This window comes from Radiobacillus sp. PE A8.2 (assembly GCF_045635475.1).
Classification (GTDB): Bacteria; Bacillota; Bacilli; order Bacillales; family Amphibacillaceae; genus JBJGXI01.
The window spans coordinates 1-56,218 of record NZ_JBJGXI010000006.1 but is presented as its reverse complement, the minus strand read 5'-3'; the positions used below and the strand labels follow the sequence as shown (position 1 = coordinate 56,218).

Sequence of the window (56,218 nt, the reverse complement as noted above, 5' to 3'; positions counted from 1 at the left end):
TGCATAATCCGAAAAAAGCACCCGTGCTGTACTTCTATTTAATGAAACACCAATGCTATTTGCTTTGCGAATTAAAATCGGTAATTCAACACCTGTTAATGCCCCAACGGTAAATGTAATTAAGTATAGGAATAATGCATCTGAACCTGGTGGAGAAAAAGCTGTCATTCCAAACATGAGAAAACTGGAAAAACCGCCGATTAACGCAACGAAAAACTCGATGTAAATAAAAGTGATGATCAGGTTTTTTAGCACCTTTTCACTTAAGCTAGCCCCAACCCCCATTCCCGTTAAAAATAAAGAAATAGTAAGTGTATATTGTTTTACACCATCTCCTAAGATATAGGAGCCTAAAGCACCAAATAAAACCTCAAAAATGATACCGCATATAGATACAATACCTGATGCCCAATATATAAGGTTACTTTGACGTCTTGCTTTTGGTTCCAATATGATCACTCCGTTAACGACTTATGTATTGTGTCAATTTCATATTTATTTTTACTACCATTCTCGAGACATCATAATATTGCAGACCGTTTCATTATGATGCTTGGGAATGACAAAAAAATTTAAGCATAAATTGATTTATTACTTCAGATTTTTAAAATAGAGAAGGTCCAACCCGCGCTCCGAGCCAGACCCTAAATGTTATCGATAATTTACTTGTATTTGCTCAGATTATTATGTGATTGATGCTCCAATTACAAAAGCAAGACCAATCGATACTCCAAGTGATACGATACCAACTGCAACATTGTTATTCTTAATCTGTTCTTCAACGGAAAACTTACGTGTGAATGCTTCATAAAGCAAGTATGCAACTAGCTGCAAGACCACACCGTATGCGCCCCATACTAATGTTTCCCAAACTGTCACACTATGATATATAGCAAATGACAACACGATACAAATACCGATAATTTTACCAGCGATTGAAAGTGCAACCGCTTGATTACCATTAGCAATTTCATCCCAATCTTTATACTTCGTTGTAATAAATTCAAAAATAACTAATCCGATTACAACAACAATAATTGCAATTACAAAATAAAGTAACGTTGAAACAAATTCCATCAATTCCATTATTGTATTCCTCCTTTATTATTTACCTGCGCTTGGTCCGCCACCACGATAATCCGACATACCACGATTTGTATTCAAACTTCCTTGATTGTACGGCTTGCTAGTTGAATAGCCACCATAACAGCCACCATTAGCACATTTATTTGACCGACTAGAGCCCCAATTTGGTACTCCTAGTACGCTATCTAATAACCTAAAAGCAAAGTACGTTTGAAGAAAACTTGGAGAATAATTATCACGAACAAATTGCTCGGTTGCTACTTCCATTAACACTACATCTGCATCCTCTTCACTTACTTTAAACGTGACAAAATGGTTGGGGTAAATTAGTATTTGCTGGTTATTCTTTAAATCACTAATCTCATCAGGTTCAATAGCCTCTGAGATGACAGATACTATTTCTGAAACGGAAAATTGTCTCGTTGCATAAACATTCGCAATTGCATCTTCACCTTGCACAACATCTAATAATTCAAAATTATTGGCAATCACAGCTTCAATGTCATTTGTTGCAGTCTGTTGTATATTCTCTGTTAGTTCTTGTTTTGTTGGCTCATCAGGAATCATATCCACTGATACGCCCGGATCTTCAAAAGCACCTGAGCTATTTGTAAATCCCGAAGGTCCACACGCTGATAAAATTAATAATAATACGATAGAGAGGCCTAACATCTTCATTGGCATAAAAAGGAACATCCTCCTTTCACTAAAATATCCATAGGTTAAACCCTTGCAGCGATTGTTCACCGCAAGGGTCTTACTAATTACACATAATAAATGTCAATTTCATAATACTGAATTTTAGCTATTAACATCCACTAAATGTGAATGCAAATAGCTGTGTGAGGTAAATATGAAATTGACTTACTGATTTTTTATTCTTTACCCATTTTCTTTTTCAATGCCGCTAGTTCATCATCTACATCATTTTTCTCTAATTGTTCAAATTCATCATCTAATGAACGGCTTGCAGCAGACAAATCCTCGCTCGTATCTGCTTCTGCTTCATAACGCAATACTTTCTCTTCCATGCGCTCAAAGCCTTGTTTCGATTCATCATTTCCAATAGATGACATGGTGCGGTTCATTTTTGTTCTTGTTTTAGCAGATTCTGCACGAGCTTTCAGTGTATCCTTTTTCAATTTCATATCTTGGTATTCTTTCTTCATTTCATCCAGTTTAACGCGTAATGTATCAGAATCTTGCTTAGCTCTTTGCCAAGATTCTTGTAACATAGTTGCTTGTTGTTGTTGATCACTTTTATCCTGTAATGCGCGACGGGCTAAATCTTCATTTCCTGCTTCAATGGCAGTTTCTGCCTGCTTTTGACGTTTGTCAACTAAAGCTTGGGCATCATCAGCTTTTCTCTTTAGCATTTTTTCATTTGCAATCTGTTTCGCAACAGCACTTTCAACTTCACGAATATCAGACTCCATATCACGCATAAATTGATCTAGCATTTTCACCGGATCTTCGGCTTTATCCAACATCGCATTTAACTCTGAACTAACTACTGTTTTTACACGTTTAAACATTTTAAACATTTACATTTCCTCCTTTTATATTGAACCCGCAATAATTTTTATTTCATAATCCTCTATGGGATATCCATAACTAACTTCATTCTCACTCCCCCAGCTCTCCACACTTAAATAGTGCTCTTCTGAATCATCATAATAGTCAGCATAAGGAGTGATTCTACCATTAATATTTTTACTTCTACCTTCCCCAACGACACGCGCTTCCCCTTCTTCATCCAAATAATAAGTACGATCTTTGTACTTCAATTCTTTCGGAAAAGGTTGAGATACGGGTAACACGATTTTTTCATAAATACCTAGCTCTACTTCATCATCCATTTCTGCAGATAGCCATCGAATATTGTCTCCTTCCAACATTTGATAGGCAATCCATTCATAGGAGCCTTGTCGGTAAGTAATTTTGCCGACAACCTCATAGTCATGTAAATCGTACTCTACAATATCCCCAATTTGAATATTGAAAACTGTACGTTCTTGTACTACAGGCTTTTCGTCCTTTTTTTGAAAAAGCTTTGAGAACAAACCCATAGATGCACCTCTTCTCTTTTTATGCTTGTAATACACATACGACTAACATAATATAAATGTTTCAAATTTCTTAGAAATATTTTTTAAATTTCCAATACCCTTCTATCATAACAAAACTTCTGGTTAACTTATATGAAGAAGGTTTGTAAAAAAACAATTCCTTATATTTGCTATAATATCCATAACAGACCACTCAAAAACAGGAGGAACAAAAATGGAAAGAATCAATCATTTGCAAGAACAACTAACAAAAAACAATCTAGACAGTATCTTTATAACATCAAAGGCGAATGTATTTTATACGAGTAATTACTACACTGATCCACACGAACGAGTTGTTGCCATCTTTATCGACAACTTAGGAGAACCCGTTTTTATCCTACCAGCCATGGAACAAGAGGACGCGATCGAAGCTGGATGGAAAGGTGAGCTGATTACCTACTATGATCATGAAAATCCTTGGCAGTTATTTCAAGCTTATTTACGCAAATCGAAAAGAATGCCTACTTCACTTGGTATTGAGAAAGATCATCTTACAGTTGAACGATTAGAACAGTTGCAAACAATATTCAACAACACGACATTTATCAATGCGCAATCACTTCTTGCCAATTTACGAGTAATCAAAGATGGTAACGAATATTCAATTCTAAAACAAGCTGCAGCATTCGCAGATCTTGGTGTAAAAACAGGTATCGAAGCAATTAAACAAGGAAAAAGCGAGCTCGAAATTGTCGCTGAAATTGAATATACCTTAAAAAAGCAAGGTGTGCGAGAAATGTCATTTTCAACGATGGTATTATCTGGTACGAAGACAGCATCACCGCACGGAACACCAGATCATAAAAAAATAGAAGTCGGTGATCTCGTCCTTTTTGATTTAGGAGTTGTCTATAATGGCTATTGCTCAGACATAACTAGGACAGTTGCTTATAAAAATATCACCGAACAGCAACAAGCTATTTATCAAACTGTATTAGCAGCTCAACAAAAAGCCATTGAAGCAGCTACGATTGGCACACCGGTCGGTGATATTGATCAAGCTGCCCGTCAGCATATTACAGACAACGGGTATGGTGAATATTTTAAGCATCGCATAGGTCACGGAATTGGTATTGATGTTCACGAATTCCCATCAATGGCAGCGAATAATACTGTTACACTTAAGGAAGGTATGTGTTTTACAATCGAGCCCGGGATTTATGTGCCTGGTGTTGGTGGCGTTAGAATAGAAGATGAAGTCTTTATTAGTGAAAATGGGACAGAGCTTCTTACTTCGTTTCCTAAGGAGCTACAAATAATTGAATAATCGCATATGATAACATTTTAAAATAAGGTATAATCTGAAGTGGCATAAGTGAAACATCTTATGCCACTTCATCATGGAAAACAAGACGCAGAAAATAAGGGGAACGGGAATGAAAAAAATCTATATATCTAGTAGTGTTATTTTAGTAGTTATAATTGTTGGATTATTAGGCGCCGGACAGTATTGTTATAACAAAAGTGTAAAACGTGGTGAATCTATCGAATTACATAAGGAAGCAGAAACAGTATCTGCTATGGCAGAACAAAACAACCAATTGTTACAAGAAGCAAGAATTTGGTTTGATATGCAAACATTTGAAACAAAAACATTAACTTCGACCGATGATTTAGAGCTAAAGGCAAAATTTCTTAAAAACGAGCAAGCAACTGGAAAAGCTGTTATTCTCGCACATGGATTTCGGTCTTCAAGCGAGAGCATGGGTGACTTTGTAAAGTTTTACTATGATCAAGGTTTCGATGTGCTTATGCCTGATGCTCGTGGCCATGGTGACAGTGAAGGCGATTATATTGGGTTTGGCTGGCATGACCGTAAAGATGTGCAACAATGGATCAGCATGTTAGTCGAGGAAGAAAACGAGAATCAGATTATTTTACACGGGGCATCAATGGGAGCAGCAACTGTCTTAATGACAAGCGGAGAGTCTTTACCACCACAAGTAAAAGGTATTGTCGCAGACAGTGGCTATAGCTCTACTTACGATGAACTTGCTTATCAATTAAAGCAGTTATATCATTTACCTGCAATCCCGCTATTACAGATTACAAGCGCAATCACAAGTGTTCGAGCTGGATACAATTTTGGGGAAGCTTCCACAGTTGAACAAGTAAGTAAAAATACCTTACCACTTTTAATTATCCACGGAGATGCTGATGAACTTGTCCCAACCGAGATGGCGCACGAGTTATACGATGCTGCTGGTGGAGAAAAACAATTGTGGATTGTTCCCGGTGCAGGACATGTCAAGTCACACACCATTTCTACAGAAGAATATCAAGACAGAGTCCAGCAATTTATTGATAAAAGTTTTGAAGAGTGAGGCGAGTTCGTCATTCCTTTTAGTTGCGGAACGGAATAGCACTAGGTGACTTGGTAGACATGAGCTCTTATGTTTTCTTTGCGGAGAATTTCGTGCTGCTTATCTCCCTTTGTGACGCGTATTTTTCGTTTTCACGGATTTTCGTGTCGCTTATCTCTCCTTGCAACACGTTTTTCTCGTTTCCTCGGATTTTCGTGTCGCTTATCTCTGTTTGCGACGCGTATTTTTCGTTTTCACGGATTTTCGTGTCGCTTATCTCTCCTTGCGACGCGTATTTCTCATATCTGTAGATTTTACTGTCGCAAAACTCACATCGCACCATTACAAAGCACACATAGACAATACCCCCTAACAACTGCATGCCTTAACAAAATCCATACACTCACTACATCAAAAAAAAGATCGCCGCTAACTCCACACGTTAGCGGCGATCTTTTTATCTATTTAATAATTCATTTACATTTGCATACTCTAGCTGATGTGCTTCTGCAACTGCTTGATAAGTCACATAGCCTTCTAGCGTGTTAATCCCTTTTAATAGCGCTGGATTACCTAGACATGCTAATTTATAGCCTTGATTAGCTAATTGCAAGGCATATGGTACTGTACAATTTGTTAATCCAATTGTTGATGTTCTCGGTACTGCACCAGGCATATTTGCTACAGCATAATGTAAAACACCATGGCGCAAATAGGTTGGATTATCATGAGTAGTGATTCGATCAGTTGTTTCAAAAATTCCACCTTGATCGATTGCTACATCGACAATGACGGATCCTTCTGGCATGTTTTTGACCATTTCCTCTGTTACTAATTTAGGTGCCTTAGCACCAGGGATTAAGACAGCTCCGATTACTAGGTCCGATTGTTCTAATGCCTGTGCGATATTTAATGGGTTAGACATCATTGTAGTAATCGATGCACCAAAAATATCGTCTAATTGACGAAGGCGTTCAGGATTTAAATCCATGATCGTCACCTCGGCTCCAAGTCCAACTGCAATCTTAGCTGCATTCGTACCTACAACTCCGCCACCAATCACAGTAACTTTTCCGCGCTGCACTCCTGGTATACCACCGAGCAGAATACCTCGCCCACCTTTTGATTTTTCCAGAAATTGCGCACCTATTTGTGAAGCCATACGTCCAGCTACTTCACTCATCGGTGTTAAAAGCGGTAGCGATCCATTAGTTAGTTGTACGGTTTCATAGGCGATCCCAATAACTTTGTTATCAATTAATGCTTTGGTTAGCTCTGGTTCAGGAGCTAAGTGCAAGTATGTAAACAAAATAAGACCTTCATAAAAATAACCATATTCCTCTGGTAATGGCTCTTTTACTTTCATCACCATTTCCTGCTCCCATGCTTCTCCAGCTGCTGCTACAACTATAGCGCCCGCTTCTCTATATTGTTTATCCGTAAAACCTGAACCAAGACCAGCAGATGTTTCCACATAAACGTTATGCCCTGCTTGCATCAATGTCATGACCCCAGCAGGCGTAATCGCCACACGGTTTTCATTATTTTTAATTTCTCTAGGTATTCCTATCTTCACTTTCATGACCTCCCTTTTCTCTATATAAAACTGAAAGTGTAAATAACAAAATGATTGTATCAAAAAAACAGGAAACAAGCTAACCTTTATCGAAACCGATGAATGACGTTTAATCCACCTGTTACCTCCATCACTTCGCCAGTAATCATATCTGAGTCCTGTTCACACAAAAACAAAATTGCTCGGGCAATATCTTCTCCGGTTCCTGAACGTCCAATTGGTGTATCTTTATCTAGTATTTCCCGACTTTCAGAAATACTCGCCTCTTTAAAATCTCCAATTATATTTCCAGGACAAATCATATTAGATGTAATACCATGCTCCGCTTCTTCAAATGCTATAGATTTTGTCAACGACACTAAGCCTACTTTTGCAGCAGCAAATGCAGCACGATTTAACCAGCCCGAAGCTGCATTCGCACCTTGAAAACCATAGTTAACGATACGACCGAATCGTTGTTCTCGCATATATGGTACCGTTTGCTTTAATAAATAGAATACCGCATCAAGGTTACCCCGTATCATATCATCCCATTCATCTTCGGTATAATCTAACAACTTCTTTCTTTCAAATATGAAGGGACCAGCATTGTTAATTAAGTATTGCACACTTCCAAATTGATTAACCGCTTTTTCCACAACTGTTTGTACATCATATTTATTTGTCACATCTGCCTGTACGATATGTAATTGATCTGAATAAAGATTCTTTAGCTGATCTGCTCTTTCTCGGTCGTTCCTATACGTTACCGTAACTTGATGACCTTTCTGTAGGAATGCTTCTGTCACTTTTCTTCCTAAACCTTTCATTCCAGCCGTTATGATCGCATGTCCCACATTCATCTCTCCTTATTAACTGTATCGATAAATGCTATATAATGTAATTCCATCGTACCCGAAACAACAAGTAAATGCTATTAAAAAGACTAGGAGCCAATGGAATGGTTCCTAGTCTTTTCGCTTATTCTTGTTGTTTGTTTTGCTGCGCTTCGCGTCGTACATCATGGTCAATCACACCACTGTGATAGCTTTCCATTATTTGTTGATTAACAAATTGTTCGCCCTCACCCATTTCCGATAGATCATTAAGTATGTTCTTTTCCATCTCACACACCTCCATTTGCTGTTATTATGCTACAAACAATTTTTGTAAACGTCATCATTTTTTCATCAATCGTTAGTAAATCATGGTATAATTAACTTATAAAAGGAAGGGAGAGTGTTCACATGGCATTCGAATATAAGCGCATTGTTGTGGCTGTAGATGGATCGAAAGCTTCGGAACGCGCCTTTGAAAAAGCAGTAGATATAGCTAAAAGGAACCAGGCACAAATGGTACTTTGTCACATTATTGATACAAGAACCTTTACCACCGTAGAGGCTTACGACCGAAATTTAGCAAGTCGATCAGAGGTGTATGCGAAGGAACTTTTAGAGAATTATCAAGAAAAAGCAAGTGGTGCCGGCTTAACGCACGTGGTGTTGGAAATTGAATATGGATCACCTAAAGTAAAAATTGCCAAAGACGTTGCTAATAAATATAATGCAGACCTTATTATTTGTGGAGCTACCGGGGTTAATGCTGTAGAAAGATTTTTAATCGGAAGTGTTTCCGAGAATATTACTCGGTTTGCTTCCTGTGATGTACTCGTTGTGCGAGACAATAAAAAAAGCTAACTTTAGGTAATAAATGAGTGAGCGTTTAACTGCACGCTCACTCATTCGCTCTTATACTTTTTCTGTGGCCAATATATATCGTTTTTGATAAAAACGTAATGCAAAATTAGCGACTTGCCGCGTCAATTGATAGTTGTAATAAGCACCAATACCAATACTTAATATTGGTATACCTTGAAATATCTTTTTTCTTGCCATTAAGATAAACAACGATTTGCTCGCCTGTTTTAGTGGTTGATCTAACCATGAATGATTCGTTAACGCGTCATTTCCTTCATATAAATATGCCTGGTCCGTTTCTAATTCTTTCACTAGTTCATCCCAAGCTTGTTTTTGTAATCGTTTTGGCAATGTTGCCGCGTGATACACCTTAAGTGAAAGCATCATTTCATAAGGATGATTTACTTCGTGTCCGAATGTTAGCGCAATTAACTGAACCACCCTTAAATTCATCACCATCACTAGCGGGAAATCTACCCCAAGTAATACAATCCCTCCCGTCCCCGTAATTCCACCTTGCACGAGAGAATATAGTCTACCTTTAGAAATATGCTGTTGAGCCAAATAAGTAAGTTGTTCAATCTTTAAAGAGTTCATTTCGTGGATATGAGAAATGTGAGGGTTGAATATTCTGCTCGTTGTAATAATTCTTTCTCTTGCTTCGTTTTGACTATTAGAACCTTGTAAATAGGCATGTGTATGAAATAATATATTATCAAGTTTTTCAAAAAAGTTTGCTTGTATTGATGGATTTATCTTTTCAAATCCTTGCTTCATCCAAGAATCATAAATCATCTCAAAATCATTTGCTTTATAGATCTGCAAGCTGTTTTCCCATTCAGAAAGCTCTTCTAACACCCGCTCATTGGTCATCAAAACTCCTCCTATCCCGTTCCTAACTGTCTTTATTTTAACATAAGAAAAGTATAAATTTTGTTAAAATAATACAAAAGATCCGACTTTAAAATAAAAAGTCAGATCCTCTACATTACTTACTATATTCTGTTTCCGCCAACCGTACCGTATCACGAGCAATCATAACTTCCTCGTTTGTTGGAATAACAATTACTTTAACAGGTGAGTGAAAACCCTAATATATCAACCTTTTTCCGAACTATTTTCTTATATCATAGCATGTTGGTGTTTGTTATATCAAGAAAAATATTGTTGATTATGCATATTTTATTCTTATTTATCATAGTTTAATAGGTTTATGCAAAAGAAAAACCGACAATTATGTCGGCTAACGAAATATTTAGAATTCACAAATCATTACTACTTCCTTTGTTTTGGTTGTTTAATTTCATAAGATCTTCCAAAGCACTATAAGTAGCATAGTAAAAGATAAAACTACTGCTAAAGTTGATAGTTGTTCGATCTGTATACCAAGAATAGATTTCTTCACTATCGTATGGGGTTTTGCCGTATGAAGGATCACCGTAATTAGAAACTAAAGACTCATACAAATACTTTTCATCTTCTTCATCTAAATCACTGAACCAATAAATCCCTTCTGAAAGAGCAAAATCATTCAACTTTAATATGTCTGGAATATTTTCATATTCTTGTATTAACTCTTTATTATCTTCTTCAAACTTTGCGATAACATCATTTTTTTCTTCTTCAGACAATGATTCGTCATTTAGTTTTTCATTATAACCCCTAAACTTATCGTCAAAATCACTTGGAGATAAAACAAGTGTTTTCTCGACCTCATTTTTAAATACATATTCAACATCAGCTTTATGACCATTAATAATAATGTCTTCATATTGAATAGTAATTTCTTCATCACTATCAACATCTTCTGTATAAAGTTCATTGCCATTTTCTTTTTCTAATTCGATAATTTGATCAACTGTCATTCCCCATGTTGAACCTTTAAAATCATCTTTATTACCTCCACAAGCTACTAATACGAAAATAAGTGCAACTAGAATTAGAATTTTTTTAATCACTTAACAACCTCCTACTCTTTTACATACTTATTCAATAAATGTCACTTTTTTCCTTCTTTTAACCAAAAAAATACTCAGACCATTTAGTCTGAGTTAGAAAATTTATCTTATATCCTCAACTTCCAATATCTCTGCTTCTACTTTGAACTCATCGCATATCTTTTTTAAACGTCTTTTTCTTACTTGTGTCATAGTGTAAAATGTGAGTGAGGGTGGTCGGATTTTTTGCAATCTAAAGACACTTTGCAACTCTGAATAAATCTTTATCTTATTGCGATTTTCATTCATTCGTTGATGGCGGTCAACTTCAATGAAATTTGTCCGATCACTCTCACTATAAACTGCATCTGGAACAAACTTCACCTTCCCTCTAACTGTTTTAAATGCTGTAGGTTCTTCTACTCTCCAATCATTAGGCATTCCCTTATAAATAAAAATATCGTTAGCCATTAAAGTGTGCTGCACGTACCCCTCACGTCTAATTGGGATAGTATCACAATTAATCATATCCCTTCCTTTCTTTGTTAAGCAATAAATCTTTTGTTCTCTTCTGAATGACCTAATTAACTTATCCAATTCAACTTCTTTTAATATCCGATTGGCATTCCTATTCCCACCAAGACTATTGATTACTTGTAATTGCTCCCTTGTTGCGAATTTAAGCCTTGCCAAACTCAATAATATTGCTTCCGTCCGTTTCTGGAACGCTATAGTCTTTGGGTGCGTCAAGTTCACTCACCTCTTTCATAAAAGGCTGTAGTCGTTCCATCATTTCTTTATCGTCAAGCAATGGTACTTGAACTGTTTCCCTTTCATGGGTCTTATAAATTGCTCTACCTGCATTTGGCAAGTATTGTGCTCCATCTTCGTCAATCGCTACTCGACTAGCTGTACCTGTTGGAAGTTTAAATGCAATTTTAGCATCACTATTTTGCTTAACTTGTCGTGGTAGTGTATCAGCAGTAGCATATTGAGTACAAAATACTAATCTATACCCTAATGCACCAGCCACACGAGCAATATGTGACATAGTATCCTGACAATTTTGCATACTTTCTTTTAATTTTGGTAATGTATGCTTATCTGGAGTTAACTCTGCTGCCTCATCAATAATAATTACATGCCTTGTTCTAATAGGAGTATTGACGATATTATTAAAACCTCTACGCTTAAAAAATTTCATTTTTTTATCTATATCTAATCTAATTCTTTCCAACATCTGTTCAGCTTCTTCAATGTTAGATGCAACACCTTCTACCTGCCTAAGATTTTCGTACCTACCAAACTCCAGTCCGCCTTTCATATCAATCAAATGAAACTTCACATAATCTGTTTTATGCTCACAAAGGTATGTGATTAGATTCTTTAGGAACACTGTTTTTCCTTGTCTGGTTGCTCCAGATACATTCATATGAACTGCATCTCTATCTAGATCATGCCACAACCATCCATCTAAGCCATATCCGATTGGCATTAGCCACTTTGCACTTTTTCTAATTGGTACATTACTGTACGGTATTATTTCTGGCAATTTTTCAAAGTAGATGCGAATGAATATTCTTCCACCTTCAGAAAGTACTTTTACTGGCTTTTCAAATGCTGCACCAATTGCATTAACTAATCCCTCACCGACAGTTAACCCTAATGGAATTGAATATACATACTCAACATAATGATCTTCATTGTTTTTACCATTAAATTTTGGTTGCGATTTGTCACCACGTAAGAAGTTATTTCTCTTAAAAATTACCGACAACATTTTCATGTCTGACATTTTACCAATTGGCATCAATGATCCAATAATCACGCTGCCAAGAAACAAGCAAGTTATTGAAGTAAACAAGCTATTTCCACCCTTCCTTTTAAAATTCCTAGCAGGAACATTGAAAAGGAATACTTGAATTACTGATATATTAGTAGTTTATGACTGATTTCCACTCTGCTTTTTTACCTTTACACTTATGTTATAAGTTGTGTATTCCTCTTTTTATTTTCCTTTGTTCATCACCTAGAATAAGACGCTAAGCATATCGAGAATTGAATTGATTAACCATATCCCTAAACCGATTACACCGATAATTAATATGCCTTTTAACAATGTCACGTTTACTTGAATGATTCCCATTCTTTCTAATTGAAACAAAGAAATAAGAGTTAATCCTAATCCACCTAAACCGATAATTCCAGTTGTTAATATACTCATGTTGTAACCTCCATAACATTTATAAAAAACTCTTTGGGTTCTTTCTCACTTTAGGTTTGTTGTCTTCACTCAAATCAATCACTTGATGATTATGATTCACATTAACGTTATTCATGTCATGGTCTATTAACCTTTTTACATACTTAGAAAAAACTTTATCTGTTGCGTATTCGTGCAGTTTTCTTTCAAATTCATCATCCATATTAAAAGATACTTGTAATATTTTCCTAGCCACCATAAATCATCCTTGCTAAGTTGTAAAAACCTGTTGCATTTGCGTAAACTGGATGGATTTTTTGGATCCCATTTCTTGTGATTAATTTTGGTTTGACTACTTCGATGTTTGTAAAATAGGCTTCAAGGAATGAGATTGCTTCATTTGCAATCCCACCACCAACTAACACTTTATCGTTTCGATCCCATTTCTCAGATGTTTTGGCAATAACTGCATTGACCATTGATTCTATATCGTTTGATTTATTTGTATCTGCACCAAATAGCAACGTATTTGAATCTTTATCAATAAAGTTTCCTCCCAGTATTGTAGCTGTATGAACTGTCCCTCCTCCAAAATCAATTACTCGGACTAACTCATCTTCTGAATCAATTGCGAAAAATATAGCTCCACCTTCAGGTGCTACTTCTACACGATCTATGAATATCTCCTTTTCAACATCATTAATGACTAAATGATGCCAACCCTTCAACATTTCCTTGATTTTGTTTTTCTCAGTATCGTTGTGTTTGATAATCGGTTGCCCTACTACTATGTCGTTTGTCATATCACTGCTAAATAAATGCAGTCCGATTAATATTCTTAATTTTGCATCCTCATGAGATTTTGAATCTCCCATAATTGACCGTCTAAACTCTGACTCGTACTTCGCCAAAGTCCCACCGAAATATCGCTTACCTTTATACTGTATTTCTAAATCGTCTTTACCGAAAGACGAAACTAACTTTCGTTCTCTCCATTCACCTAAACTGGAATCCACCTTGTGAGCACCGTTATAATTAACAATTTTGATTCCATTATTGCCTCCATCTACACCATGTAACATTTTCAAATTTCCTCCTCTCATTTCTGTATGACAATAGTACATACAAATTATTTTCAAAAACCATTTCTGTATATACTATGGTAATACATCTACTATATTACATTCTTATTTTAATTAATTCAATCTTATTTGCATTTTTCTTTTATTAATTGATATAATGTAAATGTAATAATAAACTTAGGGGAGGTGATTACATATAGGATAGGTTGGTGTTTTATGGTACTTAAACCAAAGATTAGAGTAAGGCTCGCAGAATTAGAAAAGAAGCAATCGGACATATACACAAAATTAGAGGTTTCGCCGCAACAATTTAGCAACTGGGTAAAAGGACATTCAGCACCTTATCTAGAAACTGCATTTAAGTTGGCAAAAATTTTGGATTGTAAAGTAGACGATTTATGGGAGTATAAGGAGGAAAAATAATGGAGAATGCTAAAGCATTAGTTAAGAAAGAAAGTTTTTTTGACGGATCTAAATTAGAGTTTATCTTTATTAGTTTTATCGGAGCAATACTAACCGTTTTCACATTAGGTTTGCTTTATCCATTTGCAACTGTAATGAAAATGAATTGGGATGTAAAACATACGGTTATTGATGGAAAAAGACTATATTTTAATGGTACTGCTGCCGGTTTATTTGGAACATGGATTAAAATATGGATATTGGGGATTATTACTTTAACAATCTACTTTTGGTTTGCCTCAAGTAGGATTAAAAAATGGAAGACTAGTCATATGCATTTCGAATAGTTTATGAGCATAAAAAAAAGAACCCTACCAAATTAATGTAAATAGTTCAGTTTTGGAGTACAAAAAGTGAAAATGTAAGATTAAATGAGTATCAAATTGCAACTGAATTTGATACTCATTTTTTATTGTTAAATCAACGGTTTGTTGTTAATTTGCACCAAAAATGCAGGTTAAAATGTATATAAAAATGCAAACGTGAAATAATTATTGTAGGAGTGTAAATTGGTGTGTTAAAATTGTTACAATTTACTATACAATAAGGGGTGCATTTTCTTATGCAATTTCTTGAGCCAAAAAATAAGAACGCTAAGTCTGTGGATTGGGAAATATCTGAGCAAGTAAGGGTGATAGTAAAGCAATATGCTGAATATGCAGAGCGTACTGAAAGTGAGGCAGTGGATGAATTCTTAATGAACATTTTAGACGATAAGAAGTTTATTGAATGGATTGCCAACAAGCGAAGTAATAAGCGAATTGTTGAAAAAATGGGTATCAAAGATAGAGTGGGCTGATAGACAATGACCAAACTTAAAAGATTAGCCACAAAGGAAGATGAAATTGTAGATGTTCAAATTCCGATTTCAAATGAAGAATTAAAAGATAGGGCTAAACAATATGATTTATTAACTCCAAAACGATTTGCAACAAGGTATAACAAAATGTTGTTCTTGCCAACGTCTTTTAAATGGAGCGGTTCTGAATATCCCATTCAATATAATTACTGCATCAATCCGTTTTGTTGTAATTTTGGGAAGAAACAGCACAAGTTCGAAGATGTAAAAAGCAAACCGAGTCGTTATAAATTGACTGGAAGTTCCAAAGACCACAAAGGTTTGTATTGCAATGACAATCCGATTGGTAGAGGTGTATCGCAAAACTGCACAGTAACCCCTTTATCTAACTGGTCTGTTGCTGAAGAAATTAAACGCCTTATAGAAATCAATAGCATCCGAGATGTTGAGCCAGATTATCAATTTCATAAAGAAGGCTGCTCGGAAGTAGATACAACGCCATTTAAAGAGCCAAAGCAATTTTACAAAAGAGGGAAAAGTAGGGGCAAGTCTCAACGCTATCAATGTAAGGTGTGTAAGAAGTTCACTAATGTCCTACCAAAAAGAGAGGAAACCACTACTTATCACCAACAAAAGAACACTATTCTTCCAATGTTCGCTAAGATGGTTGTAGGAAGGGTTTCAGTCAGTCGTACTTGTGATATTTTAGAAATTGGAGTTGGAACCTACTATCATAAGCTGGAGTGGCTATATAGGCGTTGTTTGGAGTTTTTAGAACGATATGAGACACAACCCCTTCAAACAAAGAAATTTAACGAGATGTGGCTTAATACGGACAAGATGCACTACTACCTAAATAACGTCCGTAAGAAAGGGCAAGGTTCAAAGAAATTTACGGGGTTTGAAGACCTTAATATGCAAACGTATATAGTTGTATCTGCTGAGGTCTTATCAAGATATGTATTCCGTTCAGATGTTGCCTATGATTGGAATATTTCAATGGATGAATTAAATGAAGATACAAGAAAATTAAAAGAAGACCATCTCAATACTTTTAGTCGTAAGAATGATAGGTTAGATTGGTCTTATTATCCACAAGAACCATCTGCTAACGATAGCGAAGATAGGAATGCTTATCTTCACGAATTAGGGAAAATTTCTAATAGAAGTAGATTTGTCGATGGTTTAAATGTTAATGCACCTTACACTACAACTGCTCAATATTGGTTAATTAAACAAATGGTTAATGCTGATGAATGGCGAATGATTAGTGATGATGACTTCTCTATTAGAAACGCCTTTTATAGAGTATTCACGAAGGAATTAAGCTTGAGCGATGCACATCATTTTATATGCCGAGTTAACAAGACGAAAAGTAGAAAACAATGCTTAGAAGAATTCGGACAAGCAAAAGCAGAATTGCTTGATTGGGGAGATATCAGAGGATTCAAAACAAAGTTTCTACGGACATTGGCATATCATTATCTAACGGAATTACTAGCAAGTCATCAATTCCACGAAGAGGCTATCAGTAAAGATGGAGAAAGATATCGCAAATATGCCGATAACCCTATAAAACATCCATTAGCTACTAAGGATAAAGGATTTTATTCAGTTGATTGTAGAACGGATTTATCTGCTCTGGAACCAAACGAAATCGCAAAGATGCTTTTAAATGTTAATGACCATTCGACCAATAGCTTTATTCAACAGATAAGACGTTATATATCATCTCTTGAAAGACCGTTAACAACAGCTCGTGGTGATAAGAAGAGTTATATTTACGCTAACTTCAATCCGAAGTATGCTCAATATGCGATTACAATTCTAAGAACTTACTACAACTTTTGTCGCCCTTTTAAATCAGCGGATAAAAAGGTTTTGACTCCTGCTCAAAGATTAGGGATTACAGATAAGCAATTTGATTGGAAAGATATAATTTATTTCAAATAACAAAAAGAGCTTGGAGTAATTCCAAGCTCTTGTGCTTTATCTCTACTGTTCTTCTTCAACTAAAGCACCCGTTAACGCAATAAGAATGTCTTTTATTTAAAGATGGATTTTAATTCATCAGGAACAATTACAACATCTTGTATTTCATACTTTGCGTCTGGTGTTAAATTAAGTAATACCATTTCTCCATTATCAAATTCCAACAACTCATAGGTTTTGAAACTTGTACCAGCACTCATAACTTCATTTACTTTCTTTAATGTTTCCTCAGCTATATGTTCTTGTTTGCCTTCAGCCATAAGTGTTTTAGCGAGTTCATAATTTTCAACTCGAACTGCTTCTTTAAACGATAGTCCAACATCAACGGGACCTTTTTTTGTAGTCTCATTATAGAATAAAAAACCAAATACAACATTCAATAAAACAGATACCACGATAATAATATTTTTGATTTTCATATTTCATCCCCCTGTTTTCTTTATCTCCTATTCAACTAACCTGCTCGTTAGTTGAATAAGCATTTATTTCTTTAAGTTATATTATCATAATACCACAAAATTACAAATTTTCATTCAATAATCATTTTTGATTGCATTTTATAAATCATTTTTTATGTAATTTAGTATGTAAGTTTAAATGAAAAAAGTAGTCCATTTTGAAGTACATTTTGTGATTTTGTACTCCAAAACTGAACTACTTAAAATTAATGGCAAGGTTCTTTTCCGTGGGTCGCACACCCACAATGCTCACTCTCATGTGCAGAGTATAATTAAATCCTCACAAACATTATATAATAGTATGCATAATTTTCCAATAACTTTATTTAAATTTGAATCTTTTTGCTTATATCTACGTATTTATTATAAAGAGGTGATCAAACCAATGAGTCTTAAATCTAAAATCTATAAAATGTTGCGTATATGGAATGATGTGGATGCGGTTAGAAAGAAAAAAGTAGGAAAAAGAATCGGAAGAAGAATATCGGGGAAAATTGCAGGTAAAACAATAGGGAAGTTATTTAAATAGTCCTTGAAATTAGGGCTATTTTTCTATAATAGACACAAAAAAAGCCCCACCAAATTAATGGTGAGGTTGAATATTAATTGAATGAGACTCCTAAGCCTTTGAATTCTTTTTTTAGTTCTTTTGCAAAATCTTTGGCATCATTCTCGGAACCATCGAAACCGTCTATATTTATGTGGAATGTATTGGAATGATTAGTTGTTTGTGATTCATTATTAGTTGTTCTATTACTTGATAAATTATCAGCTATTCTTTTATATACCGCATCAGCAAACGGATCCATTTGACGACCAATTAAAGGAACGATTGCTTCTTTACCTGCTTCTCCCAAACCTGCAAGGGTAGGTTTATCGAAAATGCCCCCGTTTTTATACCACGAAATATCAAAATCTGGATATGGTATTCCGAATTTCTTTTTCATATCCACAGAGACATGAGGCATTTTTAATTTAGGCAAACTCCAATTAAAGTTCAAAGCATCTTTTATTTTTCCAATAAGGGTTTTTACTGTGCTAACAGCCTTGTCGATTGGGGAAGTGATCGCGGATTTTATTTTATCAAAAATATTACCTGCAGTTGTCTTTATTGCTTCGAAGATGACTGCAATAGTATCTTTCATTGTATTAAATCGCTTCTTAACAGTTGACCAAATGCTATCTGCTACATTAGCTATAATATCTTTTGTTTTATTCCAAGCACCAGATATGTAACTTTTGATTGCATCGAAAGCAATAGTGATTACCGTTTTCAGATAATTGAGAGCTTGCTTTACAATCCCTTCAATTGCCTTCCAAACACCACTAAATATCTGCTTGATACCTTCCCAAGCCTTATCCCAATCACCGGTTATAATACCTGTCACCGTTTTAATAATGCCTTTTATGACATCTAATACACCACTAATGACTAATTTTATATTGTCAAAGGTTTTTTTAGCATATTTCAGTATGGTATCGCCATATTTTTCCCATATCTTAGTTGCTAAATCAACGAAACCTTTAACCAAATTTACCACAACAGTCACAAAATCTTGAAATCCTGCTTTAATTCCATTAATGGTATCTTGGTTGTTTTGAAACCACGTCTTTAACCAGTTTACTAGATTTCCGACCCATGTTATTGTCGTGCTTATTGCTATACCAATAGCATCAAAAACAGTTTTCATTGTTTGCTGTATTTGTGGCATATTATCAAATATGTATTGAGAGAATTCACTTAATAGAGGTAATACGTATTTTTGCATGGGTTCGATTAATGCAGTCTGGAAGTTACGTCCTATTCCTTGCATTGCTTCACCAAAGGAATCATATTTAACTTGATCTATTTCTGATAATGCATCTTTTGATAAATCAGCTTTATCTCCAATATTCGCAAAAGCAGCTATTGCACCAGATTCAAGATCCTCAAACTGTGTACCGAACAAAGCGACTCCTGCTGCGTTCTTTTCTACTGGATCTTCAATACCATTCAATGCAGTTACAACTTGCTGGAACGCTTGTTGTGCAGTTTCTCCACCTTGTGCAAATTGAGATGTCATTTCTTCTGCATTTAAACCTAAAGTTTGAAAACCTTCAGCAGATGTTTTTGAGCCATCTTTTGAACGAATGTTGAATTCTTTTATTGCATCGCCGACTTTATCAATTTGGAATGCTCCATTTTCAGCACCATCAATTAGAGTATTTGTAAACTCTTCAGCACTAAAACCTAATGCTTTATATTGTGGTGCATACTCACTTAACACCTCTAACATATCACCATTTTTATTAGCACCATTCTGAGCACCTTGTGCCATGAGATTGTATGCTTCTTCCGATGATATACCAAACTGTTTCATTAACGAATTTGCAGTATTTGCAGATTCATTTACATCAAATTCAAAGGTATCACGTAGCATTATTGCATTTTTTGTTGCATCCTCTAAGGCATCACCAGTTAAGTTTGTATTCTGTTTAACAGATGCCATTGATTGTGCAATATCGTCAAAAGACTCTCCATAATTGGCATTATAGATATTTTTAAGGCTGTCTTCCATACCCTTCATTTCGTCATCTGTTGAGCCTGTACTTGCTTGGAGACCATTTAGAGCTTTGTCTAAATCATCTGCCATTTTTGTACCTGCTATACTTGCTCCGAGTAATGCAGTACCTAATCCTACAACCGCACCTGCTGCAATACCTCCAAGACCTTTTGCAAAGGAACCCATTTTTGATTCAGTTTTTTTCATTCTACTATCAGCATTATCCATAGTGCTATTAAAATTACTATCATCCAGATAAATTTCAGCACCATAATTACCTAAATCAACTTCTGGCATTCGATTCACCTGCCTTTTGCTTGTAGCCACTTGTAGATTTGAGTTTCGAGTAATCTGGAGTAGTTACTTTTAATCTCTCGATTTTCCTTAAATATTCTCGTCCTTCTTCCGTTTCCTGAAGATCCATAATTTTGTTCTCAACTAAATAAGAAACAAAAATAGGATACGGCAATTTCATTACTTGCTCATATCCCATATGGGCTTTGCGTGTTACGTATGTAATATTAGGCATTATCCGTACTTGGACACTTTTTGTTTCGCCCTTACCTCCTACATCAGGTAGGTAGGGCATTTTTAATTTGGGTCTTCTTCAATTCCTTGCATAGTTGATTTAAACACATCAACAACTTTTCTTTGTTGGCTCATAGAGAATTTATCTTGTATAAATTTCTTAGTCACTTTTCGTTCGCCTTGCGAAAGTAATAAAGCAACGATTTCAGCTAGAAGAGACATTTGTTCTTCAGGTGTTTCAACAGATTTCATCTTTTCCTCTAATTTCATAATTTTGATAACTAATGCTGTACTAGGGGAACTTGGAATTTCAATATCTTCTCCACCAATTTTAAATGTTATCGATTCTTCCACTAATAAATCTAAATCATAAATTTTTGACATTATAAGACCTCCATATTTTAATAAATAAAAAAGGAAGGGATAGACCCTTCCAATCAATTAAACTGCTGCTTCAACCTCATCAATAATTTCTACTAAGTTACCATCTGCTTTACCTTTAGCTGGAATAGCTTTAAACTCAACATCGATTACAGTTTCTTCTTCAGGATTAAAGTTCAATTCAATTCCACCTTGGTTCTGTGCCTTGAAAATATTTACGGTCAATTTTTTGCCTGTATCTTGCTTTGTATGTACAAATCGCAAGTAATTCATAGGAACATTTTTTAATCCACCAATACCAATTCGTCTAGTACCTGCTTCAGTATCCTCTGAGTATGATGCTGCAACTAACTTCTCAATGTTCTTAAGGTTCCAAGTTAGAATGCCAGAAGTAAATGTAACCTCTTCATTGGTTAAGAATGTTTTAATTACTTGATTAAGCTCTCCACCTTTTACTTCGTAAAACTCTGGGGAATAACTTAATGCTGCACCAGAACTAATATGACCAACTTCTTCTAATGCTGCTTCAATTTCTGACTCAGTTGCGGTCTCAACATCTTCAATTTCTCCTAAAAATAACTGTCCACTACCTAACAAAATATCGTCTTTTGCCATTATGAATCATCCTTTTCATTTAAATTTCATTATAAAAAACAATGCTTGTTCAAAGATTTCTTCTTCTGGATCAAATAAAAAACCACTTCCCGAATGGCGAGAGTGATAGATTGTCTCATTATTAAAATTGTTTACTGGGTTTGTCCTGAAGTGTAACAATCTAGTAACGTATTTTGTAAGTTTTTCAACCTTTAAAGCATCATCCGTTACAATCCTTACTTCACACCTGTATTGATCTGTTGCTAATCCCATTTGATAGGGTGTTAACGTTACAACGATATAAGGATAATCGTCTAAATCTACTTCAGGTTTATAAGCTGTAATTCTTGGCTTTCCCTGTGTATGACCTAACATACCTACTAGTTCGTTATCAGAACGCAAATAATTCAATACTGCGGTAATCATCATTTTAGGCTCATCCCTTTTTGAATCATATCACCGATTATCCCAAAATTCTCTTCGATTGCCGGTCTATGGTGTGGTTGGGCTTTAATATTTCTGGCTACACTACCTAATTCAATGACCGGATCATATTCCACATTAGAGCCAATAACACCTCTAGAGATATTTTCGTTATGCTCTGTCTTATGTGTAATACTTCTTCTGAGATGTCCTGTTTTTACTGGAGCTCTTAATTTGCTTTCACCTTCTGCAAATACAATGATTGTTTCCATTGTTAACTCACGTTTTTTTCGCATATCTTCTTTTGCTTGTTGAAATTTGGACTTTGCCATATATCATCAGTCCTTTTTTATTAAAACTTCATAGTGCTTGTCATATTTCATATTTTCAGTAACGACAAAGACATTTCCTTCGCCATTCGGCTGATCAGTAATCTCTATATTCAAACTAATTCTATTGTTCGGCTCACAAAATAATCGATTTGTAGCATCTACAAACACACCATATCTTGTAGTAGCCAATTCGTTTGAATAAGGCTCAATCTCACAAGGTAAAGGAATGTATTCGGTTGCAGGTGCATCACCGTAAATAGGGTTTAATAATGCATCATAGTCGATGATTTCCCTTTCACCTTCTTCAATAAAATACATCTTTTTTGTTAACCTCATACAATCCTAACCTTTCGATGTGATTTTAATTGATCCTTAATATCTTCTGGAAGGGATTCTATGTATGATTCACTTAAACTACCCTTACCTTCTGATTTAATGTTTTCCACACCTTTTTGTCGATACTTAAATACTGCAATATCTTCCACAACGTCAATCAAAGCACTAGGAATTTCTTCTATTTTCAAATAACCTAATACATAATTTGTAGCTCTCGAGATATACAAATTTATTACACCATCTTTACTAGTGTCAGATTCATCGATACCTAGTAAAGCCTTAACATTTGATAATTCTGCCATTTTTTTTCACCTACTTTTCTGCGGAAGTAGCTTTTTTACGTTGTGTAGTTTTGGTTGCACCTGTATTTGTTTTCTTGGGTGTAACCTTCTTCTCTTCAACTTTTTCATAGTTTGGATCACTTTCACAACGTTTGATATGTGTATCATTTGTAATATCCCAAACCACACCTGTTTCTGTATTTTTGAATTCCATTTAATCACTCCTTAATACATTCCATAATAATAAAACCCAAAATAAGGCAGATCATCATTATTATTTAGTTGTAAACTAGTACCATTTCTAGCTACCTTTAATTTCCATATAGGCACATCCCTTAACACTAAAGGTTGCGTATATTGCATAGGGAGACATATTCCATCTGGATCACCATTAATAAACACCTTACTTTGATGTTCAATTATTATGGAAAGGTAGGATAATGGCTTTTCGAAGGATATTTCCTTTTCGGTTGCCTCTCCAAGTTCAATAACTCCGTCCGATGCTACAATTTTTCCGTACAACTATTATCACCCCATTAAAAGAAGGGTAGAGAATTATCCCTACCCACTAAATTTATTTATTATCCGATTGTCGCAGTAAGTACAGCTACACCTTCAGGACGAATTACACTGCCACCAAATACAGTTAATCCACGAACACCATCAGCCATCTTCGATTCTAAGCGTAAAGCTTCCATTTGATCAATCTGTTTTCCGTATCCAATAGCACCTTTATGGTTAGCAACAATATGTAATTTACCATCTACTTCAATTAATTCCTCAGACACAACTACTTGTAAACCGTTGATTTTTTGACCCTCTACTACACCGTTTTCAAGAACTACAGGTTGACGAGTAAAACGATCATCTTTAGAAAGTAATCCTAATACATCTGAGTTGATAGTTACATATCGATCAGTTTTAGGCACTTTCTTTTTATTTAATTTAGTACCTAAATCAACAATATAATCATATACGTTAGTCTTAGTTAGTGCTTCAGGTGCTGCATCTGTACCAATTGTGTTATCAGCATGTGCATCAGTATACAACCCCAAAACATATGAATCTGTTTCCACTTGAACACCACTAGAGGCATTTGCAACATGGGCATCAACTAGATCACCTGCTGCTTGAACTGCATCTACATCATTTAGTGTGAAGGCAAAGTATTTTTGTTGATCCATATTCAAATCAACATCTGTAGTATCAATTTCATCCCAAACTACCGTGCCTGTATAATCTTTTACATCAACCGCACCAGCTTTATTAAATTTCATTGTTTTACCTTCAATTGTTGTTGGAGGAGTTGTAATTACCTCCGCAATTGATGTTTTAGAATAATTCGCTAATAAACGTGCTTCCCAAACTGTTTTCTTAAAAGTTGTAACTGCCATAAATAATCACCTTATCCTTTTCTAATTTTTTTATTATAATTGGTCTTTTATTGATTCCCAATTATCATTGATTTCTTTGGTGCTCATACTATCTATTTGTTCCTTTGTAAATGCTGTTGGCTTCTTATTATCTTTCAAATCTGTGCCATCTGCTTTCAATCTTTCATCTACAGCCGATTGAAGTTGAGTTGTAAATACCTCTTCAAACTTTCCTAAATTTGATAAAGTTGATTCTTCATCTTCACCAATTAAATAATCAATCAAATTTGAAGGAAGTTTTTTCTCGTTAAGTGTTGTAAGAGCCTTATTTTTTAAACTCTCTCGTGTTTTTTCTTTCTCCATACTAGTGAATTGATCTTCCAACTCTCTAATACGTTTTTGCTCAGGTGTTTCTTTTGGATTAGATTTCTTTACTTCCTCATCAACAATTTTTTTAAGGTTATTTTTCTTCCAAGTTTCTAAACCTTTTGTAAAATTGTTATCTAGCTTAGGTTGTAAGAGTTTCTTTCCTTCATCAGTTTCAAGAAATGCTTCCACTCCATCAGGTGTTACTTGAGATAGCCCCTCAATGTATGCTTTTACATCCTCTTGATCTTTGTTGTCTTCTAAAAATTGCTTAATTTGTTCTAAATCCATTTATTAATCCTCCTTAACCCATCATGTACGAGCCATAATGTGTTAGATATTTTTGTTTTCAAGTTGTTCTTTTACGTCTACAACAGAAAAAAAGACAATATAAAAAGCCACTTAGATAAGTGACTGATTTATAATTTAATATCTTTTGTTTTTGCCCATTCTTCAAAATTGGAATACTCAATAACTTCCTTAGTTTCATTATCTTTTCGCTTACTAGGTTGGTAGTCTGCATATGGGATAGCAATGAAACAACATTTACAAAGTGGATGCCTAGGAATGGAGGGCTTGCTATCATTTTCTAGATTAAATCGTTGTCCATCTAACCTTGCACACTCTGAACATGTATTAGATTCTAATGTAGCAACCCATTCTACTTGTTTCACTATTTCCGAATCCGTATACAATTTATCTTGTGCAGCACCTATTATTCGTGCAGCTTCCGTTTGAACGAGTCTCTTAGATTGATAAGCCTTGGAGTTAAATTGTTTATTAATCCTTCTTGCAACCTTATCAATGGATTCACCTTCTCGAATACCTGTTGTAAGTTCTGTTCTCAGACCTTTAACAAGTGAATCCGTGTTATCCCAGATTCTTTCACTGAAGGGAATCCCAGACCAGTTAAACTTTACTGCTTCATCTACAAATTCATCTTTTAAAAGGTTGAAATTAATACCTATTTCTAAGTTTTGCTCCATTTTGTAGGCTGTTTTGTAATAAGACATTCCATATGTACTAACAAGAATACCTGTCATAATCGTTATTTCTTCTTTTGCAATTGTAGCAGCTTCTTCTTTAAGAAATTTCTCTAGCTTCTGCATACGATTATGTTTTTGTAATTCTGAGTATTCTATCTGTCCATCGTTGCCATAGTCCATAAACAACTTAGAAATAAATTGGTTTATATTGTCTCTAGATTTCTTATATAATCGCAATATTTCTTGATGATCGTCTTCAGACACATCGAACATTTCCTCAACAAGATTTAAAAGTTCCTCTTGGAAATTGTCCATTAGGTAACATCTCTATCCAAATTCATGGAATCTTGTTCTTCATTCCGTTTTTGAATAACTTGTTTAGGATCTTGGATTCTTGGATGCCATGACAATAATGTTTCATCGTCTACCTTATCCGACAACTTAACAATCTGGTCAGTAATTTCAGCTTCATTTTGAGGAATATTTCTAGAGAATTGAAAACGTATTTCTGAAGGATTATACGCTTTTCCTTTTAGATTAAGAATTTTTGTAATTAATCGAATACGTTTCCTCAACGCTTTACTCATTTTTCTTTCTTTAACCGAACACTTGGCTTCAAGACTGAATAATTTAAATTTAATAGCAACTCCAGAAAGGTTACTAGCAAATTTTTCGCTTGTAAGTTTTGGTGTTGCGGTATGCTCATGGATTAAATTATCTAACGCTTCAAAGAATGTTTGTTGGAAATCTCCATCGGCTTCTTTTGTAAGGAATTTGGCTTGACCGACATCATCTAATAGAAGTACACCATCCTGCTTCATTTTCTTGATGTCTTCTGAGTCAGTACCTTTATATCCTGCCAATACTAGATAAGCATTAACCCATGCCTCGATGGAATTACTCGAATCGCTGAGTAATTTATTCACATTATCGATCATTGGAATTTCACTTTCAAAATCCCCTAATTCTTCATCATTGTTCTTATGTATTACAACTGGAATCTCACCAAAATAATGATTTTTCTTTTGTTCATTTGGATCTAATGAGAATTCTTTCCCATCATCAGAAGTAAAATAGTAAATCCCATCATCACCATATGCCTCTACTTTAGTAACTTTTTTATCTTTTACTTCCTCAGTCCAGTAACGAAAAGCATATTTAATATTGTCCTTGCTATCCTTTTCGACATACATTTCTAAAGGAGAATATTGAGTAAATCTTTGATTGCCATTTTTATCAATCCAATGTACCTCATAACATTTACCAAATATCCCATTATTTTTAGCTATCTCAGCATTTAAATCTTCCTCATCATTCATAAAAAAGGCATTGTTTAAATCTGATAGATAGTTTTGATCCTGGCTTTTACTCACATATGAGATTGGTTTTGAAGCATAGTAACCTACTGTTGTGTCAATAACTGTTCGAGGGTAGTTAGTTACTATTTTATTATTTGGTTTCTCTGAGTCAGGCAATTTCCTGTTTAAGATATCGTGCTTACCGATGTAATAATTATAATTTTTTTGATGTCGTGGAAGTTCTGATTTATGTTTCTTTATGCCTTCCTTTATTTGATCAACTGTTACCAATTTCACACCTCCTAAATACCGAATAATTTCCGGTCTAATGATTGTAGTTTTCTATTATTCACTTTGATTTCATCAATCCTGTTAGCAAATTCAGTAAGACAATCTGGAGCATCATCATGTAAACTAAAATGCTGTCCCGCAAAATCCATGATTTGAGAGAGAAATTGTTTTTCAACTCTTTCTTCACAAAAAATAATCCTACCGTTGTTTACATCTGAAACAATAGTAGAAATTTTATCGTCCTTATTTTTACGCTGCATTTCATTGATGAAAGTAATCCTACGACTAGACAATTCTTTATCTTTTGCTATTTCCTTTTCTATAGAATCAACATCCAAACCGTTGTATGTATTTTTTTCTATGTAAACATGACTAATTTCTTCATATTCTTTTAACAATTCAATGACATGACTTATATATTTATCAAACTCATCATCAAATTTTCTAAGATGAGCCTCACGCACATACTTAAAATCATTGTCAGATAATGAACCAACAACAAATGAAAATGAATCTGAACGCTTTTTATCTTTATTTTTTACACCTGCTGTATCAATAGCAAGCATCGTTTTAATAAATTTGTGAGATTCAATTTCGTCTCTTGGTTGAGTACGATTAGATTTAAACCATTTATCACCAATATTTTCCACATTACACATTAATTCCTGCATAAATGCCAATCGTTTACCAAAATACTTTTTACCCAAATCAAAGCAATCGTATTTATCCCATATGGTTTCAAATTCCATATGTTCTTTATTATCTAAATAGAATTGTTTTGCATCGGATAAAGCATCTTCCCTTTTGTCGTCAAAATATATAGTCTTAAATTCTTGCCAATAAGAATTATTATCGAAATATTCATCTATATCAAAGTTAACAACAGACCGTTGAAATACTTTATATTCAGGATTTTTCCGTATTTGGTCAATGAAATCTCCAGTTGCTAAGGGAGTTCCAAGTACTAAAAACTTTGTGGCTGATTTAATCAATTTTCCATCACGTATTACCGAAGAGTCGCCTCCCTCTTCAACTTCCTTTAACCAATTTTGATATTTCTTTTGTTTAGATTCATCGGTTAAAATATCGTTTTGAGAAATATAATCATCAGCAATATAGCACATCGGACGAAAAATACCTTTAGGAGAAATATAAGAAGCACCACGAACAGATGATCCAGAAGAGTATGCTGCTATTTTTGTATCATTATCTAATTCTAGTTCCAATTTATTAACTGTCCGCTTACGTGGATTAATCAATTCACCAAAAGTATTTTTAATATATGAATTCCTTAATGCCTTTTTAGTTTGATCAACAAAATTTGTAGCATCGAGTTCTCTATTCGCTAAAACAATAGTGAAGTGACTAATTTGGTAACAATGAAGCCAACAAGACAATGCCATATCAATAATAGTTGTCTTTGCACAACCTCTTGGGAGTATAAATTCTTCTTTGTCAATCTTGTTATGGATAAATATATCTTCTAATTCCTGCCACACTTGATAATGCACATTTGCCAATGGTCTGGATTGATTGGATTCTTTAGGAACAAAGAAATCTTGTAAGAAGAATAAACAATAGAAAACAATACTCCTACGTCCTAAAGAATAAGCTAATGAATTCTTACCGAACAAATTATTTTTATGTTTAGTAACAGTATTGTCAACAAATTCAACCGCTTTATCGTGAGATAGTTTGCGATTGTTTACTGCATCTTTATACAGATAAGTTTTAAGTAACTTTACATTTTCTTTTGTGTTGAATATATCCGCTATTATTTCCACCTCCAGACTGGTAAATTTATGATAAAAATTGTGGAGCTTGTTGCAGGGATTTTTGAAGCATACGATTTAGAAAGCACCCACCCCTTACATTTTCACAACAAAAAAGACAACCGATTATCTACGATTGCCTAACAATTAATTATTTAGTTTTTTCTTTGCCCTAATCAATGTACTCTTACTAATACCTGTTTTTTCTTCAACTTGTTTGTAAGAGTTATGCTGCAATAACATTAGAGCATGTTCTATTTGTTTCTTACTATACTTGTTTGGTCTACCTTCTCTAAAATCATCACGTTGCTTTGCTATTGCCTTTCCTTCTTGAGTGCGTTCTACAATCATATCTCTTTCAAATTCAGCAAAGGCACTCATAACATTAAATACAAGCCTACCTGTTGGTGTATCTTCTACGAGTCCCATGTTCAATACATGAACCTTTACACCTTTTTCAAATAGTTCTCTAATGGTTTGAATACCATCTACTGTTGACCTAGCAAAACGATCAAGTTTAGTAACCACCAAAGTATCACCCTCATCTAATACATCTAGAAGTTTATTGAACTCTGGTCTATCTCGTTTTGTTCCAGTAAACTTATCCTTATAAATATTATTGCAACCCTCAGCATTCAAGCGTTGTAATTGGGATTCCAAATCTTGGTTAACTGTACTTACCCTTGCATATCCATATTTCACAAATAGCACTCCAATCAGTTATATACTAATGACACTAAGTTGTGACACCTCTGTATATACTGATAATACTACATACGGATAACAGTGTCAATACTTTTGAGTTATGACACCACAAGGACAAAAAAATATCAATCCTCTTCCGCTTCATGTTCCAGTTGATCATACTCAACATCAAGTACATCATCATCAACAGTTGAATTAACTATTCCAGTATCAATCTCATGCTTACTTGTCGGCTTACCTAGCTTGCGATCTATGAAATATCTATAACCATCTGCTGCAACCCTAGCATTATCCGTTGCCTTAATCAATTTCCAATACTCATTTACCGCATCAACCAATTTACTTTCAATAAGCCTTATTCCAAAACTTTCAAATTCACGTTTCAGTTCGTCCACTCTCGCCTTAAAGTTTTCATCATTCTTTTCCCATGCCCACAATGTAGTCCTACTTATCCCTAATTGGTCGGCAATATGTTGTTTTTCAATGCTTCCACTTGCTAACAATTGTGCTGCCGCTTCTTTATTATGTGGTAATTTTTCTTCAGTCATAATTAATAGACACCTCCTAACATTGAACATTTATTAAACACATTATACAGTAATTAAATATTCATATATACACTATATATAGTATCGTAAAATTAACTCTTATCTTTAAAATTCAAATTTGTTATCCCTTAATACTTGATGTAACACTTTACCAACACGTATTATCATTTCTTCATCTTGATCATCATATCCAGCTTCAGTAAAGATTGCGTGTAATAACTCATGTACAAACACATCTTCTTTTCTTCCAATTGATAACGAACTCAAAACTTCTATATTAGTATTTGTAAAGCTACATTTGCCTTGATAGTTTCGATTATCGTCTATTTCAATAAAATCTTTTTCCATAACATCATATGTAATTCCAGCAACTTTTACTTTATGAGGTAACATCTACACACCTCAAATCCAAAACGTAACAACCATAGCTGCTATACTGGCAATTGAAATGGATGTCATTTGCAACCTTTGATCTTTATCCTCTGATCCGATAGCGCCTAAGAAACAAATTACTAACGCAATCATTAATATAATTTGAAATGCTAATAAAATATTCATCATCTCCCTTAATTTTATCCAAACAAAAAACAGCCTGTTAAGGCTGCTCTTAAAAATTTATTTACTATCTGCTTCTAAGCCATTGTCTTTCTTTTGACTTGGTAAAATAGCTACTCTTTACGAAATTCCATTTATCTATTTGTTCTTCATAATTTTCTATATTTTCCCTTACAGTTTCATAATCATTTTGTTTATTCATATTGGTGACAATTCCAAATTCCGCTCGATCCAATTCTTGAGAAAATTCATTGAATGATAATTTCTCACCTAAGCTATTAATTCTACGATTCAAAACGTTATCAACTTCATTAATAAGACTGTTTACAAGAAACATTTCACCAATTTTTACTTCTTTAACCAAATATCTGATTCTTTCCTCAAACTGTTTAATATCTTTTGTAAATAATTTTCCACCTAATGATTGACTTAAAGACATAATGAGCTCAGATAATTCTTTTTCACCATTATTTATTGATGAACTCCATTCTTGCAAACCACTTAAAAAATTTTCAATTCTATCCATTTTTAATCCTCCTCCATTATCAATTAAGTAACAAATGTCACTTATATTAATCATTCGACACAAATGAAGGTTTCCCTGCTAAAATTTGGAGAAATGTGTAAGAATTGCACTTACAATCACGCACTAGCCATTTCAAAAAAATAGGACACTATCAATGCCCAGAATAAAATATTATGTATGTAATTAATTTGCTTGTTTCATATAATCTCTAATTTCATTCTCTCGCTGATTTCTGTACCCTTGTACTTCATCATCGGCTTTCCATAATCCTAATTTATTCTGAATCCGTTGTCTTTCTTTATGTACACTTATCATATTTAACTTCTTGCTATCCTCTAACTCTTCTAATGATTCTGCACCTAATTCTTTTGCACATTGGATAAACAATTTATTATCACTATTTCTTGTCTCTGGATATTCCTCTAACACATGTAAAATCAACTTGCTAATTGTTTTAAACTCCTCTTGTACACTTCTCAATAGACATTCTCCTCTTCAGCTAATCTCCAATTATTTGGATAATCCCATTCTAAAAATATTAACTGCATATATGTAACAAGTTTACGTTGATCTAACAATTCAAAAATTGATACATCCTCATAGGATTCTTTTCCCGTTTCACTATCTACATTCTTCAATCTAACTCCAGTATCAAAATTATTAAAAATTTCTAATACACTTAAATTCATGCAGTAATTTTTAAATTCTTTGTCTTTCAACACTACTTCAAAAAACAATCTCAACTTTGCATCCCATTCATTCTGTGATTCAGTAGTAAATTGCAATTTATCATTTTTATAGAATTTGTATTTCTTCAAAATCAATCTCCTTTTTTTATCTTTAATTTATCTGCTAACACTTCCCTTTCCTCATCTGAAAGTAATAACAACAAATGATCCATTCTTTTTTCCAAATGATACTGCTCATTTTCTCTAGTCGGCAATTTTTGATCATTCCATAACATCGTTGTCTGGATTACTTTCTCTGCCAAATACCAGTTGTCCGTATCATGGCAAGGACATTCCCAATCCCATAACTCGTCTCTCGCAATAAATACATCGCAATCGAGATCATAGTAACCGTTTGTTAACACTGTCCTCTTCAAATTGACACCTCGCTAGGTAACTCAACAGGCATAACATCAAATTCAGCCCATTCACCTGCTAGACATAATTTTTTACAAAAGTAACGATAAAAATCATCTTCAAAATTAGGTTCGTAATCACCAAAAATATAATCAATATATTGTTGACCATAGTCCTTATCGCTATCAGCGAAAAATTTAAGCACATTCTTTCGATACTCTTGATCAACTAACTTATGTATTTCTTCTTCACTTTTTCCGCGATATTTAATATAAACATGCGGATTATACACTTTATCGCTACCACAATACTGATTAAAAGCGTAATGCCCATCTACATTCCAAAACATCGTATTTACGCTAAAATTCACTGCTTTCTCAATGATATGCTCCCTAAATATAGAATCGTGTATTTCATCCTCTGTGTATATATCAATAGCTTTCACTGTTGCTTCATCCGCACTGTTAGCAAATACTACCATCACATCGTTAAGTTTCTCTAGATCCTTATGAGCTGCTATAAATGGTTTTAAATCTTTTTCCATATCAAACTCCTTATATTCGTAATACTTTAGGTCAGTAAAATAAAAGACTCGCTTTTTAAAAGTTTCGATATCTCCAATTGCTGCATAACTAAATACTGCCATTTCGTTACCTTTGACATCATCTAAAAAATCGTCTAAATAACGATCTTCACTGTAGATTTCAAACTCTTCAGCATAGACTTGATCGACCAACTTACCAATAAATTCATCTTTGCTATTTGCAACTACTGCAACAACATCTTTAATATCATTCACATCTTCATCGCCAGCGATATAAAGGCTCAATAAACCACTCCTATTCCTTATCTAATAACTTATTAATCAACACCTCTAACAAATCCACAATTGGTTCTATTTGTTTCTGAAACGCTTCATTTTGTTGCTCAAACCGCCTATTTAAACCATCATCTATATACTTGAAAGACTCTTCCAGTATGTCTTTTGCTTCTTCAGACAATCCCATCAATGTACCACCTCATTGTCCGGCAAATCACAATATGCTACTAGGAATGCTTTGTGCTTCAGGAGTATATTTGCAGATTTATTAAAATAACTACACAATGCTTCCATAGTTGCTTGAGCTTCATCGTCATCCATATTCTTGATTGTAAGAAGCGTATTCTCGATGTAATTATTTAACTCAATATCTTGCTGCAATAACGCTTTCCCCAACTCTTCTTTAAAAACAAATACTCTATCCATTTTTATCATTCTCACTTTTAATGGCATATCTAATAAATATTTTTAAATCCTCTAGCTCTTGTAAAACCTGTTTTAACTCATCATTATTTTTATGGAAGTGACCAGCAATCCGTCTATACAATTTGTTGTTTTCGTCATTAACAATTTCTCTAACGTTTTCTGATTCACTGTTATTTTCTAATGATGTATCTTCAATACTATTTTTCAATTTTTGTATTTTGTCGCTCATACAACGGAACTCTCCCCTCGAGTTTTGTTTTATTTCGTTTCCTTACTTCACTATTTTTCATACGTGAATCTTTCATAAAATTATTTAACATATCGTCAAACGATTGAGGTTTATTTATTCTTTTACTCATCAAATCAAACCTTTCTATTTTGAAACACGAACACAAAGGCAAGCAACAAGAAGATTGCTACTCACCTAAGCTCATGTCCAGAGGAAATTATAAATAGCACTAGCTATCTATAATCCAAATCCATTTACTTTACCCACGGTGGATTCGGAGTGGCAGCATAGAACTAAATATGCCGATACCGTAATTTAATGCTTAAAATAGAATTAAATAATGCAACTTATTTATTGTCGCTTGCTAACGACAATATGGGATTTATCTCAAAACGTCCTTGATGAACGTTAATCGATCATTATTTCACTAACAATAATTCATCAACTTTACCTTTTAAAGTTTTGTATTCACTTTTAGGTATATCGATATTATCTTTATTACTTACTCTTTTACGCAGCATTCTTTTAAATTCATTGATTGGGTAAACTTTCCATTCACATGGAATAGGAATATTAAGACTTGATTTTTCGCTTAATGTTCCTTGTTTGTTGTATTCTGGATCATGCTTATTAATGAGAAATAATTCTAAGATTGTTGCATCGACACTAGAGTCTAATTCAATATAATCAATTTTTTCTATTTTAAGATATTTATGAAATTCAAAAACACTAGTACCTATATGAGACCTCAATCTATTATCAATTCCCTTTGAAGTTTTTCCCACATAAATGACATGATCATTCTCACCAATAAATCTATATACAATATGTTCTACTTTGCTTTTAATATAATTTCTAATTTCCAGTTCTTTTTGCTCAGACAAATTTATTTTAAAATTAAACCACCTACTAATAGTTGCAGGGTTCAATCCTACTTCCTTTGCGAGTTGCTTATTTGTTATACCTTTTCCTTTTTTTTCAGCATAAAGACCAAGAATTTGTTGTTTGCTTTGCATCATCCTTCCCTCCATTCTTTCCACAATATCAATTTATTTTTTAATTTATATGATGTCAATTTCTTTATATTTGCACAAAAAAATACAGCAACCAATTAAGGTTACTGAACGAATCCACAACGGATTCAATACATAATGAATGCACTAGTTAGATTTCGCAAAGAATCCGAAAGAATTCAAAGGAATGTAATTTGTAAGGAATCTCTACCTTACACTATTATTAGAGAGATAATCTAATAAACTGATATTTAATGGTGTAAAACCATTAAATATATCACTAATAATTATTTATGTCAATACTTTTTCTCTTTTCTTTTCGTTTTTCGCATTACATTTTCTGCAAACTGATTTAAGTTTATCAGCATTTCTCTTATCTGCACCATAATTATCATTATTTCCTAGTTTTTCTTCTGTACATTGAATACATTTCTTAAAGGGAACACCATCTTGTATATCTTGATATGTATTGGCTATTAACTTAGCAATCTGGGATTCTATGATATTTATAATATTAGCCTTTGACCGTTCATTCTTATAATTTTCATTTATGTATTTTCTTAATCCCTTGTAAGGATTATCTTTGCTGCCATTCAAATAAATGTTATAACTCTTATGTTCATTTAGGATCAATTCTAATATATCCTTCTGCATTTCACTAAAATCAGTATGCTCGATTGCGTTTTCAAAATCATGCAATAGATGGTAAATTCCTGAGTCAATCTTATCTTCATATTTTTGTTTAAGACTAACATATAATGGAAAATACTCATTACCTTGATAACTTATTGATAGTAACGCAACAACATGCTTCTGTTGGCTTAAATCGACAGTATTGTCTATTACTGAATCATAATCAACCGTCTCTGTATATTGATTTTGCTTGTGTGGTGTAATAGTATCTTTCAGGTTATTTAGCAATAAAGATAACTCATACCCTAATGAATTGTAATAATGATTCAATAGGTACAGTCTTTGCTTTGGACTATGTTCATGATCCTCTTTTGCAAATTCCGATAACCAATACGATTCCAACTCTTTACGTTCATCTTGACTATATTCTTCAATGTCTAAACCGTATTTGAGACCAATATCCTTCCAAATGTCATAATTAACTTTAAGGCTGGGAAATTTGTCTAAGTTGTCCTTAACTTCCTGTTTTCTTCTTTTTAATTTCTGCTCCTCACTTAAACGAAAATCCTTGTCAGATTTGCTTGTATAACTTTCTAAATAATCCGCATGTAATTCTAATCCATTCAAGACCGTTTCTGGAACACTTGAATTAAAATCATCTATCACATTTACATTTAGTCCTATAATTTTTTTATTTTCCCGATCACTTCTGTCTTGATCGATTCTGGACTGTTTCAACACTGTATGATTCCAAAAGAAGGAATCTGGATTATTTTCATATTTACTGATTATATAATCAACTAACTTTTCTAATTTCTTATTAAAATAAATCTGTTCGGACAATGGATCACCGTTAATTCCATTTTTAACTCCAACATATTTGCTATGATACGCATGTGTTTCTATGTACGCTTGTATATCTTTATGTAAATTTCCAGTATCTTTTTCACCAAGCAGTTGCCTAATTTTGTTATTTCGTTCTACAGGATCGCTTTCACTCCAATTTAACTTGCTGATTATCTCTTTTAAAACTTCGGTAATATTAATTACCTCTCCATTATCCTTTATCGCTTTACGATTGTAAGATTTGCTCAAATATCATTCTCCTTTGTATTTTCAACTATTAATTTTGGATAACTAAACACGGACATTTGCTCTTCAGTAATTCCGTACTCTTCTTTTACTTGTTTGTTAGTTTTAACAATTTGCAGATTGTATTTATCTAACATGTCACCAATACATCTCTTTAACTGATCTTGCTTATACACCTGTTGTCCCTTAAATTTTAGAGTAACCTCATCCAATACCTCTTTCTCCGTTGCCCATCCCTTTTCATTGATAAGAGTCAATGTGGTTCCCTCTAATAACGAAACGACATCATTCCTTAATTGACTAACTTCTTTACCTTTGTCTTGCGGAAATACTCTGTCAGCTTCTTCACGTCCATAATTCCTGAGTATTCCCTCATAATTCATTGTCTTTGTCGTTAACCCTTTACGAATCCATTCTTCACATTGTTTTTCTAGCTCCGAGAAGAAATCATAACTGTAAATATTCATTTCATATGTATTGTTTCTATATTTATGGTGATTGTTCTTTTGGTTACGTAACTGGAATTGCTTAATTTCTTTTGGTATTTCTGGTTCATCTAATTTGTAAATCAAACGAAAGAATGTGAAGAAATTCATTCTCTTACTTGTTGAAGTAGTACCCAATCTAAACTGCTTTGCTATCGTTCTAATTGAATGATAAAAAAGTAGTCTTGGATCATAACTATCAGCAGGTAAGTTTTCTTTTACTAAATCGAGCAATATGTATAAATTATCGATAAACCCATAACGATTAAACAGTTTGCTAAAGTTCGGATATAAAATAGACAGTTCTTCCGATTGCAACATGTATTTATAAGCATCTATTTCTTCCTTTAACCGTCTCTGAGTTTCATTTTCTGTTATCTCAATCTTGTACACTTTCATGAGAAACTTCTTTGCATCAACGATAGAACAATTAAGCAACTTCTCAACAATCGTAATAATTGTTCCGGTAAAAGGCTTGGAAGTGGAATGGCACTTATAAAACCAATGACCAGTATTTTCATTTGATTGAAATATTGAAGCACTAGGACTGCTTTCATCATGGAATATGTCGTAAATCGATTTAGCATTAACACCTAGAAATACTTTTAAATCTTGTTGCTTTAAATAGTCATACACTTGATGATTGTTATATAATGTTTTAGGTGTTGGATTAATCTTATTTTGTAATAACGTAATATCCTTATTTATAATTAGATTAATATTTGATGCAGAGTTATTTGTATTTCTATGTTGACTCACTTTGTCTTTTGTAATATTATTTGAATGTGTATTTGGTATATTGGGTTTGGTATACCCTCTTGGCGAACATATATATTCTATACCCTGTATGTTCTCCCAAAGGGTAGGACTGGACGGTAGACGGTTTTCGTAATTGATCGGGTATAATTCCCTTCCACCAAAGAATAAACGTGTACCATCCTTGCAAGCTTTATCTACAACCCCACTAAACTTGTTGTCCACTAATCCACTTATCAAACTCTTAAATTCGCTATATGTATGTATAATTCGATCTAATACAAATACCACCCTAAACTTCGGGTGATTTTTTGTATGTGAAAATGTGGTATACAAGAATGCTGCATACTTCTTAATAAATTCATTTTGCAAAGCATCTTGTATTGTCATTGATACTTCTTTAACTTTGTACTCTTTTCCGTTACTGTCTTTCATATGTACTTCGTTATCAAAATCTAAAGCAATGACCTGTTGTGATTTCCAGTTGGCTATTCGCCTCTTTAGTTCTCCATTTTTGTCGTTCAAATTACCACAAACCATTGTTCTCCCATTTGTCAATTCTCTTGCTAAAGATTCAACATCTAGCGAGGTTCCCTTATGTATAATCCGATTATTAATGGCTCCTATTTCGTATCCAGTCGGCTTGCTTGTAAATCTTTTTGGGTCAAGCATAACCCTAACGGTATTGTTATCCATTCGATTCCCCCTTTTTCTTCTTTTGTCTGCCTCGTTTACGCTGCTTAGAAGGCTTCTTATTGGCTTCAAGTTTATTATCTACATCTTTCCATTCAGGACTATCTATAGTGCCTAATTTGACCGTCTCAGTGATCTTACGATGTCTCTCCGGTGCTTGTAATGGACTATCTGTTAGATACATAGTTTCAAAGTATTCATTTATCGTAGATTCCCATGTGGTACAATTTTTCAATCGATCACTCTCCTTATTTTTTCAACGAACTAACATTTTGTAAGTAAGTAGATAAAGCTGGCACACCCAATTAAGGGTGCACCAGTTGATGATATCTAAATGATTTGAATATTGTCACCAAATACAGATTTTAAATCTTCGAAAATAGCTATGTATTGCTGATCTTCAATATCAACATCAGAATTGCAGTTGTGACATTTGTATGTTCCATTTGAAAAATCCACAGAAACAACAGTTACTTCATTACACTTCCCACAAGTATATTTAACGTCCATAACCTTTCCACCAAAAGAATTTTTCACCGCATTCTTAATACTTTCAACAGACTCTTTCAATTTATAATTTCCTCCTAAATTTTTTATCACCTAAAGCAAAAGTAACTACCAACCACAAATGACACTCAATTTAATCACTCCCTTCAATTTGTATTTGACAATCAATATCAATGTCGCTATAATATTGTTATTACGACATTAAATACTATAATGCGTTTGGTATGCACTTTTTCATATTAAAACGCAACAAATAAAAAAGATTAGTTGTTAATCTTAAACATGTAGTCGTCTATACTTGTTAATCGTAAGACATTTATATTCAGTTGTCGTTTCAGTTCGTTTAGTAAGTTATTGACCAAATCATAGTCCCTGTAGAAATCACCAGTACCTACGTGGATGATTTCTTTGTCATTGCCATCCTTTACAAACACACTTTCATATTTATCATTTCTTTTTTCAATATCTATGAAGTACCTTTCCTTCAATCATTTATCACTCCTTTAATTCTCAATATATGAAATTTGCTATATTCTTTTTTAATTCTATTATTAATAACCATTCATTCTATCTGCAATTACAATCGGTAATTCTCCATAATCGATCGGGTTATCTACTTTAAGTAAAGGCTTATTTGGTTCCAACAAAAAATCAGAACCTTCTTCCAACATTTCTTTGTTTTGGTCATACTCATTCATCACAAAAATGTCATGTACATAGTAATCATTGAATGCCTTTGCTGCACTCCTATACATTGGAATTTCCTCTTGGTTCTCAATATCTTTCATATGATCAATTAGTTTTTCATCTAGTCCATTTTGTTCAATGAAATCAATTAAAAGATCAACTTGATTCCCTCTATCCTCACCAATCAAATGAACTGCATTAACCATTTCCTTTGCTTCTCTTAATTCCCTTTTGTGCTTAACCTCTTCCAAATTTACAGTATTGTTTGCTTCCATTTAAACCATCTCCTTTATTTTTGATGTTTACTTTGTTTACTATTAGCAATTTCAACACTTTTTTTAAATTTATCATAATTTGGTTCTATTCCCTTTAGAAAAGACGTTATTGCAAGTTGTTTAGCTTTGCCTTGCATTCCTTTTCTTACAATCTTTGTTCCGCCAGCATAGTTTATTAGTTTAGTATAAATTTCTTTGCATCTCTTATCTGTCCAAGCTACTTCTCTTTTGCTTTCTTGCAACATCGCTTTTCCTGCCTGTCTCACGTTATATTCCATTTGTTTTAATTGCTTTTCAATTGTACAATCCACTTGTTCACCTCCTTCAAGTTATACATTTTAACCAAGATAAATCTACAAAAAAACATTAAAGATTAGATCACCTTTTCTGATTTTTATCCCAATAGATTAATAGATTTCCTCTTTGGTTACACTTTTATATTAACACAATCTTATAAAATGTCAATTAATAAATATAACATTTTTAAATGTATATTGTCAATAAAAAATTACTATAAATCGTATTTATTTATAAAAGTTGTAAGTATATTATAGGAATAACACATTGTCAACAGATAATTTCATGGCTGCCACAGTTAATCGTAACAGCCATATAAGTTTTATGCCCTATCCTCGAACATGGTTAGATAATCATCTTTGCAATTAGCAAATTTAAAATAATTAGCCAAACTGTGCACTGTGTGCGACATATCTTCTAGAAAGGTGTCATATATCCAATATGCGGTGTGACCATCGAGTACTTCAATTTCGCAATTGTCAACAGGTTCTTGCATAAGCATTTCAAGAGCCTCTTTTTTATTTCTTCTGTATTTCATTGCAAACTCTCTTCTTCTTGGCAAATTTTCGTCAATCCTTTGCTTTCTAAGCATCCACATTGCCTCTGGTACACTTCCCTGTTCCTCTAGAAATATTTCAAAATCTAAACGATCGTTGTCGTTACTCACTAAAAAATTGTACCTGTGCTTCCAAATTCCTGTAATGTTATAATCCAGTAATATGTTATCATTCAACTTGATCTCCATTTGCTTTTCTCCCCTTGCTTTTTATTTTTAAAAACACAAGGTGACTGAACTAGATGATTTACTTGTAATAATTGTACTGGCTTTCTCATATAATTGGTAGTTAAATGTTTGAATGTTCTCAAAATTCCGTTTATATATATAAACATTCATTATTCTAGTGATGAAACATCGTAACCTTTTTGCTTTAGTAATCGCAACACCTCCATTACGTCATCTTCTTTAATTTCAATTTTCTTATCTTTGAAATATGGATTGCCAATTTCATCCCCCGATGTATACGGGTTACGCTCACCTTTATCAAGTTCGGGTACATGCATCTTTGTGGCAGTTAATTTAAAGCCGAACAATTCTGTTCTCATTTACTCGTCATCCTTCATATACCTCTTTAACTTCAATAATGCTTTTTCCATTTCAGGTATTCTTTTTCTCACGTCTTCAACATATGATTCTTCATCGATTTCTGGCGACATTTCAATTTTCCCAAAACGTGCTTCTCCAATGTTCTCCAACAATTGTGCTACCTCCCACATTTTACCTGTGATAGCCATTTTTTCACCCTCCATTTAACTTACTGAGAAATACATAAATACCATTGATCCTATCCAGCAGACGACCATGAAAATGTCCGTTTTTGTTCTTGGCATTTAATACCTCCAAAAATAAATATCATAAACATTCGATTTGTTATATATAATAATATTACATATCGAACTACATTGCAACACTTTTTATACAACTTATCGAACTTTTGTTATAATACTTAATTAGGAGGGATAAAAATGGTTAAAAATCCAAGACGTAAAGCAACGAAAATCAGACCTAGTTATAAACCATTTGAAAAAACATTAATTGACAAAGATAAAATCAAACAAAATTTAAAGGATGATCTTGGCATATCACCATCTACGCTGCACAAGATGAAACATAATGAATATGTGGCTCTAGATGTAATTGCATTGATCTGTGAGTATCTGGAATGTGAAATACAAGACATAGTTGAATTTGTCCCAGCAGACTAGGCAAGCCAATCATAATACAAGCCAATTCTGGAATTTTGCTCCAAAATTATGTTTTTACAGGTATTAACCCAAGCACCGTATACGTATCCGATAAAATCGCCTTGTATACGATTAGTTTTGAATTTCCAGATGCATTCCTTATAAGTTTTAATAAACATGTCAATGTGGCTTAAAATAAGGCTACTGTCGGCATGTTTTTTAGTTGCAAGACATAATCTATTCCACAAGTTAAAAACCGTCTGATTGTCGTGAAAACTGCTTACTGTGTCTACAAATTGTCTAGGCAAATTACTACTTAGAAATTCTTTATCATAATTTAGGTTTGTCTTACGTTTTTTAAATTCTTTAAGATGGTTAGATTCAGAATGACTAGATTCCTTAGCATAATTCTGTTGCTTTTGTGTTTGGTGACAAGGAGTTTCAGCTTCCTCTCGATGGTTCATTTTCGATAGTTCACCCGATAGTTCATCCGATAGATCACAGATAACAAAAACGTTGTGACCAAAACCGCCTTTAATACGTCCTTTTTCTCTTTTTGTTCGATGGATTTCTATTGCTTTTAAATCTTTTAATACTTTTAGTGATCTTTTAATTGTAGCAATGGATTTACCAATAATTTCAGCGATAGTTTGTTGCTTCAAAAAAGCCACTCCAGACAGTTTCACAGCAAAATTGGCAATAGTTCGGTACACGTCAATAACTGATTGATTTAATTCATGCTTGTATTTATACAGGAATCCACGAATAGAATTATTTAGGTGTTCTGTATTCTCAAATTTTGATAATTTTTTGTAATTACTATAATCGGCATTGGATAATATCATTTGTTTACTCTCCCTTAACCGTTCGGGAGTCTAAAAAATCGCACACCTAAATAAAAAGTTGCTTTTTAACAACATTTTTTGTATAATAATGTTAGGTAATTATTTGATGTCTGTTGACGCAGACATAGCGTACGACTGTTTGGACTCGACTCCAAGCGGTCTTTTTTTTGTTTTTTTATAGTCTTGTCTTTGTTTTCTTCTTTTGCTTCAGTAAGTTAACAGGCGAAAACTGCCTATGTTGCTCTTGTATTGTTTTATCTAATACATGGGCATACCGGGAAGTAGTTTCAAGCGCTGAATGATCCAATATTTTCTGCAAGACACGGATATTCCCATTTTGCTCTAAAAACAACTTTGAAGCCGTATGTCTGAATAAATGAGGATTAACCCTCTTATCTAATCCAGAACGCTCCACAATCTCTCTAAAATGCTTTCTAAACGTATCTGCTGTAAGCCTATCTCCAAATACATTCAAGAACAGGTATTCACTGTTAAAATCGCTTGTTTCCAATATCAATTCTTGTATTAATTTTATTGTCGATTTAGATAAAGGAACTATGTGAACCCTACCATTTTTTGTTTGTTGAAAAGTTACGGCTTGCCTTTCAAAATCAATGTCTGATTTTTTCACATGTAAGACTGAATTAATCCTAGCAAACGAGTCAAGCATAAAGTGACAAATCACGTACTCACGAAACTCTGAATAAATCGTCTTATCCATAGATCGAAACAATTTATTTATTTCGTTTATTGTCAAAGTTTCGATTATCTTTTCTTTTTCTCTCATGGGTCTGATTTTAGAAAAGATATTCTCGCTTACAACCCCTTCATTTTTTAATACCTCAAATGCTGCTTTACCAATTTGTAAGTATGTATTAGCACTGCTGATTGAAACACCTTTTATTTTTGTTTTTCGATGCTTTTGATTTTTAAACTGGATTTTTTCGTTAAGTTGCCATTGGATAAAGTTACGACCATCATCAACAGACAATAAATTAACTTCTCTAACTTCACCAAAAAATCTGTCTAAATCATTGAATAATTTCTCATAATTTATGATGGAGTTTTTAGTCAATCCTTCTAACTGTTTAATTTTTAGTACAGTTTCTCTCGCATCATCTATGGTGTAGGTTTTATTTTTGATATTCCTTTTTGTTTTTCGATAAACTGGATTTTTATTTTCTGCCAATAAAAAAACAACCCCTTTCCACATAGCATAGAAAAAGGTTGTTTAAAAAGTTGGTTATGGTTTGTTCAGTACCATTTTTACCATATTTTCAATTGTCGAAAGGCTCAAAAAGCCTATTATACCAAGGTTTTCCCAGCCAACCGTACCGTATCACGAGCAATCATAACTTCCTCGTTTGTTGGAATAACAATTACTTTAACAGGTGAGTGTGGATAGTTAATAAATGCTTCCTTACCACGTACATTGTTTAAAGTAGGGCTCCAATACACACCCATAAATTCTAATCCCTCTAACACACGTGCACGAATCGTTGTACTGTTCTCGCCAACGCCCGCAGTAAAAATAATCGCATCGATTCCTTTCATTCGCGCTGCATAGGAACCAATATATTTGTGAATACGAGCAGCGAATACTTCCAATGCTAGTTCCGCACGGTGATCACCATTATTAGCTTTGTCTTCGATATCTCTCAAGTCGCTTGAGAAACCTGACAGTGCCAACATTCCGCTTTCTTTATTTAAAACATTCATCACTTCATGAGCAGTCTTACCTGTTTTTTCCATGATGTAAGGAATTAATGCTGGATCAATATTACCGGATCGTGTTCCCATTGTAACTCCCGCTAATGGTGTGAATCCCATTGATGTATCAATCGATTTTCCTTCTTCAATAGCTGCAATACTTGCACCATTACCAAGATGACAAGAAAGCAGGCGCAGTTGATTTAACGGAATTCCTAATAAATCAGATGCTCTCTCAGATACATACTTGTGTGACGTTCCATGGAATCCATACTTTCTGATACCATACTTTTTATAATATTCATAAGGCAAACTATATAAGTAAGATTGCTCCGGCATCGTTTGATGAAATGCCGTATCAAATACTGCAACCGCCGGTACTTCTGGTAATATTTCTTTAAAAGCACGTATGCCGGTTAAATTTGCTGGATTGTGCAATGGAGCTAAATCCGACACTTCTTCTATTTCTTGGATCACTTGCTCCGTAATTCTTACTGAATCACTAAAGCGTTCACCACCATGTACGACACGATGACCAATACCATCAATTTCATTTAATGATTGAATGATACCTGTTGATGTTAATTTTTCAAGTAACATTTCGACCGCTTTTGCATGATTAGGGATATCAGTTACGGTTGTATCTTTTTCATCGTTCACTTCTATTGTAAATACAGCGTCATTTAAACCAATACGTTCCACTAAGCCTTTCGTAATAACTCTTTCAACTGGCATTTCAATTAATTGAAATTTTAAAGACGAGCTACCAGCGTTAATCGCAAGAATGTTGCTCACTATAAATTCAGCCCTTTCATAATTTAAGGTTCGAGATTAGGACATCTCCATTGTAACCATCGGCATGATCAGTTTGCAATACGAAGAGGCAATGATAACGTTTCCTACGCAATGTTTATATTTTCACAAGGTTCAGACTAATCCTTCTTGCTTAAACCACGCATGCATTTGTCCTAAAATTTGATCCATTGCAGCTGGATTTTTAAAAGAAGGTAATTGCGCCATCAATGCTTGCTTCGGTGCTTTTGTGCCTTCCCCCTTCTTCTGTAACACGAGAATGCTCTTGGCATTGTTCTCTGATTTAAACAAGCTAGCTGGTAGCTGCAAGAGTCCGACAATATGTGTATGCTTTTGCAAATACACATGTAATTTGTCCGATTGGTCACTGTCAAACAGAAAATTAGGTACGACAAATAAAAGATATCCACCATCTTTCATATAATTCACACTTTGTTCAATGAAAAGATGATGCGCATACGAATGCCCTTGATCGGCCTTTAATTCATATTTGTTCGCTTGCAAATCGTCCGGGTAATAACCAACTGGCAAATCAGACACGATAAGATCCACTGGTTCTAACAGAAATGGTCTTAAGCTGTCTTGATGAAAAAATTCAATTTCTTGCTGTTGTAAGTTTGCACTAATGTAAGAAAGTTTTATAAGTGATGGATCCACTTCACTACCAAATGCTTTTTCAATATTATCTAATTGATTACCAACCGCAGTAATTAGATTTCCCGTTCCACATGCCGGATCAAACAAGTGTAGTTTCTCTTTCGCTCTCGTAAATTTATTAGCAAGATACCCAATAAACATCGCGACAGTATCTGGCGTCATCAAATGTTGCTGTTGTGTAGCACCTTTCATGCCTTTCAAAGCAGCTAGTTGGATCGCTTTTCTAATCTCTTCCTTTTTAAATTGTTCAATATCTATATTTTTAACGCTTTTTTGTAGCTCATGCTTTGTTAAATCATTCATTTCTTCTGTTTCTTCCCCAGAAAATAAATATTCAAGAGCTAAGGTTAAACTATCTACATAAGGAATATCCATATGTTGCTCAACATTTTCTGTTGTTTCGTCGATCCATCTGAATAATTGCTCTACTTTAGTTTGTTCCAAGTTCTGTTCCTCCATTCTTCCACAAACACGAATCTATATGTATAGCCATAGAAAACCCGGCTTTATTGCGGCCGGGTCATCGTATACTATGCTGTTACTCTACTACTTTTTTGACCGCTTCTAATGCTGCATCGTAATTGGGATGGTTCGTTCCTTCGTTTACATATTCTGTGTAAGTTACTTTGCCATCTGCATTTATAATAAATACAGAGCGAGCTAACAAACGCAATTCTTTCATTAGTACGCCGAAATTCGTTCCAAAGCTTGCATCACGATGGTCTGAAAAAATGTCAACATGTTCAATTCCATTAGCTGCACGCCATCTTTTCTGTGCAAATGGTAAATCCATGCTGATTGTTAGTACTTTAACATTAGTGAGCTTTTCCGCTTCGTCATTAAATCGTTTTGTCTGTTCAGCACACACACCAGTATCAACTGATGGTACAACACTAATGATCAGTACTTGTCCTTTAAAGTCCTCCAACGTTACTTCATTTAATGCATTGTCTAGGACAGTAAAGTTTGGTACTTGTGACCCTTCTTTTACTTCATCACCAACTAGTGTCATTGGGGTTCCTTTAAACGTTACGTCTGCCATATTATTCCTCCTCATTTACATTGTAAAAACTGCCTTATTGTTATTATGAAGGCAGTTTTACAAGTTGTCTAATATTTACTATTTGAGTCAATTCGATTATTTCTATATACTGCTATCCTATCACCAATTTAGTTCGAAGATGTACCTGACTAACTATTGATTTAACAGCTAAATGACATCTAAATGATTGGTTCCTCATCTTCTGAATCTTTTTCCTTCTGTTTAGGTTTTGGTTCTTCTTCTTTTTTACTTTTGTCTACTTTTTCTTTTTTGCTACCATTACCTTTTAAGATTTCTTGAATTTTCTCTATAGCTTGTGGTGCTAAATCAAGCATTTTTTCATAGAGATGTGTATGCTGATCGAGATGTACCATTTGTACACCTTTCTGATTGACGATTAAAAATGCAATGGGTGTAATCGATACACCGCCGCCACTACCTCCACCAAATGGAAGTACTTGTGATTGGCTATCATCACTGCTACTTGACTGACCACTAGCAAAATCACTACCACCTGCTGCAAAGCCGAATCCTACCTTTGACACAGTAATAATTACACTACCATCCGGTGATTCAATCGGATCACCGATAATCGTATTGACGTCAACCATATCTTTCAAATTTTCCATAGCGGCTGTCATTAATCCTTCAATTGGATGTTCACTCATTTACCGATTACCTCCTTTTATGTATGCGCTGTTGACTGCTGTTGTTTATTTACTTCAACGTGTTTCATTAACTGAATGATTGCGTAAATAGCTTGCCCGACTTTAATCGATACCATACATGATAACTTTGTACGAACAAGCTTTTGCTGAAATAACGGATGAACCATTATGCGCGGTGTGCATTTCAGCTGCATATGAGTGGATATAAAACTAATTACGATCCCCTTTACACTCCACACACCACCACAATATATACCTGTACTACTTGCATCTCCTGTGCCGACCTTTGACTCCCAATTTAATTGGTGCACACACACTTTTGACATATTCTTAAAAACTACAGCTTTAATTCGAAGTAGCTTATTAAAGGTATGTTTCCATTGCTTCCATTTTTGAAGGAAACTTTTTGCTGGTTCCTCAGATGTAATGTCCATATTTTCTATCATGTCATCTAACGAAGTATCATCCTTGTCCAATCCAAGAAGTGGCATTTCTTTATTAATTATATTAATTCCGATAATACGGACATTAACCGATAATAGCTCTTTGTCTTGTTCAAGCTTGTATTCGAAATTTGCATAAATACGGAGGAATAAACAAAGAATGAGCAAGAGAATAATGCCAATACATAAATAAATCCAAACCATTTCGACACCTCCATATCCACATTATTTTCTAAAAACCGAGATACTAAACATGAGTCAATTTGATAATTACCTTGCATAGCCATTCACATACACATGATTTAAAATCAGGTTTATGAAATTGACTAAGCTAGTTAAATTGCTATAATTCTAAGTAGAATGATGATAATATGTACATGTTTACAGATGATGTTAGGAGGAGCTTTGAATGGACAACCGTCGAAATTTATACTTTTACTATCCAAGGGAAGAAGAGCTTGAAAAGCAGATGCAACCTTTATTTGCTTTAGCGAAAGAGAATGGTTTTACGATTGTAGATGACGATAAACAAGCAAATATTATCATTAGTGTTGGTGGCGATGGAGCATTTTTGCAGGCTGTTCGTAAAACAGGATTCCGTCAAGATTGCCTTTACACGGGGATAGCTCGCTCAAATGAAGCGGGATTATATTGCGATTTTAGTCTTGATCACTTTGATGAAATGGTAAATTCGATGATGAATGAAGAGATAGAAGTTCGTCGTTTTCCAATTATTGATGTGCTAATCAATGGGGAAACACGGTTCCAATGTTTAAATGAAGCTAGTATTCGATCACCATTAATAAAAACCATAGTCATAGATGTATTTATCGATGATAATCATTTTGAAACATTCCGTGGTGATGGCTTAATTGTTGCTACACCTACAGGAAGCACTGGCTATAACAAATCTACTCATGGAGCGGTAGTCGATCCAAAGCTTCCTTGTTTTCAGGTGACTGAGCTTGCGTCTTTGAACAATAATCGTTACCGTACATTAGGTTCATCGTTCATCCTTGATAAGGAACGGACATTGAGACTGGAAGTTATACAGGATGGTAATGATTATCCAATTGTCGGTCTCGATAACGAAGCATATTCGGTTCGAAACATTAAGGATTTGACATTCACATTAAGTGAAAACAGAATCAAATTAGTTAAACTAAAAAACAATTCCTTCTGGGACCGCGTCCAACGTACATTTTTATAGAAAACAAGGAAGGTTGCATTCGAATAAAGAGCACATTACTGATAGTATCCAGTAATGTGCTCTTTTTTGTTTAGAAAAATAGTATTCACTCTTTTGCGTATTTGTCGTAAACAATTTGTTCATCAACAACGGTCATGACGATTTTTGTATCTACAATTTTTTCCGGTTTAATTTTAAACAAATCTTGATTAAAGACAGTGAAATCAGCTGTAAATCCCGGCGCTATTATCCCTCTATGATTCTCTTCACCGATAATATAGGCGCTTCCTTTCGTATATAAAGAGATTGCCTCATAAACGGACAAGCATTCTTGTTTATTGTAACTCTTCCCATCCATTGAAGACTTACGTAGGACTGCTGCTTCGATACCGAGTAATGGGTTGATTTGTTCGATCGGGGCATCAGAACCTGCAGCACATGCGATACCTCGTGATAAAAATGTTTTCCACGGATAAGACAAGACTGCTCGTTCTAATCCAATTCTATCAATAATCCACGGAAAATCAGATGCGACAAATGTTGGTTGTATATCCAAAACAACATCCAAAGATTGAAGCAAATCCAACAGTTCTGGATTAACGATTTGGGCATGAATAATTCGGTCGCGACGGCCATTATAAAGCGGGTAATTTTGGATAATGTTAGCTATTGTCCAAACAGCTTGATCACCAATCGCATGAACAGCAACTGGCATGCCATTCTCTCTTGCTTGTTTAACTAAATCGATTAATCCCTGTTCTGTATGAATGGGAATACCAGAATTAGTCGGATCATCTTCATATGGCTTCGTGAGCCAAGCAGTCCGTCCTCCAAGTGCCCCATCGGCGAAAATTTTCATCGCACCTAATTCAATAAATTCCGTACCGTCTTTATAGACAAGCCCTTCGCTTATCATGTCATTAAATACCTCATGATGAACGAGTAGATGTGCTCTGAATTTTCGTTTTTCGCCATCAATCGCTTGTTTGAAAGCATTCAGTGTTTTCTTAAAACCTCCATAGTAATACAAGTCCTCGCTATGCCCTCCAACTAAGCCATATTGATACAAGTCATCCACCGCTTGCTCGACTACACGTGTTAAATATTCCTCTGACACAGCAGGAATGCCTTCTTTTATATAGTCTTGAGCAGTATCTAAAAAGTAACCGGTTGGAACTCCATTTTCATCACGTACGACCCTACCTCCTTGGGGATCTTCTGTCTGCATTGAAATGTTAGCTATTTTCATCGCTGCGGAATTTGCAATTAATGCGTGGCGACACACCCTCGTTAGTACCATCGGATTATTTGGTGCGATTTCATCCAATTCATCCTTATGAATAACTCTTGGTGCTTCCCACTGGTTTTCATTCCAGCCCTCACCGATAATCCATTCTCCCTCTTTGATGTGCTTGATCCGCTCTTTTAAAGATTGCTTAACCTCCTGATCTGAGGTCATGGCAGATAAATCAAGATGTATCAGTTTCTCTCCATGGCCAATTATATGTAAATGACTATCCACGAAACCTGGAAACATAATCGATCCGTTCAAATCATTTTGCTCAGTGATTTCATCTTTATATTTATTGGAAAGTGTTTGATAGGACCCTACATCAATAACTTTGCCATCATTAGTATATACGGATTCTACTGTTACTCCCTCTGATTCCATTGTATAAATTGTTCCGCCATACCATAACACACCCATAACATGTTCTCCTCTACATTAGAAATTTTTGGTTTATTTTCATAAGATTATCAAATTAAGCACAAAAAGAAAAGGGTAGCGATTAGCTACCCTTTCATTTTATGCCATCTATTATTATTTTGTACCGCCCATTTGTTGTTCAGCCATTTGTACTAGACGTTTCGTGATTTCTCCTCCAACAGAACCGTTGGCACGAGAAGTTGTATCAGCACCAAGCTGTACGCCAAACTCTTGTGCAATTTCATATTTCATTTGATCTAATGCTTGTTCCACACCAGGAACTAGAAGTTGGTTTGAACTGTTATCTGCCATTGAATGTCACCTCCTCCCTGCTACATTATCTAGAATGTGCAAAAAGAAGAATTCAATACAAATTTGAAAATGGTAGTTGTTTCAAGTTTCTCCAAATTATAATAGTTCGCTGAATTCATCCGCCGTGGCTGATGACGGGTGTATTTCGATCGTCTCAATATTAGCAATCGTTGTCTCAAGATCTTCGGTTAAATCTGTAAAGCCCTCATGTTGAATTACTTTTTCCAATTTAGGTCTTGTTTTCGGTGCTGTAGGTACAAATACAGTACAACAATCTTCAAACGGACGGATTGAAATGTCATACGTTTCGATTTGTTGTGCAATCCTTATGATCTCCGCTTTATCCATTGTGATCAATGGGCGAATAATCGGAAGGTTTGTAACGGCATTGATCGCATGCATGCTTTCCATTGTTTGGCTTGCTACTTGACCTAAATTTTCACCTGTTGTTAAAGATAAGATTCCTTGTTTACTTGCTACTGCTTCACTAATACGGAGCATCATACGTCTCATCACTGTCATGGAATATCCGTGCGGGATTTCTCTATAAATTTTTTGTTGCAACGCTGTAAATGGAACAATGTGTACACGGATTTGATGTCCAAAGCTTGTTAACCTTTGCGTCAAATCAATCACCTTTTGCTTGGCTCGTTCACTCGTATAAGGTGGTGAGTGGAAGTGAATAACTTCTAACTCTACACCTCTTTTCATCGTCAAATACCCTGCCACCGGACTGTCAATTCCACCTGACATTAACAACAAAGATTTTCCAGAAGTACCAACAGGAAGACCACCTGCACCTAGTATCTTTTCCGAAGTAATATACGTAGCTTCATTACGAATTTCAACGTGGACCTCTATGTCCGGATGGTGAACATCAACAGTGATATCCTCCGTATTAATAAGTAAATGTTTTCCCAGTACTTGATTCATCGCCTGGGAATCAATCGGATAATTTTTATTAATTCGTTTTACTGTCACTTTAAATGTTTTCACATTTTTCGCTTCTGACAGCGCAAATAAAGCTGCTTGTTTAATTTTTTCTTCTTCATTTTCAACTTTTATTGCTAAGCTGAAGCTCTGAATCCCAAATATATCCTTACACTTTTCGATAATGATATCAGGATTTGTGCCATTTAATAAAATAAACATCCGGTCTCTAGATTGCTTAATTCTAGCATTCGGAACATCACGAAGCTTTTCTTTAACATTTTCATGTAGTCTTTGTATAAAAAGTTTTCTGTTTTTTCCTTTTAATGATAATTCACCATAGCGAATTAAAATGTGCTCATAATTCATCGTATCTACCCCATCACTTTACTTAATTCCTTTAACACATCGCGTAATGCTGCGCAAAAAGTTATTATTTCTTGTTCGGTATTGTCATATGAAAGACTAATTCTTAATGCTGAGTTCGTTCGTGTTTGATGCAGACCACAGGCTGCTAACACAGCACTTTCGTCTGGCTGCTTTGATGAACATGCCGATTTTGTTGATATATAAATACCTCGCTCACCTAAAGCATGGATAATCACTTCTGGCTTAAAATGAGGCACAGAAACATTTAAAATATGCGGTGCATGGTGCTCTGGTGAGTTAATAACAACAGCTTTCAACATTGATAATTGTTCACGCAAAGTTTGGTTTAATTTTTTTAAATAAAAACTGTCTGTTGATTGTTTTTCCAAAGTGATCCGCATTGCTTTAACGAGCGAAACGATACCTGCAAGATTCTCTGTTCCAGACCGTATTGCTCCCTCTTGGTCTCCACCATGTAACAATGGAAATAATGCCGTATTTTGCTTAATGTACATCAAACCTGTGCCTTTTAACCCATGTATTTTATGACCAGATATCGTACAAAGATCAATGCTACTACCTGTTAACGATAGAGGAACTTTACCAAAACCTTGCACATGATCTACATGGAAAAACAACTTTTGATGATTTTTTGCAATTTCTCCTATTTTTTCAATTGGTTGAATAGACCCTAACTCATTATTTACGTGCATGATACTAATTAAGATTGTATCATTAGTGATCGCTCGCTCTACATCAGAAACTGATACAATACCAAAATGATTAACCGGTAAGTATGTGATTGAAAAGCCTAGCTTCTCTAATGATTTGCAAGCTTGTAATACAGAAGGGTGCTCTATGGATGTTGTAATAATATGTTTGCCACGATGCTGGTGCTGAAGCGCGATACCTTTTATTGCCGTATTATTACCTTCCGTTCCACCAGAATTAAATACAATTTCATCTGCTGAAACCCGTAATAGATCTGCTGCCTGTTGTTTAGCTTTTCTTAACAAGCGTTCTGCCTCATTACCAAACCGGTGAATCGACGAAGGATTTGCATAATATTTCTCAGAAACTTGGCGAAAGCTATCAAGTACTTCTGGCAATGGTTTTGTCGTAGCACTGTTATCTAAATAAATCATTAGTTAAACTCCTTTTGGCGCCGGCACACATTTCCACATATATTTATTATGTATTTAACTATAGCCTTTTATAAAGATAAACGATTATTCTGAGGCTTACAACCATGAAAAATCCCTTGCTGCATACTGCAAGGGATTTTCTATAAGTTAACTTGGTATTTTACGATATTGATCAATTCTATCTATGGCTCCTGGTTCAACCTCTTCAAGTGCCTGAACTGCTTGCTGTAGCGCATTTTCATAATCATATTGTCTAAACATATTTTCTGCCTCGTATAACTTGGCAGATAATATCGCATATTGGCTTCTATATCTGTTCGCATATTGAATAACAAATTCAACAAGTCCTGCTTGATCGAGCAAAGCTTCTGTTTGATCGATTAACGTAAGGACTGATTTCTCAGCTTCCTGTAGTACATGATGAACCTCACCCATGTCTAACGGTTGCTTGTCGAGCTTTAATACGACTTGACTACAATTTTCCGTCGCATCATCCATCAGTTTCCAAATAAATGCTGGTATACCAGGAATATTACTTTTTTCTAGTTTTCGATTCGTTTCAAACAATGATTTTCGCAATTCTAATACTTTTTCTTTCGCATCTAACTCATCTTTTCGTAAGTCCCTTAACTTTTGCTTAAATTCTTCATGATTTGCTTGTACTTCTTCTAATTCTGTAATCGCTTGTTCAAAAGATTCTCTTGATTCTATATAAGGGTGATTTTCTTCCCCAATATTTGCTTGTAACTCTTCAACTAACTTATTTAGTTGCGCAATCCATTTGTCCATATGGAGATGTAATTCCAAATCACTATCCTCAAAGAAATATGTTTCTTGAAGTTTCTCTACTTCTTGTTTTGTGTCTTTAAACGAATTGGTAACTTCCGCTAATTTTTTGCGATAACTTGGCAAATGTTGATCTAGAAAACTTTTTGCGAGTGCTTCTTTTTCAAGCAGATGGTATATTTCAGCGATTCTTTCTTCAATCGGTAAAATAATTTCAGTTGCATCCGATAAACTGCCTTTTTCTAACTGAGTTGCACTCGATACTAACCTTTCTTGATGTGCTAACAATTCTTTTTCAAAACCAAGGTATTCAATGTGATATCCTTCTTCCTTCATATCTTTCATTCCGGAAATTAACGAATCAATCTCAGCTGGAAGTTCATTTTTACATTTCTTATACATAGCTGGAAAAACATCAATTTGTTCCTCAAGTAACTGTATTTCTTCTTGTAGAATACCAACAACAGATTGTGCCTCAAAGTAATTCCCTGCATTTACTAATTCTTCATACTGTACTACCTTTTCAGCTAACTCATCAATTTCAACATCGAAACGAATCTCGGCTTTTCCATACTGGTAGCTATTTTGAATAAGTTTATTTCTTAATCTGCTAATTAACGGTTTTACTTCTGCCATTTCTTCGCGACTATGCTGTTCCGTATCGATAAGATGGTCTAATTCTTCAAACATCTGTTCAATATCTTTTTCAATTGCCACTAATGTGTCATTGACAGACTGCAAGTGTTTTTTAGCAGACAATATTCGAAATCGATCTGCTGCCTCTTCCGCATCAAACAAAAACTCTTCAAGATCAGGTAATTCTCGAGTAACAATAAAATCCCATCGGCCTTTCCAAGACTCAAATTTTTCTTGTGTTTCACCCGATAAAACTAATGCCTTTACTCGAGCAAGTTCGGATGAGACATTCCTATTCATGATATCTAATTTCCAGCCCTCTAAACGGTCCACATCATCATATATACGTTTTCTTAAAATCAATCCAAATATAATTAATGCAATAATAAACAAAATAATCCCAATAATATACGCCATTTTAAACCTCCTAATACTCGACCGGTCTTATAAGTAATGATCAAAAAGGGAGGACAAATTCACAATGAAATTAAGAGACGATTCATCTAAAAGTTACACATTGTAACTCTAGAACACATCAATGCAAAATCCCGAAGTTATTTTTCCCGGACTTTTAGAACCATCTTTATAAGGAGATATATCCAAGTTATTTATCTTATATCATACCATGATTAAGCCCACTTTTGGACTATATTATTGCAAATTTTTTAACTTTATGACATTTTTTTCATTTTAATTGAATA

76 protein-coding genes (1 of these 76 cut by a window edge) are annotated in these 56,218 nt (G+C 34.4%); 10 read left to right on the top strand and 66 right to left on the bottom strand.

From position 1 onward, the window contains the following. From ACI6MV_RS05155 to ACI6MV_RS05135, 5 genes are all read right to left on the bottom strand, one after another. Positions 1-453, bottom strand: partial view of a polyamine aminopropyltransferase gene (locus ACI6MV_RS05155; protein ID WP_407269167.1) — the start only. 1,101 nt of this gene lie to the left of the window's left edge; only the first 453 of its 1,554 coding nucleotides appear in the window; its start codon is at positions 451-453; its stop codon lies beyond the left edge, outside the window. Positions 454-684: 231 nt separating this feature from the next. Beyond that, positions 685-1,086 carry a DUF350 domain-containing protein gene (locus tag ACI6MV_RS05150; protein WP_407269021.1) on the bottom strand — a complete coding sequence of 134 codons (402 nt, stop codon included), beginning with the start codon at positions 1,084-1,086 and terminating at the stop codon, positions 685-687. Positions 1,087-1,104: 18 nt separating this feature from the next. Then, on the bottom strand, positions 1,105-1,770 hold the full coding sequence (locus ACI6MV_RS05145; protein ID WP_407269019.1) for a DUF4247 domain-containing protein: 666 nt from the start codon (positions 1,768-1,770) through the stop codon (positions 1,105-1,107). A gap of 191 nt (positions 1,771-1,961) precedes the next feature. Then, positions 1,962-2,630, bottom strand: coding sequence for a PspA/IM30 family protein (locus tag ACI6MV_RS05140; RefSeq protein WP_407269017.1), 669 nt, complete (start codon positions 2,628-2,630; stop codon positions 1,962-1,964). 15 nt (positions 2,631-2,645) lie between these two features. Next, positions 2,646-3,155, bottom strand: coding sequence for a DUF4178 domain-containing protein (locus tag ACI6MV_RS05135; protein WP_407269015.1), 510 nt, complete (start codon positions 3,153-3,155; stop codon positions 2,646-2,648). 214 nt (positions 3,156-3,369) lie between these two features. Between ACI6MV_RS05135 and ACI6MV_RS05130 the strand changes: the two genes are divergently transcribed. Beyond that, entirely contained in the window at positions 3,370-4,464 is a 1,095-nt protein-coding gene (locus tag ACI6MV_RS05130; protein WP_407269013.1) for a M24 family metallopeptidase, read from the top strand. A 109-nt stretch (positions 4,465-4,573) separates the two neighbouring features. After that, complete coding sequence (locus ACI6MV_RS05125) at positions 4,574-5,521, top strand: alpha/beta hydrolase (protein WP_407269011.1); 948 nt, start codon at positions 4,574-4,576, stop codon at positions 5,519-5,521. 436 nt (positions 5,522-5,957) lie between these two features. On the opposite strand, the gene ald is transcribed toward ACI6MV_RS05125, so the two are convergent. From ald to ACI6MV_RS05110, 3 genes are all read right to left on the bottom strand, one after another. Then, on the bottom strand, positions 5,958-7,076 hold the full coding sequence (ald, locus tag ACI6MV_RS05120; protein ID WP_407269009.1) for an alanine dehydrogenase: 1,119 nt from the start codon (positions 7,074-7,076) through the stop codon (positions 5,958-5,960). An 86-nt stretch (positions 7,077-7,162) separates the two neighbouring features. Next, positions 7,163-7,918: an SDR family oxidoreductase gene (locus ACI6MV_RS05115; protein ID WP_407269007.1), complete on the bottom strand. Its 756-nt coding sequence runs from the start codon at positions 7,916-7,918 to the stop codon at positions 7,163-7,165. A gap of 118 nt (positions 7,919-8,036) precedes the next feature. After that, entirely contained in the window at positions 8,037-8,180 is a 144-nt protein-coding gene (locus tag ACI6MV_RS05110) for a hypothetical protein (protein WP_407269005.1), read from the bottom strand. A 122-nt stretch (positions 8,181-8,302) separates the two neighbouring features. Between ACI6MV_RS05110 and ACI6MV_RS05105 the strand changes: the two genes are divergently transcribed. Further along, the gene (locus tag ACI6MV_RS05105; protein ID WP_407269003.1) at positions 8,303-8,752 is read left to right on the top strand and encodes a universal stress protein; all 450 of its coding nucleotides are present in this window, start codon (positions 8,303-8,305) and stop codon (positions 8,750-8,752) included. A gap of 51 nt (positions 8,753-8,803) precedes the next feature. Here the strand turns inward: ACI6MV_RS05105 and ACI6MV_RS05100 are convergent, their stop codons facing one another. From ACI6MV_RS05100 to ACI6MV_RS05070, 7 genes are all read right to left on the bottom strand, one after another. Next, the gene (locus tag ACI6MV_RS05100; protein WP_407269001.1) at positions 8,804-9,625 is read right to left on the bottom strand and encodes an EcsC family protein; all 822 of its coding nucleotides are present in this window, start codon (positions 9,623-9,625) and stop codon (positions 8,804-8,806) included. Between the two features lie 389 nt (positions 9,626-10,014). Then, the gene (locus ACI6MV_RS05095; protein ID WP_407268999.1) at positions 10,015-10,710 is read right to left on the bottom strand and encodes a hypothetical protein; all 696 of its coding nucleotides are present in this window, start codon (positions 10,708-10,710) and stop codon (positions 10,015-10,017) included. A gap of 102 nt (positions 10,711-10,812) precedes the next feature. Next, positions 10,813-11,382 carry a replication-relaxation family protein gene (locus ACI6MV_RS05090; RefSeq protein WP_407268997.1) on the bottom strand — a complete coding sequence of 190 codons (570 nt, stop codon included), beginning with the start codon at positions 11,380-11,382 and terminating at the stop codon, positions 10,813-10,815. Next, positions 11,369-12,553: an FtsK/SpoIIIE domain-containing protein gene (locus ACI6MV_RS05085; protein WP_407268994.1), complete on the bottom strand. Its 1,185-nt coding sequence runs from the start codon at positions 12,551-12,553 to the stop codon at positions 11,369-11,371. Before ACI6MV_RS05085 ends, ACI6MV_RS05090 begins: the two co-directional genes overlap by 14 nt. 165 nt (positions 12,554-12,718) lie before the next feature. Next, complete coding sequence (locus ACI6MV_RS05080; protein WP_407268992.1) at positions 12,719-12,913, bottom strand: hypothetical protein; 195 nt, start codon at positions 12,911-12,913, stop codon at positions 12,719-12,721. A gap of 19 nt (positions 12,914-12,932) precedes the next feature. Beyond that, positions 12,933-13,148: a hypothetical protein gene (locus ACI6MV_RS05075; protein WP_407268990.1), complete on the bottom strand. Its 216-nt coding sequence runs from the start codon at positions 13,146-13,148 to the stop codon at positions 12,933-12,935. Next, entirely contained in the window at positions 13,141-13,974 is an 834-nt protein-coding gene (locus ACI6MV_RS05070) for a ParM/StbA family protein (protein WP_407268988.1), read from the bottom strand. Before ACI6MV_RS05070 ends, ACI6MV_RS05075 begins: the two co-directional genes overlap by 8 nt. A 216-nt stretch (positions 13,975-14,190) precedes the next feature. Between ACI6MV_RS05070 and ACI6MV_RS05065 the strand changes: the two genes are divergently transcribed. The 4 genes from ACI6MV_RS05065 (at position 14,191) to ACI6MV_RS05050 (ending at position 17,188) form a co-directional block, all read left to right on the top strand. Then, positions 14,191-14,397: a helix-turn-helix transcriptional regulator gene (locus tag ACI6MV_RS05065; RefSeq protein WP_407268987.1), complete on the top strand. Its 207-nt coding sequence runs from the start codon at positions 14,191-14,193 to the stop codon at positions 14,395-14,397. Beyond that, positions 14,397-14,723: a YjgN family protein gene (locus tag ACI6MV_RS05060; RefSeq protein ID WP_407268985.1), complete on the top strand. Its 327-nt coding sequence runs from the start codon at positions 14,397-14,399 to the stop codon at positions 14,721-14,723. The genes ACI6MV_RS05065 and ACI6MV_RS05060 overlap by 1 nt, the downstream gene beginning before the upstream one ends. Positions 14,724-14,998: 275 nt before the next feature. Next, positions 14,999-15,235 (top strand): hypothetical protein, encoded by a 237-nt coding sequence (locus ACI6MV_RS05055; protein WP_407268983.1) that lies wholly within the window; start codon positions 14,999-15,001, stop codon positions 15,233-15,235. Positions 15,236-15,241: 6 nt separating this feature from the next. Then, positions 15,242-17,188 carry an insertion element protein gene (locus tag ACI6MV_RS05050; protein WP_407268981.1) on the top strand — a complete coding sequence of 649 codons (1,947 nt, stop codon included), beginning with the start codon at positions 15,242-15,244 and terminating at the stop codon, positions 17,186-17,188. Positions 17,189-17,280: 92 nt separating this feature from the next. Here the strand turns inward: ACI6MV_RS05050 and ACI6MV_RS05045 are convergent, their stop codons facing one another. Then, positions 17,281-17,646: a hypothetical protein gene (locus ACI6MV_RS05045; protein ID WP_407268979.1), complete on the bottom strand. Its 366-nt coding sequence runs from the start codon at positions 17,644-17,646 to the stop codon at positions 17,281-17,283. Positions 17,647-18,070: 424 nt separating this feature from the next. Here ACI6MV_RS05045 and ACI6MV_RS05040 point away from each other — a divergent pair, with 424 nt between their 5' ends. Next, positions 18,071-18,214 (top strand): hypothetical protein, encoded by a 144-nt coding sequence (locus ACI6MV_RS05040; RefSeq protein ID WP_407268977.1) that lies wholly within the window; start codon positions 18,071-18,073, stop codon positions 18,212-18,214. A gap of 73 nt (positions 18,215-18,287) precedes the next feature. On the opposite strand, the gene ACI6MV_RS05035 is transcribed toward ACI6MV_RS05040, so the two are convergent. The 38 genes from ACI6MV_RS05035 to ACI6MV_RS04850 form a co-directional block, all read right to left on the bottom strand. After that, positions 18,288-20,525, bottom strand: coding sequence for a phage tail tape measure protein (locus ACI6MV_RS05035; protein WP_407268975.1), 2,238 nt, complete (start codon positions 20,523-20,525; stop codon positions 18,288-18,290). Next, positions 20,512-20,757 (bottom strand): hypothetical protein, encoded by a 246-nt coding sequence (locus tag ACI6MV_RS05030; RefSeq protein ID WP_407268973.1) that lies wholly within the window; start codon positions 20,755-20,757, stop codon positions 20,512-20,514. Before ACI6MV_RS05030 ends, ACI6MV_RS05035 begins: the two co-directional genes overlap by 14 nt. Before the next feature lie 62 nt (positions 20,758-20,819). Then, complete coding sequence (locus ACI6MV_RS05025; RefSeq protein WP_407268971.1) at positions 20,820-21,140, bottom strand: hypothetical protein; 321 nt, start codon at positions 21,138-21,140, stop codon at positions 20,820-20,822. Between the two features lie 57 nt (positions 21,141-21,197). Then, the gene (locus tag ACI6MV_RS05020) at positions 21,198-21,752 is read right to left on the bottom strand and encodes a hypothetical protein (protein ID WP_407268969.1); all 555 of its coding nucleotides are present in this window, start codon (positions 21,750-21,752) and stop codon (positions 21,198-21,200) included. 15 nt (positions 21,753-21,767) lie between these two features. Further along, positions 21,768-22,160, bottom strand: coding sequence for a hypothetical protein (locus tag ACI6MV_RS05015; RefSeq protein ID WP_407268966.1), 393 nt, complete (start codon positions 22,158-22,160; stop codon positions 21,768-21,770). Beyond that, positions 22,157-22,486, bottom strand: a complete 330-nt coding sequence (locus tag ACI6MV_RS05010; RefSeq protein ID WP_407268962.1) for an HK97 gp10 family phage protein — start codon at positions 22,484-22,486, stop codon at positions 22,157-22,159. Before ACI6MV_RS05010 ends, ACI6MV_RS05015 begins: the two co-directional genes overlap by 4 nt. A 6-nt stretch (positions 22,487-22,492) precedes the next feature. Beyond that, positions 22,493-22,822 carry a hypothetical protein gene (locus ACI6MV_RS05005; RefSeq protein WP_407268959.1) on the bottom strand — a complete coding sequence of 110 codons (330 nt, stop codon included), beginning with the start codon at positions 22,820-22,822 and terminating at the stop codon, positions 22,493-22,495. After that, a complete protein-coding gene (locus tag ACI6MV_RS05000) occupies positions 22,819-23,124 on the bottom strand; it encodes a phage head-tail connector protein (protein ID WP_407268957.1) in 306 nt (101 codons plus the stop codon). The genes ACI6MV_RS05005 and ACI6MV_RS05000 overlap by 4 nt, the downstream gene beginning before the upstream one ends. Before the next feature lie 10 nt (positions 23,125-23,134). Further along, positions 23,135-23,317, bottom strand: coding sequence for a hypothetical protein (locus tag ACI6MV_RS04995; protein WP_407268952.1), 183 nt, complete (start codon positions 23,315-23,317; stop codon positions 23,135-23,137). 11 nt (positions 23,318-23,328) lie between these two features. Next, positions 23,329-23,625: a hypothetical protein gene (locus ACI6MV_RS04990; RefSeq protein WP_407268950.1), complete on the bottom strand. Its 297-nt coding sequence runs from the start codon at positions 23,623-23,625 to the stop codon at positions 23,329-23,331. 59 nt (positions 23,626-23,684) lie between these two features. Continuing rightward, a complete protein-coding gene (locus ACI6MV_RS04985; RefSeq protein ID WP_407268948.1) occupies positions 23,685-24,497 on the bottom strand; it encodes a hypothetical protein in 813 nt (270 codons plus the stop codon). Between the two features lie 33 nt (positions 24,498-24,530). After that, a complete protein-coding gene (locus ACI6MV_RS04980) occupies positions 24,531-25,133 on the bottom strand; it encodes a DUF4355 domain-containing protein (RefSeq protein ID WP_407268946.1) in 603 nt (200 codons plus the stop codon). A gap of 128 nt (positions 25,134-25,261) precedes the next feature. After that, positions 25,262-26,143, bottom strand: coding sequence for a minor capsid protein (locus tag ACI6MV_RS04975; protein ID WP_407268944.1), 882 nt, complete (start codon positions 26,141-26,143; stop codon positions 25,262-25,264). Continuing rightward, positions 26,143-27,417: a phage portal protein gene (locus tag ACI6MV_RS04970; RefSeq protein WP_407268942.1), complete on the bottom strand. Its 1,275-nt coding sequence runs from the start codon at positions 27,415-27,417 to the stop codon at positions 26,143-26,145. The genes ACI6MV_RS04975 and ACI6MV_RS04970 overlap by 1 nt, the downstream gene beginning before the upstream one ends. 11 nt (positions 27,418-27,428) lie before the next feature. Then, positions 27,429-29,201: a hypothetical protein gene (locus ACI6MV_RS04965; protein ID WP_407268939.1), complete on the bottom strand. Its 1,773-nt coding sequence runs from the start codon at positions 29,199-29,201 to the stop codon at positions 27,429-27,431. A gap of 135 nt (positions 29,202-29,336) precedes the next feature. Further along, entirely contained in the window at positions 29,337-29,891 is a 555-nt protein-coding gene (locus ACI6MV_RS04960) for a recombinase family protein (protein WP_407268937.1), read from the bottom strand. Between the two features lie 128 nt (positions 29,892-30,019). Next, on the bottom strand, positions 30,020-30,442 hold the full coding sequence (locus ACI6MV_RS04955) for a phBC6A51 family helix-turn-helix protein (RefSeq protein ID WP_407268935.1): 423 nt from the start codon (positions 30,440-30,442) through the stop codon (positions 30,020-30,022). 105 nt (positions 30,443-30,547) lie between these two features. Then, complete coding sequence (locus tag ACI6MV_RS04950; RefSeq protein WP_407268934.1) at positions 30,548-30,835, bottom strand: ImmA/IrrE family metallo-endopeptidase; 288 nt, start codon at positions 30,833-30,835, stop codon at positions 30,548-30,550. A gap of 9 nt (positions 30,836-30,844) precedes the next feature. Continuing rightward, positions 30,845-30,967, bottom strand: a complete 123-nt coding sequence (locus tag ACI6MV_RS04945) for a hypothetical protein (RefSeq protein ID WP_407268932.1) — start codon at positions 30,965-30,967, stop codon at positions 30,845-30,847. A gap of 97 nt (positions 30,968-31,064) precedes the next feature. Beyond that, a complete protein-coding gene (locus ACI6MV_RS04940; RefSeq protein ID WP_407268930.1) occupies positions 31,065-31,523 on the bottom strand; it encodes a hypothetical protein in 459 nt (152 codons plus the stop codon). Positions 31,524-31,706: 183 nt separating this feature from the next. Then, positions 31,707-32,003 carry a hypothetical protein gene (locus ACI6MV_RS04935; RefSeq protein ID WP_407268928.1) on the bottom strand — a complete coding sequence of 99 codons (297 nt, stop codon included), beginning with the start codon at positions 32,001-32,003 and terminating at the stop codon, positions 31,707-31,709. After that, complete coding sequence (locus tag ACI6MV_RS04930; RefSeq protein ID WP_407268926.1) at positions 32,000-32,341, bottom strand: hypothetical protein; 342 nt, start codon at positions 32,339-32,341, stop codon at positions 32,000-32,002. The genes ACI6MV_RS04935 and ACI6MV_RS04930 overlap by 4 nt, the downstream gene beginning before the upstream one ends. A 2-nt stretch (positions 32,342-32,343) precedes the next feature. Further along, on the bottom strand, positions 32,344-32,628 hold the full coding sequence (locus tag ACI6MV_RS04925; protein ID WP_407268924.1) for a hypothetical protein: 285 nt from the start codon (positions 32,626-32,628) through the stop codon (positions 32,344-32,346). Then, a complete protein-coding gene (locus ACI6MV_RS04920) occupies positions 32,625-33,437 on the bottom strand; it encodes a hypothetical protein (RefSeq protein ID WP_407268923.1) in 813 nt (270 codons plus the stop codon). Before ACI6MV_RS04920 ends, ACI6MV_RS04925 begins: the two co-directional genes overlap by 4 nt. 10 nt (positions 33,438-33,447) lie before the next feature. After that, positions 33,448-33,615 carry a hypothetical protein gene (locus ACI6MV_RS04915; RefSeq protein WP_407268921.1) on the bottom strand — a complete coding sequence of 56 codons (168 nt, stop codon included), beginning with the start codon at positions 33,613-33,615 and terminating at the stop codon, positions 33,448-33,450. Further along, positions 33,615-33,854 (bottom strand): hypothetical protein, encoded by a 240-nt coding sequence (locus ACI6MV_RS04910; protein ID WP_407268919.1) that lies wholly within the window; start codon positions 33,852-33,854, stop codon positions 33,615-33,617. The genes ACI6MV_RS04915 and ACI6MV_RS04910 overlap by 1 nt, the downstream gene beginning before the upstream one ends. Beyond that, the gene (locus ACI6MV_RS04905; RefSeq protein WP_407268917.1) at positions 33,847-34,083 is read right to left on the bottom strand and encodes a hypothetical protein; all 237 of its coding nucleotides are present in this window, start codon (positions 34,081-34,083) and stop codon (positions 33,847-33,849) included. The genes ACI6MV_RS04910 and ACI6MV_RS04905 overlap by 8 nt, the downstream gene beginning before the upstream one ends. A 419-nt stretch (positions 34,084-34,502) precedes the next feature. Further along, entirely contained in the window at positions 34,503-35,099 is a 597-nt protein-coding gene (locus ACI6MV_RS04900) for a GIY-YIG nuclease family protein (protein ID WP_407268915.1), read from the bottom strand. Between the two features lie 288 nt (positions 35,100-35,387). Beyond that, positions 35,388-36,824, bottom strand: a complete 1,437-nt coding sequence (locus ACI6MV_RS04895; RefSeq protein ID WP_407268913.1) for a hypothetical protein — start codon at positions 36,822-36,824, stop codon at positions 35,388-35,390. After that, complete coding sequence (locus tag ACI6MV_RS04890) at positions 36,821-38,758, bottom strand: hypothetical protein (RefSeq protein WP_407268912.1); 1,938 nt, start codon at positions 38,756-38,758, stop codon at positions 36,821-36,823. Before ACI6MV_RS04890 ends, ACI6MV_RS04895 begins: the two co-directional genes overlap by 4 nt. Next, positions 38,751-38,990 (bottom strand): hypothetical protein, encoded by a 240-nt coding sequence (locus ACI6MV_RS04885; protein WP_407268910.1) that lies wholly within the window; start codon positions 38,988-38,990, stop codon positions 38,751-38,753. Before ACI6MV_RS04885 ends, ACI6MV_RS04890 begins: the two co-directional genes overlap by 8 nt. A gap of 95 nt (positions 38,991-39,085) precedes the next feature. Next, positions 39,086-39,325: a hypothetical protein gene (locus ACI6MV_RS04880; protein WP_407268908.1), complete on the bottom strand. Its 240-nt coding sequence runs from the start codon at positions 39,323-39,325 to the stop codon at positions 39,086-39,088. A 200-nt stretch (positions 39,326-39,525) separates the two neighbouring features. After that, the gene (locus ACI6MV_RS04875; protein ID WP_407268906.1) at positions 39,526-39,750 is read right to left on the bottom strand and encodes a hypothetical protein; all 225 of its coding nucleotides are present in this window, start codon (positions 39,748-39,750) and stop codon (positions 39,526-39,528) included. A 63-nt stretch (positions 39,751-39,813) separates the two neighbouring features. Beyond that, positions 39,814-40,224, bottom strand: coding sequence for a hypothetical protein (locus ACI6MV_RS04870; protein ID WP_407268903.1), 411 nt, complete (start codon positions 40,222-40,224; stop codon positions 39,814-39,816). Positions 40,225-40,238: 14 nt separating this feature from the next. Next, complete coding sequence (locus ACI6MV_RS04865; RefSeq protein WP_407268901.1) at positions 40,239-40,535, bottom strand: hypothetical protein; 297 nt, start codon at positions 40,533-40,535, stop codon at positions 40,239-40,241. A 308-nt stretch (positions 40,536-40,843) separates the two neighbouring features. Next, positions 40,844-41,266 (bottom strand): hypothetical protein, encoded by a 423-nt coding sequence (locus ACI6MV_RS04860; RefSeq protein ID WP_407268899.1) that lies wholly within the window; start codon positions 41,264-41,266, stop codon positions 40,844-40,846. Between the two features lie 149 nt (positions 41,267-41,415). Then, complete coding sequence (locus ACI6MV_RS04855; protein ID WP_407268897.1) at positions 41,416-41,625, bottom strand: hypothetical protein; 210 nt, start codon at positions 41,623-41,625, stop codon at positions 41,416-41,418. Further along, a complete protein-coding gene (locus ACI6MV_RS04850) occupies positions 41,626-41,814 on the bottom strand; it encodes a hypothetical protein (RefSeq protein WP_407268895.1) in 189 nt (62 codons plus the stop codon). Positions 41,815-42,045: 231 nt separating this feature from the next. Between ACI6MV_RS04850 and ACI6MV_RS04845 the strand changes: the two genes are divergently transcribed. Continuing rightward, entirely contained in the window at positions 42,046-42,285 is a 240-nt protein-coding gene (locus ACI6MV_RS04845) for a helix-turn-helix domain-containing protein (protein WP_407268893.1), read from the top strand. Here ACI6MV_RS04845 and ACI6MV_RS04840 read toward each other — a convergent pair. From ACI6MV_RS04840 to ACI6MV_RS04810, 7 genes are all read right to left on the bottom strand, one after another. Continuing rightward, positions 42,282-43,109 (bottom strand): helix-turn-helix domain-containing protein, encoded by an 828-nt coding sequence (locus tag ACI6MV_RS04840; RefSeq protein ID WP_407268890.1) that lies wholly within the window; start codon positions 43,107-43,109, stop codon positions 42,282-42,284. The genes ACI6MV_RS04845 and ACI6MV_RS04840 overlap by 4 nt on opposite strands. A 175-nt stretch (positions 43,110-43,284) precedes the next feature. Further along, on the bottom strand, positions 43,285-44,298 hold the full coding sequence (locus ACI6MV_RS04835) for a tyrosine-type recombinase/integrase (RefSeq protein WP_407268888.1): 1,014 nt from the start codon (positions 44,296-44,298) through the stop codon (positions 43,285-43,287). A 116-nt stretch (positions 44,299-44,414) separates the two neighbouring features. Further along, complete coding sequence (locus ACI6MV_RS04830) at positions 44,415-45,614, bottom strand: acetate kinase (RefSeq protein ID WP_407268886.1); 1,200 nt, start codon at positions 45,612-45,614, stop codon at positions 44,415-44,417. A gap of 132 nt (positions 45,615-45,746) precedes the next feature. Further along, entirely contained in the window at positions 45,747-46,733 is a 987-nt protein-coding gene (locus tag ACI6MV_RS04825; RefSeq protein WP_407268884.1) for a class I SAM-dependent methyltransferase, read from the bottom strand. 94 nt (positions 46,734-46,827) lie between these two features. After that, positions 46,828-47,331, bottom strand: coding sequence for a thiol peroxidase (gene tpx, locus ACI6MV_RS04820; protein WP_407268882.1), 504 nt, complete (start codon positions 47,329-47,331; stop codon positions 46,828-46,830). A 179-nt stretch (positions 47,332-47,510) separates the two neighbouring features. Further along, a complete protein-coding gene (gene ytfJ / locus ACI6MV_RS04815) occupies positions 47,511-47,999 on the bottom strand; it encodes a GerW family sporulation protein (protein WP_407268880.1) in 489 nt (162 codons plus the stop codon). A 17-nt stretch (positions 48,000-48,016) separates the two neighbouring features. After that, positions 48,017-48,646, bottom strand: coding sequence for a DUF2953 domain-containing protein (locus tag ACI6MV_RS04810; protein WP_407268878.1), 630 nt, complete (start codon positions 48,644-48,646; stop codon positions 48,017-48,019). Between the two features lie 205 nt (positions 48,647-48,851). Here ACI6MV_RS04810 and ACI6MV_RS04805 point away from each other — a divergent pair, with 205 nt between their 5' ends. Continuing rightward, on the top strand, positions 48,852-49,652 hold the full coding sequence (locus ACI6MV_RS04805) for an NAD kinase (RefSeq protein ID WP_407268876.1): 801 nt from the start codon (positions 48,852-48,854) through the stop codon (positions 49,650-49,652). Positions 49,653-49,737: 85 nt separating this feature from the next. Here the strand turns inward: ACI6MV_RS04805 and ACI6MV_RS04800 are convergent, their stop codons facing one another. The 5 genes from ACI6MV_RS04800 to ezrA form a co-directional block, all read right to left on the bottom strand. Then, the gene (locus ACI6MV_RS04800; protein ID WP_407268874.1) at positions 49,738-51,339 is read right to left on the bottom strand and encodes an amidohydrolase; all 1,602 of its coding nucleotides are present in this window, start codon (positions 51,337-51,339) and stop codon (positions 49,738-49,740) included. Positions 51,340-51,453: 114 nt separating this feature from the next. After that, a complete protein-coding gene (locus tag ACI6MV_RS04795) occupies positions 51,454-51,651 on the bottom strand; it encodes an alpha/beta-type small acid-soluble spore protein (RefSeq protein WP_407268872.1) in 198 nt (65 codons plus the stop codon). Between the two features lie 96 nt (positions 51,652-51,747). Next, a complete protein-coding gene (gene thiI, locus ACI6MV_RS04790; RefSeq protein ID WP_407268869.1) occupies positions 51,748-52,950 on the bottom strand; it encodes a tRNA uracil 4-sulfurtransferase ThiI in 1,203 nt (400 codons plus the stop codon). A 5-nt stretch (positions 52,951-52,955) separates the two neighbouring features. Beyond that, positions 52,956-54,095, bottom strand: coding sequence for a cysteine desulfurase family protein (locus tag ACI6MV_RS04785; RefSeq protein WP_407268868.1), 1,140 nt, complete (start codon positions 54,093-54,095; stop codon positions 52,956-52,958). Between the two features lie 147 nt (positions 54,096-54,242). Continuing rightward, positions 54,243-55,934: a septation ring formation regulator EzrA gene (gene ezrA, locus ACI6MV_RS04780; protein ID WP_407268867.1), complete on the bottom strand. Its 1,692-nt coding sequence runs from the start codon at positions 55,932-55,934 to the stop codon at positions 54,243-54,245. Positions 55,935-56,218: the final 284 nt, after the last annotated feature.

Excerpts from the sequence above, each read along its gene's own strand:
- ACI6MV_RS05150 (WP_407269021.1), bottom strand. The coding sequence starts at position 1,086 with ATGGAATTGATGGAATTTGTTTCAACGTTACTTTATTTTGTAATTGCA.
- ACI6MV_RS05145 (WP_407269019.1), bottom strand. The coding sequence starts at position 1,770 with ATGCCAATGAAGATGTTAGGCCTCTCTATCGTATTATTATTAATTTTA.
- ACI6MV_RS05140 (WP_407269017.1), bottom strand. The coding sequence starts at position 2,630 with ATGTTTAAAATGTTTAAACGTGTAAAAACAGTAGTTAGTTCAGAGTTA.
- ACI6MV_RS05135 (WP_407269015.1), bottom strand. The coding sequence starts at position 3,155 with ATGGGTTTGTTCTCAAAGCTTTTTCAAAAAAAGGACGAAAAGCCTGTA.
- ACI6MV_RS05130 (WP_407269013.1), top strand. The coding sequence starts at position 3,370 with ATGGAAAGAATCAATCATTTGCAAGAACAACTAACAAAAAACAATCTA.
- ACI6MV_RS05125 (WP_407269011.1), top strand. The coding sequence starts at position 4,574 with ATGAAAAAAATCTATATATCTAGTAGTGTTATTTTAGTAGTTATAATT.
- ACI6MV_RS05115 (WP_407269007.1), bottom strand. The coding sequence starts at position 7,918 with ATGAATGTGGGACATGCGATCATAACGGCTGGAATGAAAGGTTTAGGA.
- ACI6MV_RS05110 (WP_407269005.1), bottom strand. The coding sequence starts at position 8,180 with ATGGAAAAGAACATACTTAATGATCTATCGGAAATGGGTGAGGGCGAA.
- ACI6MV_RS05105 (WP_407269003.1), top strand. The coding sequence starts at position 8,303 with ATGGCATTCGAATATAAGCGCATTGTTGTGGCTGTAGATGGATCGAAA.
- ACI6MV_RS05100 (WP_407269001.1), bottom strand. The coding sequence starts at position 9,625 with ATGACCAATGAGCGGGTGTTAGAAGAGCTTTCTGAATGGGAAAACAGC.
- ACI6MV_RS05080 (WP_407268992.1), bottom strand. The coding sequence starts at position 12,913 with ATGAGTATATTAACAACTGGAATTATCGGTTTAGGTGGATTAGGATTA.
- ACI6MV_RS05070 (WP_407268988.1), bottom strand. The coding sequence starts at position 13,974 with ATGTTACATGGTGTAGATGGAGGCAATAATGGAATCAAAATTGTTAAT.
- ACI6MV_RS05065 (WP_407268987.1), top strand. The coding sequence starts at position 14,191 with ATGGTACTTAAACCAAAGATTAGAGTAAGGCTCGCAGAATTAGAAAAG.
- ACI6MV_RS05060 (WP_407268985.1), top strand. The coding sequence starts at position 14,397 with ATGGAGAATGCTAAAGCATTAGTTAAGAAAGAAAGTTTTTTTGACGGA.
- ACI6MV_RS05055 (WP_407268983.1), top strand. The coding sequence starts at position 14,999 with ATGCAATTTCTTGAGCCAAAAAATAAGAACGCTAAGTCTGTGGATTGG.
- ACI6MV_RS05050 (WP_407268981.1), top strand. The coding sequence starts at position 15,242 with ATGACCAAACTTAAAAGATTAGCCACAAAGGAAGATGAAATTGTAGAT.
- ACI6MV_RS05045 (WP_407268979.1), bottom strand. The coding sequence starts at position 17,646 with ATGAAAATCAAAAATATTATTATCGTGGTATCTGTTTTATTGAATGTT.
- ACI6MV_RS05040 (WP_407268977.1), top strand. The coding sequence starts at position 18,071 with ATGAGTCTTAAATCTAAAATCTATAAAATGTTGCGTATATGGAATGAT.
- ACI6MV_RS05035 (WP_407268975.1), bottom strand. The coding sequence starts at position 20,525 with ATGCCAGAAGTTGATTTAGGTAATTATGGTGCTGAAATTTATCTGGAT.
- ACI6MV_RS05030 (WP_407268973.1), bottom strand. The coding sequence starts at position 20,757 with ATGCCTAATATTACATACGTAACACGCAAAGCCCATATGGGATATGAG.
- ACI6MV_RS05025 (WP_407268971.1), bottom strand. The coding sequence starts at position 21,140 with ATGTCAAAAATTTATGATTTAGATTTATTAGTGGAAGAATCGATAACA.
- ACI6MV_RS05020 (WP_407268969.1), bottom strand. The coding sequence starts at position 21,752 with ATGGCAAAAGACGATATTTTGTTAGGTAGTGGACAGTTATTTTTAGGA.
- ACI6MV_RS05015 (WP_407268966.1), bottom strand. The coding sequence starts at position 22,160 with ATGATGATTACCGCAGTATTGAATTATTTGCGTTCTGATAACGAACTA.
- ACI6MV_RS05010 (WP_407268962.1), bottom strand. The coding sequence starts at position 22,486 with ATGGCAAAGTCCAAATTTCAACAAGCAAAAGAAGATATGCGAAAAAAA.
- ACI6MV_RS05005 (WP_407268959.1), bottom strand. The coding sequence starts at position 22,822 with ATGAGGTTAACAAAAAAGATGTATTTTATTGAAGAAGGTGAAAGGGAA.
- ACI6MV_RS05000 (WP_407268957.1), bottom strand. The coding sequence starts at position 23,124 with ATGGCAGAATTATCAAATGTTAAGGCTTTACTAGGTATCGATGAATCT.
- ACI6MV_RS04995 (WP_407268952.1), bottom strand. The coding sequence starts at position 23,317 with ATGGAATTCAAAAATACAGAAACAGGTGTGGTTTGGGATATTACAAAT.
- ACI6MV_RS04985 (WP_407268948.1), bottom strand. The coding sequence starts at position 24,497 with ATGGCAGTTACAACTTTTAAGAAAACAGTTTGGGAAGCACGTTTATTA.
- ACI6MV_RS04980 (WP_407268946.1), bottom strand. The coding sequence starts at position 25,133 with ATGGATTTAGAACAAATTAAGCAATTTTTAGAAGACAACAAAGATCAA.
- ACI6MV_RS04975 (WP_407268944.1), bottom strand. The coding sequence starts at position 26,143 with ATGGACAATTTCCAAGAGGAACTTTTAAATCTTGTTGAGGAAATGTTC.
- ACI6MV_RS04955 (WP_407268935.1), bottom strand. The coding sequence starts at position 30,442 with ATGACTGAAGAAAAATTACCACATAATAAAGAAGCGGCAGCACAATTG.
- ACI6MV_RS04950 (WP_407268934.1), bottom strand. The coding sequence starts at position 30,835 with ATGTTACCTCATAAAGTAAAAGTTGCTGGAATTACATATGATGTTATG.
- ACI6MV_RS04945 (WP_407268932.1), bottom strand. The coding sequence starts at position 30,967 with ATGATTGCGTTAGTAATTTGTTTCTTAGGCGCTATCGGATCAGAGGAT.
- ACI6MV_RS04940 (WP_407268930.1), bottom strand. The coding sequence starts at position 31,523 with ATGGATAGAATTGAAAATTTTTTAAGTGGTTTGCAAGAATGGAGTTCA.
- ACI6MV_RS04915 (WP_407268921.1), bottom strand. The coding sequence starts at position 33,615 with ATGGGATTGTCTGAAGAAGCAAAAGACATACTGGAAGAGTCTTTCAAG.
- ACI6MV_RS04910 (WP_407268919.1), bottom strand. The coding sequence starts at position 33,854 with ATGGATAGAGTATTTGTTTTTAAAGAAGAGTTGGGGAAAGCGTTATTG.
- ACI6MV_RS04905 (WP_407268917.1), bottom strand. The coding sequence starts at position 34,083 with ATGAGCGACAAAATACAAAAATTGAAAAATAGTATTGAAGATACATCA.
- ACI6MV_RS04900 (WP_407268915.1), bottom strand. The coding sequence starts at position 35,099 with ATGCAAAGCAAACAACAAATTCTTGGTCTTTATGCTGAAAAAAAAGGA.
- ACI6MV_RS04890 (WP_407268912.1), bottom strand. The coding sequence starts at position 38,758 with ATGGATAACAATACCGTTAGGGTTATGCTTGACCCAAAAAGATTTACA.
- ACI6MV_RS04870 (WP_407268903.1), bottom strand. The coding sequence starts at position 40,224 with ATGGAAGCAAACAATACTGTAAATTTGGAAGAGGTTAAGCACAAAAGG.
- ACI6MV_RS04860 (WP_407268899.1), bottom strand. The coding sequence starts at position 41,266 with ATGGAGATCAAGTTGAATGATAACATATTACTGGATTATAACATTACA.
- ACI6MV_RS04855 (WP_407268897.1), bottom strand. The coding sequence starts at position 41,625 with ATGAGAACAGAATTGTTCGGCTTTAAATTAACTGCCACAAAGATGCAT.
- ACI6MV_RS04850 (WP_407268895.1), bottom strand. The coding sequence starts at position 41,814 with ATGGCTATCACAGGTAAAATGTGGGAGGTAGCACAATTGTTGGAGAAC.
- ACI6MV_RS04845 (WP_407268893.1), top strand. The coding sequence starts at position 42,046 with ATGGTTAAAAATCCAAGACGTAAAGCAACGAAAATCAGACCTAGTTAT.
- ACI6MV_RS04840 (WP_407268890.1), bottom strand. The coding sequence starts at position 43,109 with ATGATATTATCCAATGCCGATTATAGTAATTACAAAAAATTATCAAAA.
- tpx (WP_407268882.1), bottom strand. The coding sequence starts at position 47,331 with ATGGCAGACGTAACGTTTAAAGGAACCCCAATGACACTAGTTGGTGAT.
- ytfJ (WP_407268880.1), bottom strand. The coding sequence starts at position 47,999 with ATGAGTGAACATCCAATTGAAGGATTAATGACAGCCGCTATGGAAAAT.
- ACI6MV_RS04810 (WP_407268878.1), bottom strand. The coding sequence starts at position 48,646 with ATGGTTTGGATTTATTTATGTATTGGCATTATTCTCTTGCTCATTCTT.
- ACI6MV_RS04805 (WP_407268876.1), top strand. The coding sequence starts at position 48,852 with ATGGACAACCGTCGAAATTTATACTTTTACTATCCAAGGGAAGAAGAG.
- ACI6MV_RS04800 (WP_407268874.1), bottom strand. The coding sequence starts at position 51,339 with ATGGGTGTGTTATGGTATGGCGGAACAATTTATACAATGGAATCAGAG.
- ACI6MV_RS04795 (WP_407268872.1), bottom strand. The coding sequence starts at position 51,651 with ATGGCAGATAACAGTTCAAACCAACTTCTAGTTCCTGGTGTGGAACAA.
- thiI (WP_407268869.1), bottom strand. The coding sequence starts at position 52,950 with ATGAATTATGAGCACATTTTAATTCGCTATGGTGAATTATCATTAAAA.
- ACI6MV_RS04785 (WP_407268868.1), bottom strand. The coding sequence starts at position 54,095 with ATGATTTATTTAGATAACAGTGCTACGACAAAACCATTGCCAGAAGTA.
- ezrA (WP_407268867.1), bottom strand. The coding sequence starts at position 55,934 with ATGGCGTATATTATTGGGATTATTTTGTTTATTATTGCATTAATTATA.